Here is a 51,410-nt window from a genome sequence, read left to right on the forward strand (position 1 = left end):
AAATAACCAGACTGACATACGCCAGTCTGGCTGAACTTGCCCGGCAGAATCAGCTTAGAAGTTCCATTTCACACCGACCATCGCAGCGCTGTCGTTATAGCCTTTGTCGCCAGCCTGGACCCCGATGTTGCCCCACAGATTAAGACGCGGACTCACCTGTCCTTCCACACCCACTTTTACTTCGGCGATATTTTTCGCCCCGTCCTGACGAACATTCACGCCGTCCATGGTCGTACTGAAATCTCGTGAATTGTGCAGCCAGTTCAGTTCGGCAAACGGCTGGAATTCACGCTCTTTACCGTTATCCATCTGATGATGGCTCTTAATCCAGGTTTTCAGGCCCAGCCGGGTCTGTACATTGCCGTTACCGTTGCTGGTGATACGGGTGCCGTTGCTTTCCTGATGATCGTCCGCCTTCACGCCCATCCAGACCGCCTGCGCCTGAGGCTGGATGTACCATTCATTCAGCGTGCCATGACTGCCGGCAAATTCGCCCATTTTCTGGGCATATCCCATTTCCAGCGAGGCGGTCACCCCTTTCGATTTATATGACTCGCCCTGCAGATCATCGCCTTTAACATTGTTATCAAACCAGCTGTACTGAGCCCAGCTGTCCAGCCAGGCGCCGTTATGCGACGCATCATTGGCATACCATGTGGCATACACGCCGGTACTGTAGCCATTGACTGAACCCCGGGAACGATAACCCGTGCGTGATGACCGGGTGTTACTGTGGTCGTTCCCGTAACCCGCCATCACGCCCAGGTGCCAGCGGTCAAGTCCGTTCTGGCTCCATTGCGCAATGTCGCCTCCCAGCTGCAATACATAACGGTTGCTCTGGGTTTTCAGCTGGCCGCTGCCGTCACGCCAGTTGTTGTGCCCGCCAACGTGGCGCATCCACATACTGGTGACTTTCTGCTCGCCGGTCAGGGCATCGATATACTGCGTTTCGCCCAGGCGATCGTACAAACGGGTGACGAACATGTTGTTGGCTGCCGCCAGGTTAGCCGTGTAGCTGCCGCCTTCCGGACGCAGATCTTTATCGGGATCCGGATCCGGATTTGGTTCGGGATCCGGATTGGTTTTGCCGCTGGTCAGATACCAGTTGCCACTGTTTTCATCCTGACCGCGCCCAAGGCTGTAGTCATATGCCCCTGCCACAATACGGCCAGCCTGGGTGAACTCACCGTCCGATGCGCCATCAACATGAATAACTTCGATCCCATCAATCGTGGCGGCCCCTTTCCCACCGGCGTTGGTGACGCTGACGGAGGTGGTGCCACTGGTATCGCCTTTCACCACCAGCTTATCCGTAACGGAATTGTCATCCCCCAGCGCGGTGTTCAGGGAAAGATGGCCATCATTACCCGTGTAATTGCCATTGACCACCAGCTGGTTACCGGCCTGCTGACCATTCACACCGGTTGCGAGGGTACCGCTGTTAACCAGGTCGCCCCCCACCGTGAACAGGAGGTTGTCGCCGGTCCCGGTTCCCACCAGCAGCACACCGGCGTTATTCACATGACCTGCAACGCCCCCCGTGCCCGAGAGCATCCCCGCAGCCGCAATGTTGACTTCGCTACTGGCCAGCGTGACCGGAGATGTGCCGTCCCCCAGTACCAGGCCGCCCTGCTCAATCTCCGTTTTGCCCGTCCAGGCGGCGTTATTGCCGACGGTAATGGAGCCGGCTCCCAGCTTGGTCACATCGCCGCTACCATAAACATCGTTATCAAGCTGCCAGTCGGTATTACTGTTCAGCACCAGTGAACCACTGTTGCTCACCTCTGCGCTGCCCAGATTTTCTGCTGTGAACGCGGTGAGCCGGGAATCCGCATCCACAGCAAATTGCCCCGTAAAGGCGCTGTTGTTGCCCACCAGCGCGACATCGCTTTCGCTGAGTTCAACCCGTCCGGCATCGCTGATGCTGTTGTAAAGCGCGCCTACGGCCTTGCTCATCGTCAGCGTCCCCGCCGCCACAATATCGCCGGTGCCGAGACCCAGCGTCGTGTTCATCAGCACGCGCGCGCCTTCTGCAATGGTCGTTTTTGCCGTCAGCGTGCTGTTTTCACCGGTGATGGTCAGCGTGTCGCCATTGATGTTTAACGCGCCACTTCCGGTCAATATTCCATCGGCTGTGCCGCCCTGCGCCAGGGTCAGGCTACCGCCATTGATGTCCAGCAGTGAGTCAGCCGCCGCCGTCAGCTTACCGACAGTCTGGCTATAACCGTTCATGTCAAAACCGGTATCAGCGGCCAGACGCAGTTCGCTGGTCTGTCCCAGAACATTATCGTTTTTCATCAGCAGGTTGCCGCTGCGTACATCGGTGATACCAGTGTAATCGTTATCCATATTCGACAGCGATACCGTCTGGCCTCTGGCGCTGTCAAACGCCAGATCGCCAGTGCCTGTCACGCGGGCGCTGAGATCTGCGGCATTACCGGTATTCCCTTCGGCATTGAGGGTTAGGGCATTATTCCCTTGCGCAAGTAATTCGAGTTGGGTCAGACCATAATTGATGTAAAGTCCATCGCCATTTTCACCACTTGTCAGACGATAATCGTAAACACCATTTGCCACGGTCTCACCATTCTGAGTAATGTGAGATGTCTGGGCATTAGAAACCACATTACCATTCTGATCGACCAGGCTAAGATTCCCAGCACTACCTGTAACCGTGCCGTAGCTATCAGCCAATTTAACCAGGACGTCACCTTCATCCTGCTGGAGCAAAGGTAAAGTTGTGTCAGGATGCTGCGGCGTGTTCTCAAAATCGCCACCAGTACTAATTTGAATTTGCCCGCTACCGGTTAAATTCAGATCGTTTTCCGTCTGAATGAAACGATCGCTAAGCGTATCGCCAGGAGAAACAGCACCAAAAATTAATGTCCCGCCATTAAAGGCCAGACCACCAATGTTTTGTGTTCCAGTTCCAACCGATGTAGCGTTGCCAGTACCCACGGTAAGCGTGGCATTCGTTAACGCAGACGTATTGTCTGCTTCTAATGCGAACAGATTATTATTGAGAATCACATTCCCTGCGAATTCAGAACCCGTGGTATTGCTAAAGTTAAACGCATTACCATTATTATCAGCAACAAGATATCCGGCTCCGGTTAACTTATTATCAAAGCTGAACCCATTGTTTGTTGTCGCGAGCAAGCGTCCGCCACTGCTGATATTTACATCACCGGTACCGAAATTATTCTGCGTAGAGGACACCGCGGTATCCGTTGAAGCAGTGCCCGTTACGTTCCAGTTACCCGCATAGTTTTGGTTAGTACCGGTTATCTGGGCATTACCAGATACGGTTGAATTACCGCTACCTGATAATATGTTATTGAATGCACTGCCATCAGCATAAGCAATATCCAGTCCAGTATTAGTGTTTGGAGCCGTATTAACAGATACCACACCACTTCCCAGTGCTTTACTATCCGCAATGGAAAGTAAACCACCGCTAATTACCGTCCCACCAGTGTAATTTGACACAGCAGCCAGAGTAGTATGTCCTGATTGTTGCTCCACCGCGCCATCGCCATTAATCGCGATATTGAATAAATAGCCTTCAGTACCAGGTTGAGTCTGACTGATGTTATTGAAAATAACCGTATTCTGCCCATCGCCACTCATTGCTATGCTCTTGGCAGCAATAGAGGTAGGGGCACCATACTTAGCATCACCAATATAAAGCTGGGTAGCGCCGCCGGATACACTGTTTAATGTGATATCATTCTCAGCAGTCACTTTTGAAGCGTGCCCCAGGATCACTTTTGTCACGTTGTCAGCGACTGCTGACGATATATTGAAATCACCATTCGTCGTTATGCCCGTTCCTGTTGCATTCAATATCTGAAGACCCGTACCCCCTACGTTTTTACCAACAACATTTATATCTCCACCAACATTTACCACCGTTGAATAAATGCCTGCAGCAGTACTAACAGCATCAATGTTATTGATTTCAACGTTATTACTGAAAGTAAGATCGCCACCAACGTTGATACCATTCGAAGTTGAATTGTTAGTCGCTAAAAAACTACCGTTCGTAGTATCAAGAGACAGATCGCCGCCCACGTTAAGCTGGGAATTGCCCACCATCATGAACGTGCCGCCACTGGTGTTTTTTACGGTCATGTCACCCGTAACATTAATTTCGGCACCCTGCTCTGAAGAACTGGGATTTGCCAGCCATATGCTATTATGATCTGCAGTAAGACTAATGCTTTCTGCAGTTAACCTAGCCATTGCATTCGCTGAACCAAACATCCAGATAGTCGCATCTGTCGCGCCAGTATTCGTTTTAATATCACCTGCAGAGATAACACCGGCAGTCCCCCCGGATTGCTCCGATGTCAACCCTCCTAATTGGGAACCACCAATTTGCAGCATACTATTATTTCCCATTAATAGTGCACCGCTATTTTCCGCTGTTAAACTGCCGCCATTGATCCATATAGATGTATTTTCATTGGCAGGTGGCGCCATATTTATTGTTGGATTGCCACCTGTAATAATAACATCCGCACCGTTATTTACCTGCACAGTAGAGGTTGTGTTCCATTGCAAACCATCATTTATACTTTCTGATGAATTGAATTCAGTATATCCATTGATTTCTAGCGCATTAACGTTCCCTGATAGTATTAATGTAACAACCGTGCTAACAGCTTTAAGATTAAACAGCAAACTGGTGGATTTCGGGGAGAACTGGGTAGTGCTTTTACTTTTCGTTTTACCTTTACCAAACTCCGAAACCACAACCCATAAATTTTGAGCCGAATTCCATATAACACGATAAATCTTGTTCATAATCACCTTCCGAATAAGACCACGAAGCCTTTATGTTTTGGCTAATTATCATGGCGGTACAGCAATGAATATAACGACACTCAACAGATAGCCTCTCTTTTCTGGTCTTTTCCGCAGAAACATTGAGCAACCTGTACGGGGCGGATACTATTCCCGGCTCACAAAAACATCCATTTATATCGATAATTTGATGTATTATAGATACTTTATCTTACTTATATGACAGAAACAGTCATTAACACCAATTCAGTTTAATGCAAAGACAACGCAGTGTTAATGATTTGTATAGATAAATTCCACATAGCTGTTACCACGCTAACTCCACAGCATAAATTTACGAACAAAAAAGTGCAGTTCGTTAGAATTACGTAAATTATATTTTCGCGCAATAGCGATTGTTATCGCCTGGAAAAACTTAACGTCAATCCTTGCTAATTTAGCAGCTTCGCTGACGCTATTTGCAGCCAGTAATAAATGAATAACATATATCTCTCGTCGGGTTAATGTCTTAAGTTGTCTGATGCTTAGTATTTTATCGATTACCTTACGGGAGTGATTTTTTTGTCCCCTGAAGATACATAAACGCCACTTGTAGAAATCATCTGTCATTTCCAAATCAACTAGTGTTCCAAGTAACCGGGAGAGCCATAATCCCCGTGAGATAGTGATTATTCTAGTATCTGCACAGACTGATTCAATTGCACGATAAAGCGCATCCAGTGTAGGAAATGAATCTACATCGCAGAAACACAATATTTTCTCTGTAAAACTCGCTTGCATCAAAGCGTCTATAGAACAACGAAGGTAAGTATCCTGAGTAAAAACAATATATTTTTCTTGCAGCAAACCAATAACTCCTGTCGTTTTCTAATTCCTGAATTTCCGTTCAGGAATCGATACTGTAGATGAGAAATCTTGTAATGTATTTACTTTTAAAATGACACCTTCATTATAATCGGCATGCACAATGTCAGTTATTTATACTAATAAAAAATTAATTTATAGATGTTTTGGCCATAAAGATATCTGGCAGCACAGTCTGTAAAATATAAAATACAAAAAATCCACCATCGTTTCAGTAGATCATACTGTGTTGTTAAGATCAGATCCTGACCGAACTATTGGGAAAATAGTAAATATTGCTTCAAAGGAAGAGATATTTGCTATATCGAAGACAGGAATGAAAAATAGATAACGGGAGGGTTGATAAGAAAGTTCACTGGGTCTACGAGGATACTGATATCGGGTTAAGCCGAGAATGAAACTGCCGGCAATCTATACTTAAGCTGCAAACATGAGCACATAAGCCGGGCAATTCAGAATATGTTTCAAGAAGTTGATATACAACGAACGTCTGAGTAAAAACCTCTATTAATCAGCTCGTTGTATTGGATATCCAGCAACAAAAAATTATGATTAGACTATTTCTAACCAGTGTGGTTAAGCTTGTTGAAGGCCATTCAAATCGTTAAGCATCCGCTTGAGACATTTGATTTTATTCTTATCGCGAACTGACTGTGAAAGCTTACTGAGTTGAAAAAACGTTTTGTCACCAAACCCGTCAATGACTTTGAAGCGATACTCCTGACGCTCGCTGTCCCAGGCGTAAACAATGTTTTTACAATGCAGAGAGTTAATAATGACTCTGGTGCTGACAAACCATGCTAAAAAAGCATTCAGCTTCTGTAATTTACTGTCATCGAGTTCTTTTTTCACGGCGAGCTGATAAAGAGTTTGCGCAATATTGCCATGTTCATCGCACTCCTTCACAGTGATCTGCCCTACTCCTTTGTTTGTTTCAACAAGACCTTCGATCTTTTGCATATAAAGCGAGTCAGTTTGATGGTTAGGCTTGCACTCTTTGAGATCGCGGAAGACTTCACGTAATTTGCTTTTATAGTTAGCTATATCTGAAATAACGATTTTGATCAGCAGCTTGCTATCCTGAGGATGCTGAAAGACGTATCGGTCGTTACCTCTTGCCAGCAAGTCTTCATCTGTCAATACAAGCTCTTGTTTCATAATAGTTTTTGACTCTTACCCTAAGGAAAATGAATTCGCCTCAACTAACCTGCGTCAGTGAGTTCTGCCAGTTAAAACTATTATGTATCCATGTATTTCAATGGTAGTTAAACGAGATGCGTATTCACCCAGTTCATTTTTCTAATTGCCGCTATCACATCTTCATTACGCCGAATCCATTTGCTATCTGATGGTACTGCACACGAACTGAAGTAAATGAATCTTCTGGTAACCAGGGAGACGGGTAAATCTGTTTTGAACTCCCCGGCAAATAATATAGATAAAAAAAAGCGCGTCTGTCGACGCGCTCTTTACTTTTAGCCTGCTGCCAGTTATTTCAGGTATTCACCGCTGCGCAGCGCTTCAATACGTTTATCCAACGGAGGGTGAGTCATAAACAGCTCACTCAGCGATTTGGATTTACCGTTGATGCAGAACGCCATCATGCTGGTCGCTTCCTGCGGCTCATAGCTGGTTTTCAGACGCTGCAGCGCGGCGATCATTTTCTCACGCCCCACCAGTTTTGCTGAACCGGCATCCGCATGGAATTCACGGTGACGTGAGAACCACATGGTAATAATGCTCGCCAGAATACCAAATACCAGCTCCAGCACCGTCGCCACTGCAAAGTAAATCAACGGGTTGCCGTTACTGCTCTCACCTTCATCGCGGTTTCCACCCATAAAACCAGCGGCAATTTGCGCCAGAATACGTGAGATAAAGATAACGAAGGTGTTCACCACCCCTTGAATGAGCGTCATGGTAACCATATCGCCATTGGCAATGTGGCTGATCTCGTGCGCGATGACGGCTTCGGCTTCATCCGGGCTCATGTTTTGCAACAGGCCTGTACTCACAGCCACCAGCGAAGCATCCCGGCGCGCACCGGTAGCAAACGCGTTAATATCTGGCGCATGGTAGATTGCGACCTGTGGCATGGCGATCCCGGCCTGACGAGCCTGATTCGCTACCGTATTCATCAGCCAGCGTTCCCTTTCATTGCGGGGCTGTTCGATTACTTCCCCACCAACGGACTTTAACGCCATCCACTTGGACATCAGCAGCGAAATGAAGGAACCACCAAAACCAAACAGCAGTGCCATGATCAACAAGCCTTGAACGCTGCTTGACTGAATCCCTGTCAGGCTCAATACCAGCCCGAAAACGACCATCACAGCCAGGTTCGTCAGCAGGAAGAGCGCGATTCGCATCATAATTTTCTTTTAACCTCAATTTAACAAAACGCACTATGCGATTACCCATATCGTATGGGTCTTATGGCTATTTTCAAGCATCCATAGGTGCTAAGTCACCAGAAAGACACAACTTTACATTTTATCGTATCAGACTGACGTCTTCATGCGTTTGTTAAAAAAACAGGCACAATTTCTTGTGCCTGTTTAAGGTTATTTACCGGTTGCGGGCTGTTCCGCTGGCTTTTCTTTTTCAAGATGCGCCAGGTCGAGCGCAATTTTTACCGTTTCATCCAGGTACGGATCGGGTTCCTGGTAATCCTTCGGCAGATCGTCCAGTTTCTTCAGCAGCGGTTTGCCTTCGCGCTTAAACCGATCGTTGATACGCGCCAGACGCATTGCGTCATCTTCGTTATTCTCTTTCTCACGCTGAGCGTAATTGAGAGATGCGATGTTGCGTTTATCCTTCAGCGCATTGAAACGCGCAATGTCCTTCATGATGTACTGGAACTCAGGATCGTTGGCAATACGCGCATTGTGCTCTTTCAGCAATTCAGGCCCAAACGGCGTCAGGTTATCTGATTTGGTGTAGGTCGCGGCATCAATGCTATCCCACGGCAGCGCGTTGTCTTCAAACTTCTCACCGGTTTCAGTTTCTTCATTGCCTGTCGGCATGATGATGTCCGGCGTAACGCCTTTACGCTGCGTACTGCCACCGTTTACACGGTAGAATTTCTGGATCGTATACTGAACAGAACCGAGCGCCGGCCATTCCGGACGCAGCATCTGATCGTAAATACGGTTCAGGGAGCGATACTGCTGTACGGTGCCTTTCCCGAAGGTTGGTTCACCAACGATTAGCGCACGACCATAATCCTGCATTGCCGCGGCAAAAATCTCTGATGCCGAAGCACTGAAGCGATCGACTAACACCACCAGCGGGCCTTTGTAGTACACAACGCCGTCGGTATCGCTGTCTTCACGCACTTTACCGTTATTGTCACGAACCTGAACCACCGGGCCAGAAGGAATGAACAGACCGGAAAGTGAAACGGCTTCGGTTAGCGCGCCACCGCCGTTGGTGCGCAGATCGATAATGATGCTGCTGACGTTCTGTTTTTCCAGCTTCTGCAACTGAACTTTGACATCATCCGTCAGGCCAACATAGAAGCCAGGGATATCCAGTACGCCAACTTTTTCTTTGCCAACGGTTTTCACGGACATTTTCACGGCGCGGTCTTCGAGGCGAATACGTTCACGCGTTAACGTTACGGTGCGCGTCTTGGTACCTTTACCAGCGGGCAGGATTTCAAGGCGAACTTTGCTGCCCTTAGGTCCTTTGATCAGCGCCACGACGTCATCAAGACGCCAGCCAATCACGTCAACCATACCTTTTCCGGTCTGGCCCACGCCGACAATACGGTCGCCAACGCTTATCGCTTTGCTCTTGGCTGCCGGGCCACCCGCTACCATGGAGTTAATGACGGTATAGTCATCATCCATTTGCAAAACCGCGCCAATACCTTCCAGAGACAGGCTCATTTCAGTATTGAACTGTTCGGTATTGCGTGGAGACAGATAGTTAGTATGCGGGTCGATTTCACGGGCGAAAGCCGTCATCGCCAGAGAGAACACATCTTCGCTATTGGTCTGCGCCAGACGTCGAATCGCAAACTTGTAGCGACGCGTCAGCGTTTCACGAATTTCCGCATCGGTTTTACCGGTCAGCTTCAGGCTGAGTTCGTCAAATTTAACCTTGCCGTCCCACAGCGCGTTAAGCTCTGCTTCGCTTTTCGGCCATGGGGCTTTGCTCCGGTCGAGGTTAAAGGTGTCAGTACCGGTGAAATCCATTGGACGAGCCAGTACGCTTAATGCGTACTGATAACGCTCAAATCGACGTTTTTGCGCCAGATTATAGAGATCGTAAAAGACATCCAGTTTACCGGTACGCAGTTCATCGCCGAGGACCGTTTTCTTTTTTGCATACTGTTCGATATCGCTCGCCAGCAGCACGTTGTGGCTGTAGTCGAGCAGATTCAAATAGCGGTCAAAAATTTTTGCCGAAAACGCCTGATCCAGGTCGAACTGGCGATAGTGTGAACGCGTAAAACGCGATGTCACACGTTCGCTTACCGTCGCATGCTGGGTTTCTTCCTTTAATACGGGGATTTGATCGGCACGCGTGATATCTTCTACAGCAAGTGCCTGGCCTGCTAATGCAAGCAGACCAGCTAACGCAGTAAGCCTAAAAAAAGTGTTCATGCCAGGCCTGGCCTCCGTTTCAGAACACCAGGTGTTCTGCGCGTACAATCAAAGACATACCCGAATTCAGCTGTACACGGACGCCATCTTTGGTGATTTCTAATACGGTGGCATCCATCGCATTATTACCTGCTTTCACCTTCAGAGATTGCCCTACCGTCAGTACTGAAATATCAGATACCGGGGTATGCTGTTCTTCACGAGGAGCACGCGGTGCTTTTGCTGCTGGTTTTTCAGCGCGAGGTTTACGCTCAGCGCCTTCTTTACGACGCGGAGCAGGACGCGGCTTACGCTCACGACGCGGTGCGTCTTCTTTTTCACCGGCAGCAGCGGCCGCTTCGCGTTTTTTCGCCTGTTGCTCTGCACGTTGCGCCTGAACGCGGGCTTTAGCTTCTTCGAGCTGTTTGCGGGCATGTTCAACGTGCTGCTCATCCAGCTCACCACAAGGGTTGCCGTCAAGATCGACACGCGTTGCGCCCAATTTTACGCCATACAGATAGCGCCAGCTTGAAGTATAGAGACGTAAGGCAGAGCGGAGCTGCGTCTTGCTGAGGTTCATTTCGCCCTCAACACGCTCTACCAGATCCTGAAAAATGCCAATTTTCAGTGGGCGCGCTTCGCCTTCCGCACTAAAACACTGCGGGAAGCGTTCGGCCAGAAACGCAATGACTTCTTTACTACTATTCAACTTAGGTTGATTTTCCATGAAATTTCCTGATTACAACGGACGTAGCCAACAAGCGCAGGCATGAACAGGCGACATTATAATGACGTCATCAGTAATTGCTACGTTATCCGTTGATTATCCTGCGACGCGCGCAAAGAATTTTTTGTAATCCGTCGTTGCAAGCACGGTTTCAAGCGCTGCCACCAGCGTTCGCAGCCCCTGTTCATCCTCTTCACTGAAGCGGCCAAACGCCGTGCTATCGATATCAAGCACGCCGATCATCTGATTTTCGACGGTGATTGGCAGAACGATTTCTGCATTGCTGGCGGCATCGCATGCGATGTGCCCGTCAAAAGCATGAACGTCCTCAATGCGCTGCACCTGGTTCTGCGCTACTGCGGTACCACACACCCCGCGCCCTACCGGGATCCGCACACAGGCGATTTTTCCCTGGAAGGGTCCAAGCACCAGCGTATCGTTTTCGAGTAGATAAAAACCGGCCCAGTTTACTTCTGCAAGACGCTCGTACAACAACGCGCTGGTATTCGCCAGCGTTGCCAGAAAACTGGTTTCACCTGCCATTAATGCCTGAAAATCACGGTTCAGATCCGTGTATAGCTCTATTTTGTTCATTATTTAATCACTTGGTTGTCTTACCTAAAACTGCAGCCTACTAAAATAAACATTAAATGCGTTAATGCTCAAGATCATTCCCGTCATGAGTTAAGATAACATTACTTCAACAATTTGATTCGCGATACATGGCCTTAACGACACCACGCATCACGCCGACTAAAAAAATAGCCATCAGGTCCATTGGTGATGCAATTCCTCGTGCACATTACCATCGTTGCCCTGAATGTGACCTGATCTTTAGCTTGCCTAAAATGCGTTCGCACCAAAGTGCATTTTGCCCACGCTGTCAGGCAAAAATTCGTGACGGACGCGACTGGTCATTAACACGGCTGGCGGCAATGGCTTTCACCATGCTGCTGCTGATGCCCTTTGCCTGGGGAGAACCACTCCTGCACATCTATTTATTAGGTGTGCGCATTGACGCCAATGTGCTGCAAGGTATCTGGCAAATGACCCGACAAGGTGACCCACTCACCGCATCTTTCGTACTGTTTTGCGTTGCCGGGGCACCAATCATTCTGGTTACCTCAATCGCTTATCTATGGTTCGGCAATATTCTTGGCATGAACCTGCGCCCGGTGCTGCTGATGCTGGAAAGACTCAAAGAATGGGTGATGCTTGATATCTATCTGGTTGGTATTGGCGTCGCATCAATCAAAGTTCAGGACTATGCTTTTTTGCAACCTGGTGTGGGGCTGTTTGCTTTTATTGCGCTGGTGATCCTGAGCATTTTGACGCTGTCGCATCTTAACGTTGAGCAGCTTTGGGACCGTTTCTACCCGCAAAGACCGGCTCGTCGGCCCGATGAAAAGCTCCGCGTCTGCCTCGGCTGCCATTTTACAGGTTATCCGGACGCCCGCGGTCGCTGCCCTCGCTGCCATATCCCATTGCGCTGGCGCAGAAATCAAAGTATCCAAAAGTGTTGGGCTGCTCTGCTGGCCTCAGTAGTCCTGCTTTTGCCTGCTAATCTGCTGCCCATCTCGGTAATTTATGTCAACGGCGGCCGACAGGAAGATACGATCCTGTCAGGCATAATGTCACTGGCGAACAGCAACATCGGCGTGGCGGCGATCGTTTTTATCGCCAGTATTCTGGTGCCATTCACCAAAGTGATTGTGATGTTTACGTTGCTCATCAGCATCCATTTTAAATGTGAGCAAGGATTGCGTACCCGCATCAAACTGCTGCGTATAGTGACCTGGATTGGTCGCTGGTCGATGCTGGATCTGTTTGTTATCGCTTTAACCATGTCGCTGATTAATCGCGATCAGATACTTGCTTTTACTATGGGACCGGCTGCGTTTTATTTCGGCGCAGCGGTAATATTGACTATTCTTGCTGTGGAATGGCTGGACAGCCGCTTACTTTGGGATGCACATGAGTCAGGAAACGCCCGCTTCGCAGACTGAAGCGCAGATTAAAACTAAACGCCGTATTTCTCCGTTCTGGCTGCTGCCGTTCATCGCGCTGATGATTGCAGGATGGCTTATCTGGGGAAGCTATGAAGATCGCGGTAATACCGTAACCATTGACTTTATGTCTGCGGACGGCATTGTTCCGGGCCGTACTCCCGTTCGTTATCAGGGCGTTGAAGTGGGCACGGTGCAGGATATCAACCTCAGCAAAGATCTGCGCAAAATTGAAGTCCGCGTCAGCATCAAATCGACCATGAAAGATGCTCTGCGCAAAGATACCCAGTTCTGGCTGGTCACGCCAAAAGCGTCACTGGCCGGGGTTTCTGGTCTGGATGCGTTGGTTGGCGGCAACTATATCGGCATGATGCCCGGAACCGGCGAGCCGGAAGATCATTTCGTCGCCCTCGATACGCAACCTAAATATCGCCTGGATAATGGCGATTTGATGCTGCATCTGCGGGCCCCTGACCTCGGATCGCTCAATAGCGGTTCGCTGGTTTATTTCCGTAAGATTCCGGTGGGTCGGGTGTATGACTACACCATCAACCCAAATCATCAGGGCGTAACCATCGACGTGCTGATCGAACGTCGCTTTACTAATCTGGTGAAAAAAGGCAGCCGTTTCTGGAACGTGTCCGGCGTAAATGCCGATGTCAGCCTCAGCGGAGCGAAGATCAAGCTCGAGAGTCTGGCGGCGCTGGTCAATGGAGCCATTGCTTTTGATTCGCCTGAAGACTCAAAACCCGCGGTGGCCGATGACACGTTTGGTTTATATCAGGATCTCGCGCATAGCCAGCGCGGGGTGATCGTCAAACTTGATTTACCCAGCGGCGACGGACTCAAGGCTGGTTCAACGTCGCTGATGTATCAAGGATTAGAAGTCGGTCAACTGACCAAACTGGATTTAAATCCAGGCGGTAAAGTCACCGGCGAAATGACGGTTGATCCCAGTGTCGTAACGCTGCTGCGTGACAACACGCGGATTGAATTACACAGCCCTAAATTGTCGTTAAGCGATGCAAATATCAGTTCGCTACTGACGGGGAAAACTTTCGAGCTGGTACCCGGCGAGGGAGAGCCGCGTAGCCAGTTTGCCGTGATCCCCGCTGAGAAGTCTTTATTGCACGATCCGGGCGTCATGACGTTTACGCTGACCGCGCCGGAGAGTTACGGTATTGATGCTGGCCAGCCGCTGATTCTCCACGGCGTACAGGTCGGTCAGGTGATTGAGCGCACGCTTTCCAGCAAAGGCGTCTCATTTACCGTTGCCGTTGAACCGCAGCATCGTGCCCTGGTGCAAGGTGACAGTAAGTTCGTGGTCAACAGCCGTGTGGATGTCAAAGTAGGACTTGATGGCGTTGAATTCCTTGGCGCCAGCGCCAGTGAGTGGCTCAGCGGCGGCATTCGCATTTTACCCGGTACCAAAGGTGAAATGAAAAAAAGCTACCCACTGTATGCCAACCTGGAAAAAGCGATTGAAAACAGCCTGAGCGATCTGCCGACCACCACGGTCAGCCTGAGCGCCGAAACGTTACCTGATGTGCAGGCTGGTTCGGTGGTGCTCTATCGCAAATTCGAAGTCGGTGAAGTGATCAGCGTTCGTCCACGCGCCGATGCATTTGATATCGATCTGCATATCAAACCGGAATATCGCAATCTGTTGACCAGCAACAGCGTATTCTGGGCCGAAGGCGGGGCAAAGGTTCAGCTTAACGGCAGCGGTTTGACCGTACAGGCATCTCCCCTTTCGCGGGCGCTTAAGGGCGCGATTAGCTTCGATAACCTGAGCGGCGCCAGCGCCAGCCAACGCAAAGGCGACAAGCGTATTCTGTATGCTTCCGAAACCGCCGCGCGCGCAGTGGGCGGCCAGATTACCCTGCACGCGTTCGACGCTGGTAAACTCGCTGCCGGCATGCCAATTCGCTACCTGGGAATCGATATCGGCCAGATCCAGACGCTTGAGCTGATCACCGCCCGTAACGAAGTTCAGGCAAAAGCGGTTCTGTATCCGGAATACGTGCAAAACTTTGCCCGAAGCGGTACCCGTTTCTCCGTGATCACACCGCAAATTTCGGCGGCAGGCGTAGAGCATCTCGATACGATCTTACAGCCGTATATTAACGTTGAACCAGGACGCGGTAACCCGCGCCGTGATTTTGAGCTGCAGGAAGCCACTATCACCGACTCTCGTTACCTTGATGGTTTAAGCATTGTGGTGGAAGCGCCGGAAGCAGGTTCGCTGAATATCGGTACGCCGGTCCTGTTCAGAGGCATTGAAGTGGGTACCGTCACCGGGCTGACGCTGGGCTCGCTTTCTGACCGCGTGATGGTTGCCATGCGCATTAGCCAGCGCTATCAGCATCTGGTGCGCAACAACTCCGTGTTCTGGCTGGCATCCGGATACAATCTCGACTTTGGTTTGACTGGCGGCGTTGTGAAGACCGGTACCTTCAATCAGTTCATCCGCGGTGGTATCGCCTTCGCTACGCCGCCGGGTACGCCACTGGCCCCGAAAGCGCAGGCCGGTAAACACTTCCTGCTACTCGAAAGCGAACCAAAAGAGTGGCGTGAATGGGGCACCGCCCTGCCACGTTAATGTATCCGCTGCTCCGGCGCGAGTACGTACGCCGGAGCAGTTATGCTACACTGCGCACCTGTTTTTTTGCTGGTGGTACCAAGTGGCTTATTTTCCCGACGCCTTTCTGACGCAAATGCGTGAAGCAATGCCTTCCACGCTCTCATTCGATGATTTTCTCGCTGCCTGCCAGCGCCCGCTGCGCCGCAGTATCCGCGTCAATACGCTGAAAATCTCCGTTGTCGACTTCCTCACTCTGACTGCGCCTTACAACTGGTCACTCACTCCAATTCCCTGGTGTGCAGAAGGCTTCTGGATCGAACGCGATGATGAGGAGTCAGTGCCTCTTGGCAGCACCGCGGAACATTTGAGCGGTCTGTTTTATATTCAGGAAGCCAGCTCGATGCTGCCGGTCGCCGCGCTGTTTGCCGAAGGCAATACCCCGGAACGCGTAATGGATGTTGCGGCTGCCCCCGGCTCCAAAACCACACAAATTGCTGCGAAAATGAATAATCAGGGCGCGATTCTGGCGAATGAATTTTCCGCCAGTCGTGTCAAAGTCTTACACGCCAATATCAGCCGTTGCGGGATAGCCAATGTCGCGCTCACCCATTTTGACGGGCGGGTATTTGGCGCAGCGTTACCAGAAGCCTTCGATGCCATTTTGCTGGACGCCCCGTGTTCCGGTGAAGGCGTGGTGCGTAAAGACCCCGATGCGCTAAAAAACTGGTCGCCAGAAAGTAATCTGCAAATCGCCGAGACCCAGCGCGAACTGCTCGACAGCGCCTTTCATGCCCTGCGTCCCGGTGGCACGTTGGTTTACTCGACCTGCACGCTGAATCGTGACGAAAATGAAAACATCATGCAATGGTTGATTGAGTCCTACCCGGATGCCGTCGAGTTTTTACCGTTGGGCGATTTATTCCCGGAGGCCGAACGCGCCCTGACGCAGGAAGGGTTCCTGCATGTGTTCCCGCAGATCTACGATTGTGAAGGTTTCTTCGTTGCGCGTTTGCGCAAAACGGCCTCCATTCCTGCGTTACCCGCGCCGAAATACAAAGTCGGTAACTTCCCGTTCACCCCGCTAAAAGGACGTGAATCCGCCCTTATCACTGAGGCTGCTAACGCCTGTGGATTGCAGTGGGGAGATAGTCTGCGCCTGTGGCAGCGTGATAAAGAAATTTGGCTGTTTCCAACCGAGATTGAACCCCTGATTGGCAAAGTTCGTTTTTCCCGACTCGGCGTCAAACTGGCTGAAACGCACAATAAAGGATACCGCTGGCAGCATGAGGCCGTAGTCGCTCTTGCCAACCCAAATCACAGCCATGCGTTTGAACTGACCCTTGCCGAAGCCGAAGAGTGGTACCGTGGCCGGGATATCTACCCACAAACCGCGCCGACTACCGATGATGTACTGGTTACGTTCCAGCATCAGCCGCTCGGCCTGGCAAAGCGTATTGGTTCGCGATTAAAGAATAGCTATCCACGCGAACTTGTCCGTGATGGCAAACTCTTTACAGGATAACGCACGTTTTTACTGGCGCTTTTGCTAACGTTGACTACGCTGAAAAATGGACGCCCTAACTGGTCGTACCACAACCAGCAAATAAACGGAGAGCACGATGATGAAAACCAGTGTGCGCATTGGCGCTTTTGAAATCGACGACGCCGAATTACATGGCGAATCGCCAGGGGATCGAACGTTAACCATTCCGTGTAAATCCGATCCGGATTTATGTATGCAACTGGACGCCTGGGATGCCGACACCAGCGTCCCGGCCCTTCTTAACGGAGAACATTCGGTTCTATTTCGCGAGCACTACGATCGTAAGTCAGATGCCTGGATCATGCGCCTTGCCTGATTCAAAAAGAACCCGTCGCCAGACGGGTTATTTCCTGGTTAATTTCCCTCATCTATCAACATCTTCTACACTACAGGTATGGCTTTACCCTTTGAGGATGGAATGTTCACGCTGGTTCTTTTTGTGTGCTACCTGGGCGGCGGTTGTGAAGATATCGTTGTTGATGTCTACAAAACCGAGCAGCAGTGCCTGATATCGATGGACGATCAGCGTATTCGTAACGGCGGATGTTTACCCGCGGATGACTATATCGACAGCTTCTGGCGTCCAGCCCAGGAGTACAGCGATTTTTGATTACTGCAGTTGCACCAGCGTTAACTCGCCTCCAAACACCGCTCCGGTATCAATATAGTGCAGATTCTCGTGATCCAACCGTTGGCGCAATGGCGTGTGGCCAAACCAAAAGTGATCCGCGCCGCGAATGCCGTTGCCTTTATTCATTAGCCTTGAGCGATCCCACAGCACCCGCTGTAAATCGATATCTTTTTGCCACTGATAATCATCATCAGGGTAATCTGCGTGGGCAATGACATGAATGCCATTGCTGCAACGCAGCTCCAGAATCCAGGGTAATTGCTGACATTCTTCAAGAGCGAATTTTGCCGCTGGCTGCTCCGCCTGTGCAAACCACGAACCGCCATTCATATACCACAGCGATTGCTCCCCTGTTGCCAGCGCATCCAACCCCATTTGTTCATGATTCCCTCTGACCGCGACAATCCAGCTTTTACGCAGTAATTTCAGGCAGCGCAAACTGTCAGGCCCGCGATCGATAACATCTCCCACTGAAACCAGCAGGTCCTGCCACGGATCAAAATGACAGTGGCGCAATTTAGCCATCAATAATGAGAAGCAACCGTGGATGTCCCCAACTACCCAGACGTGACGCCAGCGCATCGCTTCCACTCTCTGATAGGCATTGTCAGGCAGTCCCATTTGACCTCCTGTACACAAATATTGCCCTGTTCTTAATTAAACCTTAGCAGTCCGAACCAGACGTCGTGGCCCTACGCTATCCGCGCGTCAACGAGGTACAATCGCAACAGCTTCCAGTTCTTCTTCCAGTTCAGCGACTAAAAATTGCAGGTCATAATCAGGTGCATTACGTGCACAGGCTCTTTCTTCTCTTTTCTGTTTACGACACAACTCCTGATAAAAATCATTAACCGCAGGGATATTCCCGGTAATTTTTATTACATCATGTTCATGATAAAATAGTAACGGTGGCCCGCCTTGCGTGTTAAATGCAACAGCCTTAAGCGGCGTGAGCTCCATCGCCTCAACAAAGCCTTTGTCACAACTCAATATTCCAGGAAAAAAATACCGCTCATCCTTTCCTGTATTGAATGTGAGTGCCTGTTCTAAATACCTACAGTGAGTCAAGTCCCAGGCCATACCCCGTAATGCCGGCCACAGATTTTTCGATTTTTTATGTACTTTGTTAAAAAACCTAAAGTCAGTCCCTCGCTTAAAAAACTCACTCGCCAGGATCAATTCTCTTGTCGCCAAAAAGCAAGCTTTGGTGTGAGCAAAACTTAAGAGATCGATTAGTTTATTCTTAAGCGATCTGGCAGGCGATTTTATTTGTATGATACTCATCATAAGAACATAAGCGTATACGCTATCGTGCCTGTCTGTTAACGCACGCCTGAACTCAGAGTTTCTGTTTTTGGTGAGCATTGAGCTAAAATGTCTGTCTGTATTGAGAAAAAGCTCACCTTGAGATATCTTTGAGGTCAATATTCCACTGCTTCCAGACTTAACGAGATCAACATCTTTTATAAATTCGTATCCCATCAACTTGTCAAATATTTTATGGTGATTATCTTTTTCATCCAGATTTTTAAGATTCTCCAGTTCATATAATACTGAGTCTACTTGCGTATTCTTATGTGAAATAAATTTAAATATTTCTTCAATATCATCATCCAGACCAGAAACTTTGCCATTAATATATGGTCTGAGATAGCTTAATGCCTGACTATCAAGGGATATGGAGTAGTCTATTTTAAATGTAGAGTGCCCTTTCTCACTGAACATTTCCTCTATGGTTTGGGGATCCATCACGAAAACATTTTCATCATTGAATAAAGAGCGGATAGACGCCCCATGCTCGAATTTCTTGTTAGTTTGAAAACCCGGATATGGCCCTTTAGGCGATGAAAAGACAAATTTATACTCAGGAATTAATGGATAGAAACTGGTATATAGTTTTAATGATGCAGAGAGATCATCAGCATTACCAATCTCCATCACAAGCCTTTCTTTTAATTTTTCCATTTCTTATGTCTCTTTATCGAGAAACTAAGTCCATGTATCAGGGACCAGAACTTCATCAATTGATGGATAATCATACCGCTATTGAGAGAGGCGTGTCCAAGCCTCTGAGGAACAAGCATCAACTGAAATGCCGGCACATCAGCCGGATCTCAGGAAAAACGGGCATCACGATCTGATTTTTTTCTGTGCAAATGAAGTGTGAATGTTAAAAACAGTATGGTATAACGAAGAAATCCCGAAAGTGATATGCGGAAAAATTTCGGAAACTTTCAGACGTTATGTCCTAAGTTATTGAAATAAAATCCACATAAAAAGAGACCGAATACGATTCCTGTTTTTTCCAAAATTATTTTTTATCCTTCATTTTCAATGCAATAACAAACCATTAGAACAAAAAATGCACAAATAAAGGTGTGTTTTCAGGCACTAAAAATCATATAGTTAGCCAACATTTCGGACATATTCGGACCGGTTTCGGACAGTTTTTCCTTCCAAAATTGAATGCGTTGACGCCAGCAAGCATAAAATAGAACAGATAAGCCGAAGTGTTCAGGAAATGTTTGAAGAGGCTGATATGTGGATGAATGATTTCTTAAATCTCTAACCAGATAGCCCAACAACAGAGGGAATAACCAGATTAATTCCATGTTTTCTATGAGTTAATATCTGTATTAATATAGCTGTGCATATTAGTTCTAAAGGCCACATTAATGTAACTCTGTAGCTCAACACATAATTCGTTTCTGCCGAAACGTGTAACGGCTGTTATTAAATTCATGGATTTATCATTGATATTCAGTAAATTGTCTCCTTGATTCATCATCCTCAAGGTACTCAAAAGAAAGAAGGCGAATCTTGGTAAGTTTATAAAACCACTCGCAATCTTTTCGTTGAATAATTTCGCCAGGTTTGAAACATATCCCGGATGTCACCCGGATAATCGCATATTTACCATTACTAAACCTGACCCGGTGAATGCAGAAAGGTTGACCGGCCTGCCCGTGACAGCTATTCGACAGAATATGTCCTTCAATAAAAACAGATTTTTTAGATTTCATTATCATACCCTCGACAACTGCAAAACAGGATAAACATTGTCATTTCCCGACATCACTTACGTTAAAAGGCAGAAGCTGATCAGCCGCCGATACACCAGCATTCTGAAGGTCTGAACAACAGTCCGCAGGCAGGGCACTCAAGAACTGCATCTTTTCTTAGTTTACCTGCTTTCTGATCAGCTTTGTGTGCGCATACCGGGCAGGCAACATGAACCGGTCTTTCTTTAAAATACCTGAGCCCTTTTGTATAAGACATAAATAATTCTCTGAGGGATACAGTAATTATTATACGCTTTAATATAAAAATAACTGGCATAAGTTATGTTAAGTTGTGTCTGAATCAGGATATCAAATATTGAAAATTGAACGTCTGATTTATGATACACTACCCTTCCGTGAGAGATTTATAATGAAATCAGAAGACACCCTTGACTGGTATCCGGCACAACTACCGCCAGTGAAAATTATTCTTGGCGAAGCCGTGCTGGCTGTGGGTAAACAGGGCCGACCGATTAATACCCGCACCTTGCTGGAATACCTTCAGTTCATGCAGGACAAACAAAAAAGGCGGGATGACAAAATCGCCATGCAAACTGCGATTGATGTTCTCAGGGATAATCAGCGCATTAACGGCAGACGTTAATGCGCCTCCGGACTCAGTGTCAGTTCTGAATGATCTCAACCATATGGTTTTGTCCATCATCCTTCAGCGGTATTCTGTCATCAGGGAGGAGAACACCATCCAGTGTCACGCGATATTCTGCATCGCCGCGTGAGACACTAATTTGATAATGGCTTTCGCCATATTGATAGCTCATAGAAAAAGATGTCCACCCATCCGGCAACCTGGCATGAACCGTAAAGTCAGCACCGGAACGTTTTATCCCCAGTAATTCCTCGGTAAGTAAACGCCAGGCCCAGCCTGCAGAACCAGTATACCAGCTCCATCCTGCACGTCCGGTATGGGGAGCGACACTGTAGACATCAGCACTCATGACATAAGGTTCAGCTTTATAAATCCCGGCCGAATCTGTATTCAGAGTATGATTTATCGGGTTGAGCATTGACCAGAGTTGCCAAGCGCGTTCGGCATTCCCCATTCGGGCAAATGCCATCACAGCCCAGATAGCGCCATGTGTATACTGCCCTCCGTTTTCCCTCACACCAGGCAGGTAACCCTGTATGTAACCAGGATTTGGACCGTGCCCATCGAAAGGAGGTGTTAATAGTTTTATCAGTCCCCCCTCGTTATCCACAAGGTGCTTATCCAGCGCCTGCATGGCCATTGCGCACCGTCCCGGGCTTGCGGCCCCGGACAATACAGACCAGCTCTGCGCAATCGCATCAATCCGGCAGTCCTGTGAAGCCTTCGCCCCCAGGGGAGTACCATCGTCAAAATATCCACGCCGGTACCATTCACCATCCCAGGCGTGGGCTTCGAGATTGCTTTGCAGGCGCATAGCCTGTGAACGGCACATTGAGGCGACGCTTTCATCCAACCTGCGATCAGCCAGCGCCGCAAACTGCTGCAAAATGTCGAACAGGAAGAAGCCCAGCCAGACGCTTTCACCTTTGCCTTCAATCCCCACCCGGTTCATGCCGTCATTCCAGTCACCAGCCCCCATCAGCGGCAGACCATGCTCCCCGAACTGTTGTCCATACTTAATGGCTTTGACGCAGTGTAACCAGAGTGTCTCTTCGGTACCGCTGATCACCGGCGTATCATAGGCAGACTCTTCACCAGGCTGAAGCGGACGTCCCTCCAGATAAGGAATACGTGTTTCCAGTACATCCATATCCCCCGTCGTTTCGACATAGTGGCAAACGGCAAGCGGAAGCCACAGATAATCATCGGAACAGCGAGTGCGCACTCCGTTGCCGTGTGGCGGGTGCCACCAGTGCTGTACATCACCCTCAATAAATTGCCGTGATGCACACAGGATTATCTGTTCTCGCATCCGGTTCGGATCAGCATGGCTCAGCGCCAGCGTATCCTGCAGTTGATCGCGAAAACCAAATGCGCCGCCGGACTGGTAGTAACCGCTGCGAGCCATCAGGCGACAGGCTACCGTCTGGTACAATAGCCAGCCATTCACCAGTAAATTTACCGATGTGTCGGGAGTGTTAGCCACAATTTTATCGAGCACATTGTGCCAGTGGTTGTGAACCCGGTTCAGCTCCTCGCGGACCGTCTCCTCATTCATATAACGGGCAAGCGTCTCCTGAGCTCGAATATGATTCTCCTCTGCGCCTAGGATAAAAATAAACGTCCTCTGATCCCCATCAATTAATGTTACCGCCGATTGTACTGCCCCGCAGGGATCCAGACCGGCGCCCGTTTTACCTGAAAGCCTGCGTAGCTTCATGACCGACGGGGCGTGCAGAGAACCATTACGACCGATAAACTCCCGGCGGTCCCCGGTCAACGAACAGTCATTACCGCTGACGGCAAAAAAGGCAGTACGACCGCTACCGTTATCGCCATAAAAGTTGTTCGCCAGCACTCCGCAGCCGCCAGGTGGTCTGGCCGCATGTGTCACAATGTGATGGGCTGAGCGAGTTCGTGTTCCTCCGAGCGTCCACTCCACATAGCCGGTGACGGAAAGTTTGCGTGTCCGACCCGAAGAGTTACTGAGCGTCAGGAGCGCCAGTTTAACCGGCGCCTCTTCGGCAACCAGGACCGTCAGCTCGCTGTCTATACCATTCTCTCGATGGGCAAACACGCTGTAACCAAAACCATGGCGGGTCAGGTAATCACCATGTCCGCGAACAGGTAAAGCCGTCGGTGACCAACACTCACCACTCTCTTCATCGCGCAGATAAAACGCCTCGCCGCTGCGATCGCTCACAGGATCGTTCTCCCACGGTGTCAACCGATATTCATGTGCATTCTCATACCAGGAGTAGGCCTGTCCCGCCTCTGAAATCACAGTGCCAAAACGGGCATTTGCCAGTACGTTTGACCAGGGCGCCGGTGTCTGCGCATCTTCCCGCAGAACAATCTGATATTCCCGACCATCCTGAGAAAATCCACCGTACCCATTGAAATGGCATAACTGACTGATATCGGGACTCCAGTCCGTATGTTGATTACGCTCGCGTACAGCCCGTGGAATGAGTGCTCTGGCCTGAGGTTTAAGGGTGTGAGTACGCTGATTAAGCTGCTCATTGATACTACCTGTGCGGTCATCAAGATAAAGACAGGCCACGCTCATCAAAAGCAACTTATCCTCAGCAGAGAGATGCTCGCCATTACGAACAAAAATACCGCCCGTTTTGTCCAGCAGACTGGCTTCAGACCCGGCATAAACTAAGTCCATAATCTGATTTTGTAAGCCCTGCTGGTAGCCGCCGGGACTGTTATTCAGGATAACCAAATCAACATCCAGTCCTTTCTGTCTCCAGTAACGGTGTGCCTGAATCAGTGTGGTCACTGAAGCAATACTTTCCTCGCTGGTAATACTGATCAGCACTATCGGCAGATCACCTGAAATTGCCCAGCCCCACAGACCGGACTGACCACGCCGGTTGCGGCTGATCGCCTGGCCTTCGGCGCGCAGCTCCTGGACAGGGTAAAGCACCGCGCTGGCAAGACGATTAAACAAAGTGGCATCATCTTCACTGGCGTTCATCTGGCGTAACACCACCAGACTGTGAGACCAGGCCAGTTCAAATACGCGATCAGCGATAGGGTAATCGCGGTATTTTTCCAGCAATGCCAGGCTCTGCTGGCGGGTCTCGCTGATGCCATAAATGATATCAATCGTGACCGGCTGCCCCGGCTGCAGAGTGATGGCGTGGCGTATTGCCAGGATCGGATCCAGCACTGACCCCGACGTGTTGCTGAGCGCTCCGCCTGCCTTTATTGCCTGGGCATCCGCAGGGTTTCTGCCACGACCAAGAAATTTTGCCCTGTCTGTTTCAAACGAAACGTTATGACGGTTATCGCCATGCACCACCATCATGTGAAACAGGCAGGGACTCTCTTCACCCGGAGAACGCGGGCGCCGGTGGCAAAGAATAGCGTCACGCTCAGGATCCAGTTCCGTCTGAATAAACAAATTGCTAAATGCCGGGTGTGCCAGATCGCTGGCTTCAGGCGCCAGTACCACTTCGGCATAGGTTGTCAGTTCCAGAGAGCGAGGCTGGCGACCACGATGAATCAGTGTGAGTCGTCGCAACTCAATATCATCCTCTGGGGAGATCACAACCTGAGTTTTGATGCTGAGCCCATCGAAAGAGCGTCTGAATTCAGCACTCGCATCGGTGAATATCACTTCCTCGTCATGCCCGCTGGTGTGGGCTGTCGGTTGCCAGGTATTGCTCGACACATTCCCCGTCTGTATATCGCGGATATAGCAGAATACTCCCCAGTTATCGCGGGTGGTATCACTGCGCCAGCGCGTGAGCGCAATATTATTCCAGCGACTATAGCCGCCGCCGCCCGTGGTCAACATCAGATGATAATGGTTGTTGGACAGCAGTTGAATATCCGGGGCCGGCGTGTCCACGCCATAGAAAATACGGGGTTCATAGCGAACGGGTTTGACCCTGCCCTCATGAGATTCAAAATGACGGCGCGGACTGTACAGATCGACTGCATCCGGCACGCGTTCCTGTAACAGCAGGCTCGCTGAGCGGAAGACCGTACTGGACATGAAGCGTTCAGTCATCGGGGCGTCAAGCAGCACATGAGCCAGCGCCTGAAACGCCATCCCCTGGTGATGCGCCATCCAGGACTGAACCACCGCATAGAGCTGACCGGTTGCGAGGCGTGAGGGAGTATAGTCCAGCGCTTCATAAAAACCGTATTCACCAAGTGCGCCATTTTTTTGCAGCCTTATCAGGTTCTCACAGGCTTTCTGTGGGGAAACCATCAACGCCAGCAGTGTGGCGTAAGGGGCGACAACCATGTCATCAGCAAGCCCCCTGCGCAGGCCGAGACCCGGCACACCAAATGCCTGATATTGATAATTATGCTGAACATCAAAAGCATGATAACCAGACTCTGAAACGCCCCACGGTACTCCGCGTTCTTTCCCCCAATGAATCTGGCGCATAACCGCCGACTGACTCATTTCATCGAGCAGGCTGCCAGGCCAGGTGGGCATTACCAGATTCGGCATCAGGTATTCAAACATTGACCCGCTCCATGACATCAGGGCTGTTTCATTGTCAATGGTGGTGAACAGTCGCCCCAGCGCGTACCAGCTTTTAAGAGGTAGCTGATTAGTGGCAATGGCAAGGAAGCTGGTCAGGCGGATTTCAGACGGCAGAAGATCGTAGTGGCTCTTGTCAGACATATTCGTGTCACAGTTATAGCCAACACTGAGCAGACTGGTTGCTTCGCTGTACAGAAAGGCGAAATCCATCCGGGCATGCTCATCCAACCGTTGTTCAAGTTCAGTGATAATATTGAGTCGCATCCGGGCCTGCTCCGTCGCTGACGCCGGGGGGGTTCCTGCACCAGTAAATGTTGCGCGGGCAAGCTCGCACAAAGTCGGCAGCGTCTGTTCGTTCCAGGATGCGGGTAACCAGCCAAGCAGCAGCGACCACTCATGGCAAACCTGAACCAGTTGATGCTCCAGATGTCCTGCCCAACGCATCTGAAGAGGAGATCCCTGATGGCATAGCGTGTTCAGGTGATTGCACTGGGTGCGCATATTTTTCAGCTCGCTGAAAAATGTCTGCGGAGAGAGCGACACCGCGCTCAGGCAGTGTTTTCGCAGCAACCGCAAGCTGTCAGGCGGGTTCTGACCCCACTGTTTTTCCAGAATATCCAGCGTATCGTTCAGTCCTGCCAGTATCTGTTGGCGGTTTAAAACTGGCTGATGACGCATGGCGGACAGCCCTGCACGCAGTGTCAACAAATGCCCTGCCATGTTGCCGCTGTCGACGCTTGAGATATAGCGTGGGCTGAGGGGGGCCAGCGTACGAGTGTCATACCAGTTGTAGAGATGGCCCCGGTAGTGCTCCATTTTATCCATTGTGTCGAGCGTGAGCGACACGCGCCGTAGCACTTCCCCGCCGGGCAGGTAGCCAAAGTCCCATGCCGTCAGGTTAGCCATGAGGGAAAGGCCAATATTGGTAGGAGAGGTTCGATGGGCCACCGTCGGCTGCGGTATTTCCTGGTAGTTATCAGGCGGAAGCCAGTTCTCTTTTTCTGTTGCAAAGGTTTCAAAAAACGCCCAGATTTCACGGCTTGTCTGGCGCAACAGCTGTTTTTGTTCCGGATTGGGCGAAAACACCTTACGCGTAGGCTGGCGACTCAGCCAGCTCATCAGCAGCGGTGCCACACACCATAACAAACCGATCGGCAACGCAATCCCCAGCAGTTGTGGAGCAAATTGTCCGGTCAGTATTATCAGCATCACACCACATGCAACATTCAGCCACATCGCCTGATAAAAACGCGCGACAGTGGGTCCGGCCTGATTGCTGTCCAGGCTGTGGCTGAACCACTGGCTGAGGTGACGCCTGCTGATCCCCAATCTCCATAACGTCACGGCGATCGCTTTTAGCGAATATCCGGCTTCGTGCGGCAGTATCGCAAAATTAAGGCCGATACCTGACAAACGCTTCAGCGCGCCCGCCCCTACCAGTAACAGATGCGGCTTCAGGCGGCGACGCAGAGGTTTATGCAGCAGGTCATAGGTGATGCAGAGGATGGTTGGCAACAGCCATATCAGCGACAGTACGCCCAGCCAGTAAACCGGATTAGGTACCCCTAGCAGGGTGAAGAACAGCAATACCAGTAATGAAGGGGCGACCAGACTGCGACGCAGATTATCGAGTAATTTCCAGTAAGAAAGCGCGGTCAGCGGATTCCTGGTCCGGGTTCCATCGGCTCTTCTGACACGTGGTTTCAGCCAGTTAAGCAGTTGCCAGTCACCCCGGATCCAGCGTGAACGGCGTGCAACATCCGACAGATAATTATTCGGGTACTGTTCATAGAGTAACACCTCACTCAGCAGACCCGAACGTGCATAGCATCCTTCGAGTAGATCATGGCTGAGAACCAGGTTTTCCGGGCAGGTGTTGGCAGTGGCTTGCATAAAAATGTCAACATCGTAAATCCCTTTGCCCACGAACGATCCTTCCCCAAAAAGATCCTGATAGATATCCGAAGACATCATCGAATAGGGATTATTGCCTGGTGTGCTGCTGCGCATGGCGGCGTAACGTCCCTGACCGTTGCGTGGTATCTCCTCCGCAAGGCCGGGTTGTAAAATGCCAAATCCTTTGACAACCCTCTGGCGTACCGGATCATACTCTGGCGTATTCAGCGGATGCGCCATCGTCGCGACCAGTTTGTGCGCCGTATCGCGCGGCAGCACCGTATCACTGTCCAGGGTAATGACGTATTTAATGTGGCCCGGTAAAAGGTTAGCAGGCATGTCTGCAACGCTGACGAATTGTGTCCCCGGATGGCGCAACCAACTATTCAGTAACGCCAGTTTTCCCCGCTTGCGTTCATAGCCCATCCACGTTCCTTCCGCGGGGTTCCATTCAGGCTGGCGGTGTAGCAGATAAAAACGTGGGCGGCTGGAGGGATAGCGGCGATTCAGCGCCTGCGTATCGGCGATCGCCTGTCTGAGCAGCATCTGGCTTTCCGGCGAGGGTTCATTTGCAGAATCAGCGAAATCAGTGAGCAGCGCAAACCTGAGATTTTCGTTTTCATTCCCCAGCCAGCAGACTTCAAGACTGGTGAGGAGCTGGCTGAAACTTTCGTGGCTGGTCAGCATGCAGGGGATGACTAACAGAGTGGCGCTGTCAGGGGGAATGCCGGTTGAGAAATCCATCCGCGGCAAGGGGCGAGGAACGCGAAAACGGGTGGTTGCGTCACTGAGTAAATCGCTCATTAACTGAGTTACAGCGATAATCAGAGGGAATATCACCGCGATCAACAGCCAGTCTGCGCCCTGCATGGCTGTTTCGTGCAAAATCGTTGCGGTCGTTGCGATTGTCAACAACGCCAGGCTTCCAAGCCATGACAGCAGGGTTATTCTGTTGAAACTGTGCCGCAAGCGCATGAGCCTTGAGGTGTCTGCTAACAGATGAATTTCCAGCGCCTGCCGACCTTCGCCTGCGAGATAATAACCAACATGATGTTCCAGTGTATCGGGAGCACTGTTCCCTGAAAGCGTCAGCACCCTGTCAGCAACTTCAGGCTCGCTGAGACCACTGTCCCTGGCCAGGACCTCAACAACGTGCCGGTAATGATCCCGGGTATTGAAGTGCATCCGGGGATAGATACCGGCAGGATCATTGCGTAATGCCTGTTCGACGACACTTATCGTTTCGGCGAAATCAGCCCAATCCGTTTCACTCAGTAATCGCAGACCCGCGATGCTGTTACTGACAGATAGCTGGCTGGCGGCAAGCTGTTGATTGAAATTATGTATGAGAACGTCGGTGGTGATCCCCTGTTCCCGAAGGCACTGATCAACCCAGGTCAGAGGTAACGACAACGCATTGCCATGCCCCTGCAGGCGCCGCACCAGCTCTGCGACAAACGCACTGGTTAACGTAGGTCGGGAGCGTGCCATATCGGCAACCACCATGATTAAATCGTCAGGGGCATTCTCTGCACATTCGAAAATCCTGGTTATCCACGTATCGGCAAGGTTTCTGTCCTGCTGCGCATTTATCACTTCCATGCTGATACGACGAAGATTTTCAATCAGCGCCAGGCGCAGCATTCCCGGTAGCGCCCAGACTTCACCTAGCGTCAGCGGTGTCACCTGTTGATAGGCAGTGAGATAGCTGGTCAGGCTCGCGGCATCCCAGCGGCCATCACCGTGAGCAACTGCCTCAGATGCGATATGATAAATTCGTGGGCAATTCAGCGGCAACATCAGCGACGGAAGACCTTTACCAAAGCTTTTCGGCAAGTGCTGGCGGACCGTGCGGATTTGTTCCTCAATAAGATAATAATTGTCCAGCAACCACTCCCCGGCAGGCATGATGCTGGTCTTTTTACCCGCGTTAAACTCATAACAGCTTTGGGTGATGATGGCCTCATTCTCGCCGAGTCTTTTTAGAAGATAATAAGGATGTTTATCCGGCGATAATTTATGGGTCCGGGCGAGCTTCTGACCATAGCGTTCCATCTGGGCGGTCGAAAAGAGTTCTGACTGCAGAGTGCTTTCACCGGCAGGATCGTTCGCCGAAAACGTTACGCTTTCGGTAGCATTCATCGGAATATGGGAGCGGTTAAACCACGCCCTGGGGTTCATTTTCATAGCATTGCTCTGATGCAGAGTTAGCATGCAGGAGCAGTTGCAAAATCAGTTCAGAAACGTTCTCTGAGGATGGGCGTAAGGCATCAGGGATTTAACAGCTGCCGGGATTTGACTTAAGTATAGAATATGAGTTTTGTCTGCGTTTTTTGGCCGCGCTAGCGTCGGGAGATAAACAGAGCCTTACATCCAGGGCAAAGCATGGCCTGATTGCGCCGGATTTTTGACAGAAGTTGAGCCGATTTTAAGCCACAAACAGGGCAGACGGCAGTGGCGGTAGACGCACTGGTGAAGAGTTTCATTGCGTAATTGATAATAGACATAACCATTAACCTTTCAATGAACGAGCTTCACCGTATCACATATGGTTAAGTTTTAATCTATTTATTTTGAGGCACTGAAATTCAGGAGAGGTAGATATTCGCAACCACAGGCACCCTGAAGGGAGGTTGAGGCCTTTGCCAGTTTAATTTCTCTTGCAGATTCTCTGGATGGCTAAAATATAATTTGCTTATTATTAATTACCGTGCCTTAATGAATCCCATCAGTTCAATGTACAGACGAACGTTAAACATTTTCCGTGTAGTCCTCATTACCAGGTGTTATCGCTGATATCCCCCCCTTTTGAGTCCATACGTTTAATACTATACGTTTACTATCAATACAATCATGTGTAGCAGGAGTTGGTATGACCATAAGAATTAAAGGTTTGGTAAAATGGTTTAACGAAGACAAAGGGTTTGGCTTCATCTCTCCTCTTGATGGTAGTAAAGACATCTCTGTTCATTTTTCTGCGCTTAACGGCGACAACTTTAAGACCTTATTTGAAGGACAGAAAGTTGAATTCGCCATTCACAGTGGTGACAAAGGCCCTGCTGCTGCAAACGTAATACTTTGCGATAAATAAATCTTTGTGGATCTGCGATAACGATGAATAATTATTCCTGAGTAGACAGTTCCATAACTTAAATCAGATAAAAGTCGTTTATTCTTAATATCAGGTCAGCATATTTTTTCGCAATTATGAGTGTGCTGACCGATGTGATGAAGTGCAGGACTGCTGCATAAAAGTCTGAAAGCAGAAGCTAACTGCTTGTTAAATAATAAAGTGCGTAAGAGGCGAGGCTGCCTCCGAAAGCATCACGTCTTTGCTTTTACCTTATGGCATCTGACTGTTTACATCCACGAGAGAACAGGGTAGTGGAATATGATAAAAGTCCTTGTTTTCTTTAATGCTGAATCCTGTAAAGTCATGACTGTTCTGGAAGGTATATCCTCTATCAGGCAGGAATATCCGAACGGTGAAGAAACGCATCTTCGGATTATGTCTGCAGGCTTTCCTTCCTTAACTGGCGTTCATGGTATTGTTTACGTAGCTTCTGACAGGGAGTTAACGTCACAGGAGATACTTGATGCTGCAAGGAAATATTTATAGCTTTTTTTTATGCTCTCTGCTTCACGTTTGATTGCATTCTTACCATATTTATCAGAAGCGAACAAAAAATGAGTTAAAAATATTTACGGCCTGCTAACAGCAGGCTTTTTTTCATATTCAACATTTTAATACCTACACTGACATGAGAGAAATATTCTTTGTTATCTGATTAAATGCCGATATCTCTCCCACCCTCTTCATGCTATCTTGCCTTTTATGATGAATCCTTCTGAGCGGCAGGGCTAATTAACCTGATGACTTCTATGCTGGAATGTTCATCATGCACGACTGAAGCAGCGAGTCATGGGAGGTTACCCAAAGACTTACCGGGAGGCACCCGGCATCATATATAAGCCCCTGCATATTGCTGCAGGGGATTTCATGCTTCTGATCACTAAAAGTGATTATCGAACAATTGTTATTTATTTCCGCTTTTAGCACATAGCAATCCTAAAAACAGTAGCCACCGTCATGGGGTCTCGGGGGGCGGAGGTTCAAACCCTCTCGTGCCGACCAAAACTCCTTTAAGAACCAGACTTTACGGCTGGTTTTTTTATGCCTGTTTTCTGTACGGGGAAACTCAGGGGATTATTGGGGTGAAACTATCGACAGATTACCAGCCAACTACGTTCTATCGGGTTGTAATATCCTCTTGAATAGCAAGCACGATAATTGCCAGGAACCTTTTCCCTATACAGTTGTCTGACAATTGAATCCATCTGACATTAAGAAGCTCTATGATTACTAGTCTCTTATTGGTATTTGCCGCGATTACCACTCTGTGCATCATGTTGTTCGCTGCGGTAAAAGTAGGGATTGGTTTGTCTAACAATCCAGACAGAAATGATAATTAGCCTCAACCACGTAACCCCACTTCATACTTCACTTAGCAATAATGTGCTCACATGGCCGGGCAATCATCAAACTCTGCATTCCTAGCATCATTGATGATGTAAGTAATCACCCAGAATATAGCGGGTGCAGAACCGTATCCGTCATCATCTACTGGCAGCGCCTCCTTTCGCCCGCTCTCCAGATTAATCAGGTTGGGTTGAGGGTGAGTCCGATATCGCTTCCCCGTCGATTGCACATATCAGCAGTGAGTCATCGCAGGCAGTAAGTGATGTCTCTACCACAAGCAGCGCCCCTGGAGTATCCCTTCCCTGAAATGTGAACGTGATACCCGCATGAAGTAAGTCGTTGCTGGTTGATAAGCTGCTGATCGAGTGAGATCCTCGTTTCAACGTAATCACTGGCAGTTGAAGGGAACCCCATAGCTAAAATCCTCCGTTTGGGGTGAACAGTAGTAATCTGGTAATCATTCAATACCCGCACTATCGAACTTTCGCCAGTTCGCCGTCGCCCGTTCTTGCATACGACGAGGCGGTGGTGTCTTCTCAACACCGCGCAGGAAATTTTTTGTATAGCGTCGCCCTCCCTACATCGTAAATTATAGCCACACGTTTTCTTGACTCACCTGCAGCTATCAACCTTCCAGCCTGAGCCCACTCTTCTGCGGTTAACTTTAGTCGTCTTGCACAAAAGACGGCGATATATCAGCCAGCGAGGAAACAGAACTGGCAGCGTTGCGAAGCTATCGTACTGAGTTACGCCGCCTCGATTTGTCTTCCGCCCCTGATATTAACTGGCCTGAATATTCGGGGAAGTAGGCCATTCAGGATTTGAGGTATCTACCCGGTTAAGCAAGACACGGTATTTCTTCCACTCCAGTAAAAGTGCGGTTTCAACCTTCGTTGCCATGTCGAGATCAACAGCATCCTGTAAGGGAGCTATAGCGGATGTTGCAACCGCCAGAAGATTTATTTTTTCCTGTTCCGCCAACATCAGAAGATGTTCATTTTCCGCATCGGTATCGTGGACCCACTGTGCTCCGTTCCACTTAACAAAATGGCCTTCCGGCGCAACGTAAACAACATCGTCAGGTAACTTACCTAACTGGTCAATTGTGGTAGCTTTCCCGGTTTGAATGTCGTAGACAATTTTCCCTCGATGGTCCTCAACCAGTGACCATTTTTCTGACTTAAGATTAAATACAGCGACAAAACCGGCCTTCGCTGGCGGCGGAGAAATATTGGTACTGTAAGCAGGTAATCCGGTATTAGCAGGGATAAACCCTTCACATTTCCCAATATATTCATTTGTATCTGCACGAAGGTGGTAGAGAGTAATAGTTCGGTTTTCTCCTGTCATTTCAAAAGTCATCAGGCAAGCCTCACAATATAGTTAAACGCAATATTTTTGACAGTGTTTTCCGCGTTACCAGTAGCGTTAACAGTGACGGAGTGTCCGTGTGAACCAATAGCAATGGAGTGTGCATGAGCGCCAATTGCAACAGAGTGCGCATGGTTACCCGTAGTGTTTGTGACGCCAGACCAGGTTCTGGAAGCGTTAAAGTTTACAGGAACACCATAAGTAAAATTAGAACCTGTAAAACTTTTAGCCGCTGCAGAGCCACCAAGTGTAAATGCTCCACTTGCTGTATAGAAGCTACTATTATCACTTCTGAAGTAACCGAGAGTACCAGTAATTTCCATAGTACCTCTGTTGTGGTTATGGTCACCGGTAGTGTTTGAAGTCTTAGTGCCGTAATCAAACGATGATGTGGTTTTAGTTCCCAAATCCGTACTGGATGCGCTGGCTCCGTGGGTATGCGATATAACACCATCCTGTTCATACGAAAGTGCCGCACGACCGTTCGGTTTACCCTTAATCGTCTGGCCTCGCATATCCGGGATAACACCCGATGGATACGCAATCGCAAGCAATGGATAGGCTGCTTTATCGAAAGGTTGCCCCTGCATTAAAGCATACCCTTGCGGAGTTGTATCAGACGGCCAGGGAATAGGTGCGCCGACCGGAAAAGAATCATCAGGTACCCAGGGAGTCCATGCCTGCGTTGAATACTTGCTACGTGTATAACTGCGGGATGAGTTGTACACGCGGTAAATCTGTGTCACTCCGGCGCTTCTCAGTACCATCAGAGAACCTGCATTATTCTCCGGGTAATTCAGTGCCACACTGGTATTAACATTCATATCCTGAACATACAGCCCCGGCGTCTGGAAATTGTCCAGATTTTGGTCTGCACCAATCATCAAGACTTGCCCGTTAAAAATATCCTGTGAGGTGATGTAAATATCACCTGTAAGCGCTTTTTCGTTTACTCTGCGCGTTGAAGGCACCGCGCCAGCTGCTAAATTTATCGTTTCTACCAAACCAAGGTATGTGAGAATTTCATTTATTGAGTTTTTAGCAATCAACCCACGCCCGGTCGTCGTCAGATCCGTCAACATCAACGTATTTTTACTGCTAAAAAATGGCAATTTACTTCCGGAGGTAGACAGCCCGGACAGCGACGTCAGTATTTCATTTAGCGGCTGTTTACCCGCTAACGCATTGAGCATCGTGGTTGCAAAGTTAGGATCATTTCCTAATGCCTGCGCTAACTCAGCCAGCGTATCCAGAGCTTCAGGGGATGAGCCAACTAATGCAGCAACCGCAGCCTGAACGTACTCGGTATTCGCAATCTGTTTGTTACTGACACTTAATGGCGGCGTGGGGGCAGTTGGAGTCCCTGTCAGATCCGGACTGTCCAGTGGGGCCTTCTGGTTTGCCAGGCCTTTGACTTTTTTAACGGCTTTCGGTGTCGCTGCATAGGCTTCACTGTCGCTGTCGTCATCGCTGCTTAACTGAACAAGCCCTTTCTGCGTGGTGCTGGCGTCTCCTGGCTTCAGACTTTCAGCAATATCCCTCGCTTCATCACGGTATCCCTGTGAGGCTACTGCCGCGCTTTCAGCGCCAGCCATTGCGGCTTCGGCGCGCTGAGTATCATCAGCTACAGCGGCTTTCAGTTGCTCCGAAACCTTGCCTGCGGCTTTCTCCGCAGCGTCTGTCGCCGCTGTTTCAGCGGCCTCCACTGCCTCGTTCCGGGAAGTCAGCGCCTCATCTCTGGCCTGTTCTGCGCGGGTGACACTCTCAGCGGCTGCATTTTTCTGTTTCTCAGCCTTTTCGGCTGACTGCAGGGCTGATGCATCACTGGAAGATGCCGATTCTGCACTGGCTGATGCCGCAGCCTCTGATTTAGCAGCCTTTTCGCTGTACTCCCTGGCATGCTGTTCACTTAGCACTGCAGCTGCCGCGCTGTTATCACCCTGTTCTGCCGCCTGCGTGGCCGTGAGGGCGCTTTCACGCGCAGAGGTTTCCGATGCGGCTGCATTACCGGCATGTTCACCCGCTGTTTGTGCTGCTGCAGCAGCACTTCCGGCACTTCCTGCGGCTGACTGTGCCGAAACTCCCGCTTCCTCCTGCGCTTTCTGTGCCGTATCGGCGGCGATTTTTGCCTGTCCGGCCTGCTCCGTCGCTGTCTGTGCAGACTTTGCCGCACTGTCCGCATCCGCTGCACAGGCCAGAACGTCCTGCGCGGTCTGTCGGGCATTATCATCAGCAGAGCGGGCAGACACATCAGCAGCATCTGCAGAGCGTGCTGCCTGCTTCTGTGACTCTGCTGCAGCCGTTGCAGAAAGGGCTGCCGAATCCTTACTTTGTTCCGCTGACTGTGCAGCCTGTTCGGCGCGTTCCCGATCCTTTTCTGTTGCACCGCTCAAATCCACTACACGGTTTACCATTTCTTCAAAGCGTTTCATCACCTCCGGGCGCAGATCTGCATCTTTTGGTGCATCGAGAAACGCATTCAGGGTATCCGGCGCATCGGTCGGGGCCACGTAAATGTCGCCAGCCACAGAGGGCGGAAACCCTTCCCGCATCAGTGACACACTGTAATAACCCGGTTCAGTCTCAATGCTGTAGTGGCCGTTCGCGTCCGTAACAGTGGATGAAATCACCTCCACAACAACGGTCGGGCTGGTTTTCTTCGCATTCAGCTGAATAGTGCAACCCTGTACCGGCTTCCCCGCCCCGTCTTTTAATACGCCAGAAATTTGTACTGACATATGTCATTACCTTTTGTTTTCAGCAATAAAAAAGCGCCCATTCAGGCGCTCGTTTCTGGATTCAGGTATCAGTAAATGCTGATCCCCGTGCTGTTCTTCTTCACCACCATGACCAGCAGGTTGCTGATATCAGCCCAGGCCCCGCCGCCATACCCCCTGGATGAAACCGTGAAGCTCAGCGTCACATTTCCACCTCCGGCTGGCATATCAAGAACCCTGCTGAATGATCTCGCTGTAATCGCGGGTTCTGCGTTGTATATCTCTCTGCCGTTGTGCTTCACCACAAGCCCACAGTCTGTCCATATCTCGTTGCTTGTCTCTGATTTTGCCTTTCCTCCTGCAAAGGTGATGGGGGGAATGATTATCTGCCTGTCAAAATGGTGGTCATCCTGTATCTGAACCGTGAGGGTCCCATTCGGGTAATTAGCGCTTCCGGGGAAAGCCCGCCCCACGGCTTTAACGATATCGCCGACAATATTCTCTGCCCGCATTGTCCCGTTAATGGTGCAGTTTTCCGCTATCGTCACATTATTGAGGGTGCCGGAATTCGCGCTGATATTACCGCTGATATCCGCATTACGGGCAGTCAGCCTGCCGTCAGGCGTCAGCATAAAGGTCGGCGGGTTCCCGCCACTGGTGATGCTCGGGGCCGTCAGATATTTGAGGAACACCTCGTTCATAAATATCTGGTTGCCCTGCGCCACAAACATCGGAGTTTCATTGCCGTTCGCCGGGTTGATAAACGCGATACGGTCAGCCGCCACCAGGAACTGGCTCAGTTTACCTTCTTCCGTATCCTCCATGCTCAGGCCCAGACCAGCCACATAGTGCTTCCCGTCTTCGGTCTGTTCTATCTTCACGCCCCACATGGCATTCCACTTGCCGTTCGCGTCCTGCCACTCTTCCGAAAACTGATCCAGCCGGCTGGCGTTGTCTTCTGTCAGTTCCACCTTCTCCAGCAGTTCTTTGCCGAGGTGGCTTTCGGTGATTTCCCCTTTGAAGAAGTCCAGATAGCCCGCCGCATCGTTGCTGGCCTGGCCTTTAGCCTCCACGAACACCGATTTCCCGACCTGGTTCACGGCCCGGATATAGAAGTAATAGTCTTTACCTGGTTTGATACTCGCGTTTGCCGCAATCCAGTACAGCGCCGTGCCAAGATAACGCGCATCGCTTTCCACCTGGCGGATATCGGGTATCTGCGTATCCGTAAACCAGAATTCATACTGCACCGTGGGGTCATATACCGCCTGACGCGGAGTGGCGGTTATCTGGAAATAGCCGGGAGTCAGCTCAACATAAGACGGTACAGCCGGCGCGGCGATACTGAAATCTGTGCTGGCAGGCTCACCCTGCTGGCCCTGGGTGTTCACCGCCCGCACCGTCAGGGTGTAGCGCCCCGGCGTCAGGTTGCGGAAGGAGTGCTCCGTTTCGGTCAGGGTCAGGCTGCTGGCCAGGCGGTCGCTGTTATCTTCCGCTTTCACCGTCAGGCGCAGGAAGAAGTTAACGCCTTTCACCACGCGCGGCGTGTCCCAGCGCGCCCGCGCCTGATACTGCCCGTCCTCTGCCAGAATCTCCGTGGTGAGATGCTGCACAGCGGGTGGTGTGTTCGTGATACCTGTGCCGGGCAACGGGTCAAACTTCGCACCGTTGTCCACGATGCTCTCTTTCTCCGGAACATGCTGCACGGCGGTGATGGCATACGTGCCGTCATCATTCTCCCGTATGGCCACGCAGCGAAACAGGCGCTGGCGCAGGTCCGGCAGTTTCAGCCCCCACACGCTGTACGCCGCCACGCCATAGGGTAACTGGCTGACGGTCACGCGGTCCGGGGCCGGATGTGCGGTGACCGCGACGGTAACAGGCTGGCCATCGCTGCCCACCAGGTTCAGCACCACATTGCCGCCTGGCGGTATTTCCACCTCGCGGTCCAGGGTGAGCGTACGGGACAGGCTGTCGACCGACAGAACGCGTCCGCCCACGGTCACGCCGACATAATCACTGTCGCAGACCTCAATGATATCGCCGGGAACATGTCGCAGTCCTTCGGCCCCCACGAAAAAATCCACCGTCTGCGTTTCCAGCAATTCGGTGGTGATGGCCCACAACCCGGCGCGGTGCGCCTGCCCACGGCTGGTACAGGCAAATGCATCCATCTTCAGAACATTGCGACCGTAGCGCCGGATGGCAGCGTCGTTTTCCACCAGTTCGGTGGACGTTTCCCAGCCGTTGTTCGGGTCGGTGTAGCGCACCTCGGCGGCATTGTGGCGCTCTTTCAGGGCACTAAAACTGTAGATGAACGGCGCACCGTCAGCGGGCATCACCACATTACTCGGTGTGTAGGTCCAGACTTTATCGGCGGGCCGGTCCTGCACAAAGGTCAGGGTACTGCCGTTCCAGACCGGCATGCAGCGCATCAGGGAACAGAAATCCCCCAGCACGTCCCACGCCTTACGCTGGTCCGTCAGATACGCATTGCAAGTGATGCGCGGCTCTGTCCCGCCAAAACCGTCAGGAACAAGCTGATCGCAGTACTGTGCAATGGCATACAGCGCCCACTTGTCCACATAAGCAACACCAATGCGGTTTCCCATGCCATAGCGCGGATGAGTCAGCATATCCAACACACACCAGGCCGGATTATCTGTCCAGGCGGGTTTAAACGTCCCGTCCCATATTCCCGTATATGTCCGTTTTACCGGATCGTAGTTCGACGGCACCTGTACGATACGCCCGCGCAGAAGATAGTTTCGCGTGACCTGTTGGCTGCCAAACTGCTCCGCGTCCACTTTTACCCCGATAACGGCGGTATTCGGATAGCGTTGTTTTACATCAATGATTTCGGTATAGCCCGACCACACCGTTTTGTTCTGCAGCAGGTCTGTCGTACTGTCATCAGTGATACGTTGCATGCGGACTTCAAACGGCCGGGGCGGCAAATCATCGATCACCACAGATGCCAGAAACTGCGTGGTTGTTTTACCTGTAATGGTGATATCCCGTTCCGTTCGCCACAGCCCGTCCCGGCGAAACTGGATCAGCATCTGTACGCTGGTCGGGTTGCGGTCGCCTTTGGTACTGGTACTAACCAGAGACTGCACACCAAAGGTAAAACGCAGACGGTCCACCGTTTTAGCGGTAATGGTGCGGGTCACCGGCTCTGACTTCTTCACCTCCACACCCAGCAGGGTTTCAGTACCGGAGTCTTCGAACCCCTCCATCGCGGTCTGCTCATCCTCCCCCACGCGGTAAACTACGGTGACACCGTGAACCATCGCATTACCGTCGCTGTCGAGGACCGGCGTTTTGTTAATTCTGACACTTTTCAGTCCGTCCACCGGACCTTCAATCGGCCCCTCGCAGATGGCATCAACAACGGTCAGCATCTGGCTGGATTTCAGGTCGTCAGGAGCCTCATGCGGCGTTTTACTGCTGCCACCACCCTTACCCATAATCTGTTCCCTCTGAAACGACAGAACCGCCCGGAGGCGGTTCTGTGTAAATACAAATATGCTGCAGTAAGTCAGCGACCGATGATCACCACCTGCCCCCCGCCACCTTCATCCCGTGTGCTGATTTCCTGGGAGATCGTGCGGGATCCGACCAGCATTTCACCGTATAACACCGGCAGGGCATTACCCTGTGCCATCATGTTGTCCAGCGACGAAAACCAGGTGTTCTGTTTGCCGTTATCGGTCTGCCGGGACGAGGGGATTTTTGCCTGCGGCGTCAGCATCTGCGCCACACCACCCAGCATCATGGCCGCCCCCATAGAAAACAGAACCGAGGATGCCGAAATAGCACCGGCAGATAACGCTGCTCCCCAGGCTGCCAGTGAAGCCCCTGCTGTAAAAAAGGACGCGGCTATTGCCACTGCTCCCAGCACCACCTGGAACAGACCACCGGATTTAGCCCCAGCCATGCGTGGGACAATATGAATAATGGCACCGTCCGGCAGCGGCTCGTGCAGACGGGCTGACAGGCTGGTTTCATTCACATCTAGGCCTGCAATGCGTATCTGATACCAGCCATCATTCATTTTCTGCCGGAAGCCCGGAACCTGCATGGCCAGCGCGTAAATGGCCTCAGCCCCCGTTTTTATACTGAGGCTGAAGCGGCGGCCAAATCGTTGTAAATCCCCGTGAAGGCAGAGTCGTGCCATGCCCGGTGTCGCCATATCGAGTGTGTGCGGCGTTGCCATTTTTCAGAATACCTCTCGCGTTTACTGAGCTGGTCAGGAATATGGTGCAGCAGTTCGCCGTCGCCGCAGTAAATCACGGCATGGTTGGCAACTGATGAACCAAAACAACAAATCAGAATGTCTCCGGGCTGTGCCTCTTCAGCATTCACCCGATAAAAACCTGTCGCCTCCAGATTATCCAGATACAGATTCTCTCCCTGCTTCCACCAGTCCTCCCCCCGCGCAAAATCCGGCATCTCAATACCCGCCAGATGGTACGCATCTCGGAACAGGGTGTAACAGTCCGTCACCCCGTGCTCAAATGCCCGCCCGGTGAGGAATGGCATGCAGCGAAATTTGTATATCCGGTCATCGCAGACCAGCCACCACGGCAGGCCACTTTGCACCTGCAGGCGGCGATCAACATCGCTGAGAAACGGCTGGCCATCGGGATGGCTGTGTACCAGGGCCACCACATCGCCTGCCGCCTGCGCCTGAAGGTAATCTGCCGGATCCATGCGGAAATACAGAGTCGGTTCAGCGGAAAGATTCCGGCAGGGAAAATACCGCTCCCCGGCAGACGTGTTCACCACATAGCCGCACGATTCAGCCGGCGCGCATGCTGCAGCATGCGCCAGGAGTGTTTTTTTCATGGGTGTATCCATCAGGAAAGACGGTTAATGGAGAGGAAACAGCCGATGCGCGGCAGGTTATTACGCAGCTCGCAGCCGGTACGGCATTTGCTGCAGGCATCTTTTGCCGGGTCTGCCGCGGGCTTGTCAAACTCATCCGCCACAGGCGGACCGGCATAGCCACACTCCTCAGAACGGTAGGTCCAATTGCAGACATCAGCCAGCATGATCCGCGCCGGAAACACGCTGCCGTCCGTTTCGGTCGGTGTGGCCAGCACAAAGGTCGCCGTGGTGGATTTCAGCTCCGACAACTGTTCAATCACCCAGCGGCTGACCACTTCCTGTTCCGGATCGGCTTCCGGGTTGCCGCCTGTAAAGTTCACTGCATCGAGAAAACGGGCATACACAACATGCCTTACCACCGTGGCCCCGACGAGGCTCTGCATATCTGCCGCAAGTCCCGTAACCATGCCAAACAGGTTCGACACTGCCAGCGTCGGGCGGGCAGATGTTCCTTTCCCTACCAGGTCGAACCCGGTTCCCTGTATCGGGTAAACGTCATACTTCCGGCCCTGCCAGGTGACCGGCTCGCCCTTCTCGTTCAGTTCATTTGAAAAATAGTAGCGCTGGCCACCAAAGGCCGTCAGGTCGATTTCCCACAAATCAATGCGGGCCGACTGTTCGGTTTTCGTGGTTTCGTTGAGGGTATTCTGAGGAATATCTTGCATAAGGATCCTTAAGCAATGACCTGCTCAAATTTACAGCTGAAATCGGAATACGTGACGTTGTCCGTAACAGACCACTCCCGGCAGACAACTTTTATCGTGCAGTTGTATTTTGGCGGTCGCCACAGAAAGGCTTTATATCCTCCGTGCTCGGCCAGAAATGCTTCAAGTGCGGTGCGGGAATTGTCCGACGTTGTCCGGAAAACAGGCTGGAAGTTAATTAACTGATGGTTGAGTCCTGTCGGGCGACGTTGCTCATAGCCATCCCCAAATTTTATGGTTGTCACTGAAGGGGAAACAGAAGACGGCATCCCCTCCCTGGGTGCCCAATGAAAGGTTTTCACTTATCCTCCCGCCAGCATGCCGCCATCGCGTCCCTGAGTTCTCAGGATGCTCATGACGCGCGTATCGATCATTTTTACCAGCATCTGCGATGCCTGCGGCCCTATCTCCCCGTTTTGTCCGTCATTCTGGATGGCAATGTGATACACAGGTGAATAAGCAATCCCCCCATTCATACCACCACCAGAGGAACCCGGGTCACCCAGCACCCTGACGCCCAGCGAACCGTCAGGCGTTTTAGCAAGGGGCATAATAGCTTCCGGGCCAGCTTCACCAAACACGCCTGCCCCCTTTGCAAAAGCAAACAGGGTCGGGCTGTCATAGATGCCGTTACTGTAGGCACTTAATGAAGGTGAGTCATAAACACCGCCCTTCTCATTAAAACTAAAACTACTGCCAAAACTGCTGATGGCCGTGCCGGTACTCGCGGTTGCTGCACCGCCAAAAAGACTGCCGCCGATGCCCATAATGGATTTCAGGATGGTGTTGGTAATCAGCGCCTGCGTTGCCATATCGACAAGTTTTTTAATCACCGACTGAGTCAGGGAGGCAAACAATCCAATCATACCGTCCCGAAGTGATTGGGTGTTTACCAGCATGCCTGTCAGCATGTTGGTGGAACGCTCCTGGGTGGTCTCTAACATGCCAACAGCGAGGCTGTTCAGGTTTCCCTGCGATTTATACAGCTCAACCGCTGTCTGGTACTGCGCATCCGCAGAATCCTTGTCAGCCTTTTGCTTCAGCAGCTCGTACTGCTCTTTATTGATCGCATCGTTCTGGTAAAAAGCCTGCAGCAGTGACTGACGCTCGGTCAGTTGATTGCGCAGTTCTGCCATCGGATCAACCGTCCCGGCGATATCAATCAGAGGGGCAGACATTGCCGCTGCCTGTGCCTGTAACAGTTCGCGGGCCGTACTTTGTGCCAGCGTGATTCTGGCCGTCTGGTATTCCTTTTCATCCAGAAGACGGGCATCCAGGAGCGACTTCAGCTCCTGGCTCGCTTCGCGCTCTTTCGTAAGAGTTGCTCTGGCTGGCGCATACTGTTCTGCCAGTTCGAGGCGCTGTTTCTGATAGTTTTCAGCATTCAGCAGAAGCGTCTTCTGAATATCGGCCTCGCTGGCTCCGTCAGCGCGGGCGGCTTCAAGGAGTTTTCTGGCGCTTTCCTGCTCCTGCAGGTTGATTCGTCCGAGACTGGAGGCATGCGCCGCTTCGATTTCACGCCGCAGTTGCTCATACTGGTTAACCTTCGCCTTTTGCCCCTTCCCTGTATCCCCGCCTTCTCCGGTCCAGGAGGTATCAGGTTTATCGCTCCCTGTTTCATTCCCTGGTTTATCCGGCTTCGGCGTGGGATCGGTTTTCCCTGATTTAGCCTGTTCTATCGCCTCTCTGACAATTTTTTGCCGTTCTTTGAGGAGTTTTAACCCCTGCTCAACGGCATCCAGATCCCCTTTGTAGCGGGTTTTATCATTCTGTACGCCTTTAAGTTGTCCGAACGGATCGAAGCCACTCAAGCCATCAATACGGCTTTCCGCATCCTGAATTTCTTTAATCAGTTTATTTCGCTGAATAACCTGATTCTCAAACTGTTCATCAATGTCCAGCTGCTTCACGTTGAGCTGGTTAAGCGACAGTTTTTTTAGCTCTTCATTCGTTTCAACAACAGCATTTTTCAGGTCAATCGCTGACTGGCGGGCATTCTTCGCCTGATTATGGAAATAGAGCAACGCCGAACCGGCAAGCATCGCCGCCCCCACCGGACCGCCCACCAGTGCCAGCGCCCCTCTGGCCATACCTACTGCTGCAGAGACTGCGCGGGCTGAAACGGAAAGCTGTTTATTGGCAGCATTCAGCTGGCTCTTTGCCTGGGTGGAGAGCAGTGTCTGCTCGGTTTCCTGCCGGATTAAGCGGTTAAACTCGCTCTGGTAACTCACGTTAAGGCCAAATTGTCTGGCGCTTTTCTCCATTTCCCGATAACGCCCGAATTCTGCGTTATTCTGCGCCAGCGTGGCAGCGGTACTTTCCAGCGTTTTCCGCGCCATATCGGCCTGCGCCATCGCGCTGGCCCTGACTGCCTGCTGCTGCTCAACCCATGCACCGATGTTCCCCCTGATACCTGCCGTCAGTTTTGTCGCCAGAACAGGAATCAGCGTATACAGCGCAACGTTGGCGACCGTATTAAAATTATCCGTCAGGCCATTAATGGCATCGGTAACGGTCTGAACACCACTGCGCAGCGGACCGTTTCCGCTCTGTCCTACCTTAATAATCAGACCTTCAAAAGCCGAAGTCAGGCTGAGAAGATCGCCGTTCAGGTTATTTACCCTGATTTCGGCCTGCTCATGCGCGGTCTGCGTACCGGTCAGGGCGGCAGTCAGCGACTCCACCTTCTCGCGGTTCTGCACCAGGATGGATGCTGCGCTGAGGTTTTCCACACCGAACAGCTTCACGGCCTGTTTTGTTGACAGATTTTTTCCCGCCAGGTTCTCCAGCGCCTGGCTCAGCCCGACAACAGAAGGCTTCAGGGTCTTATCGGTTCCCTTCTCCAGATTCAGGATCACGTTGCGCAGCGCGGTCCCGGCTTCGCCACCTTTCACTTCGCGCTCTGCCAGTACCTGTATGGCGGCATTGAGGGTTTCAAAACCCACGCCAGCCTGTGCCACTGCCACCCCGCCATTTTTAATCGCGGCAGCAGTATCGGCTATCTCCGACGAGCCAAATTTCGCGCCAGCAGCCAGCACGTTGATATACCGGTCGGCTTCACTGGCTCCCGCCCCAAACTGGTTTAATGACAGGGCCAGCGTTCGGGTGGCATCCGGAAGCGTCGTCCCTGCCGCCTGGGCCAGCGTTAACGCGCTTTTGGTCGCCGCAGTCAGCCCCGCAGAGGTACTCAGCAGTTCAGGCTTTGCCGAAGCCATCAGTTTAATGGCCTCGGCGGCCTGTGATGCGCTGTATTCCGTTGTGCGGCCCATTTCCTGCGCCGCCTGATCGTACAGTTTCATCTGCGCACCGGTGGCACCGGTGATAGCCTGCAAATCCGACAACGACTGGCTGTACTGCCGCGTGGTGCTGATAATGGTACCCAGTGATAAACCCGCCCCGGCAAAACCTGCCAGCCTGCCAGCCAGCCCCGATACCGAAGCGGAAACACGCTTATAGGCATCCTCCGTCTTTTTCGCATCAGCCTGGGCATTGCGGTTAAACTGGCGTGACTGACTCTCAGCGCTGCCGTAGGCGCTCATCAGCTGCGATTTAAAGTTCGCTGCATTCAGATGCAGCCCAACGGCAAGAGAGGCAACGTCACCCATTACATTAATACCTTCATGACTGCCGCACACTGCGCATCCAGACTCAGGTTCGCAGTCGCGGGGGATTTAACAGGGAGCGGGTTATTGTCAGAACCTTCTGGAGAAGGCTTTTTGAAAATGCCCTGTTTGAGGAAGAAAGCACGCCAGTGGAACAGCGTGTCAGCCGGAAGCGCCGCAATTTTTGACGGGTCAGGCTCGCCCCAGCGGTCGGCCAGCCAGAAAATCAGCTCCAGCCAGGGCGAGTCACTCAGTTTTTTTCGGCGGTTTCCAGCTTACCGATGCCGTGCTTTTTCACTTTGTCGATGGCATCCAGAAGCGCAACGTTATCGTGTGCCGCCAGCAGCTCCTTCGCCGTGGGTTTGTCTTTGGCTTTAATCGGGGAGCCGTCAGGCTGAACCAGACTGTCGATAACAATCTGTACACTCAGCTCAGACGCCATGCGGGCATTGCCAGAGGTCTGCGCCTCGATGAGCGCATCTTCATGATCAATAAGCTCAGCCGCCGTCAATCGGCGAAGGTAAACCTTTGTACCGAAGATTTCGGTTTTAATTGGAGAGGGTTTTGCGCTGAGCAGGGCTTTTTTCAGTTCGGATAGGCTAAATTCAGACATGGTGTATCCTGTTTTTCAGACGAAAAAAAACCGCCCGGAGGCGGTGTATAGCGGGAAACGGATTACGCTCCGGCATCTGGCGCTGGGGCGGCAATTCCCCATTTAATGTTGTTTTGCTTACCCTGCACCGTAATCTGGATAACTTCACTGGCAGGCGCTGTGATTTCGTTCATCTGCCAGCCTGAAAGCGCAAGGATCATTGAAGCCGTTCGTTTGTTCGGCAACTCAACATAAAACTGAACGGTCTTACGCTGTTCTGCAGCATTGAGGAATGCGGTGAAATCTTCGTTTTCCGGGTCGTCAATGAATCCCAGCGATTTCTCCGGCCCTTCAGGCAGGTCTGACACAGACTGCTTACTCTTGTCCATCAGGGTGGTACAGTCGACAAATCCTCCCGTCTGACCTGTCGCGCCCAACGCCTTACAGTTAATCAGAGGTTTCAGCGTCGCCACTGCGGCCCCTACTTCGCCAAACTTCACCACCGTCCCGGCAGGAAGCATTGCATACTCAGGGGATGATTTTGGCGTGTTATTTTCATCAGCCATAATGATTCTCTCTTAAATAGTGGGCAGCGGTTGCTACCTGTTCTGAATGCCATTGCGGATTTCTACGGTCAGAATGCGCAGAACCTGCCGGACGTTGTAATCCAGTGCCGGACGGATGAACGGATCGGCAACCTGTTTAACCGTCCCGAACTCCTGGGCCAGCGCTTTCATGTAATGCTTTTTGCTGGGGCCAACCCGAAGGGTGACCACCGTATTTCCGCGACCTTTCCGGATGGAAGAGCGAATTTTGATGGAATCACGCATATGCTCTGCAGAGGACGCATCGTCGAAACCGGCATGTTGTTTCATGTCTTCTTCCACCACTTTCAGCGCCTCACGCTCTGCATCACGTAACACCTTCGTGCCGACCTTTTCACCGAGCGCAGTAAGCTGCCGCTCCAGCTCGTCCAGCCCTTTTACGTCCATAGTGATCATGGTGAGACGTCCCGGTAGTGAAAGGTAAAATCCCGCACGAGCCGGTACTGAATATTGCCGCTGGTCAGTACCGTTTTACTCTGCTGTATTCCACCACGGACCACATTCTGCACGGGAAAACCCTCCAGCTGGCCATGCACGATAGCGGTCCATTCCGCGCTGATTTTTTTATCCAGTTGTAACAGACGGGTGTAGTCATTAAGCAGATGAATCGCTATCTGGAAGCGCCCCGCAATCAGGCCTGTGCGCAGCAGTCCGGCGTACAGCTCCGGATCGGAAATACACTGGTAAGTAATCCCCTCCTGCAGTTCATCAGGCAGGAGCAAAGGGTAAACATCCAGCCCGGTCAGGCGTTCAAGTGCTGTCTTTAATGCCAGCTCGATCATGACGTGCGTCTGCCTCCCCTGTGATGATGATGCGGTCCGCAAGACGTTCGACGTTACGAACGGTATAAACCCGGTCAGACATTGTTATTTTCCAGTCGATATCAATATTCAGGTTCGGATGAGTGGTAAAAAGACACGTTTCAACAACCTGCTGTTGATCCAGTGTGCGGACCTTTCTGCCCGACACCAGTTCGCGCTTCGCCCAGGCTTTCCCGGTCGCGACCAGTTGTTCCGGCAGATGTTCACCCAGCGGCCCTCGGCCGGATTGCATATACCCAATCGAAAGACGGCAGCTCATCTCTTCCGGCTTCAGGCTCATACGGTGTTCTCCTGCAACGGGAAAAGAAGATGCCGGACCGCAGCCGTCTCCAGCCACTGTCCAGTGAAACCATTCAGATACGCATCCCCGACCAAGTACTGCATGGCCAGTTGGATATCTTCATCCGCCACAAAACCGCGTACACCTTCCGGCAGCGCCTGCAGTTCGTCATCGCTTCCCACCAGTTTGCAGTAGTAGTCACGTTCAATACTCTTTTGCGCCGCCGCCACCATTTTAGTGAGCATGCCGTCATGCTCTGTGAAATCCGGCTCCAGACGGAGCTGGATTTTCACATCATCCAATGTCAGTATCATGGTCATCGGCTCCCTTGCGGGGACTCAGCGCCTTTTCCGCATCTTCTGGCCATACCGCAATATGGCGTTCAACCAGTTTCTCTGCGTACTCAGCATCAAAACAGGCCGTATCACCGCGTGAATAACGATGATAGGGTCCCAGGAAAAAAACCGCTTTCCGCGCCACTTCTGCTCCCGTCAGGCCCGTAGTCCCGTTTGTTTCACTTCCGGTCAGTTCAACACCGGCATTATCTGAACCCGCTGCAGTATTCTGACCGTCATCCCCGTCCACTGAATTTTCCGGCGTCAGTTCATCCGGCTTTTTCACATCACCGGCTGCAGCCGCCGCTGCCGCTGCTTTTGCTGATTTCGTTGTCATCGTTTTGCTCCTGAAAAGAAAAAACCCGCTACTGCGGGCCTGGGGGATTACGTGCTTTTATTCTGTGCGACCGTGGTCGCACAGAGTGCAGGACCGGTTAAAACAGCACTTTTGTCCCGAGTACAAGACCTTCCGGATGACGGAAGCCGATATCGTGCTCCGTCACCACGCGGATCAACGACTGGTTACGGGAGAACGCGGAAACCAGATTTCCGTCCCCGTCCTGATAGGAGGCTTCCTGCGAGAACGACACCTTCATGTTGCCGTCTTCACCGATAACCACATCATTAAAGTCAGCGAAGTAAATTTCCGACTCTTTGCCTGCGTCACCGAGGTTTGCCGGGATAGCGCTGGTACGCTGAATCTGAAATCCCTTCAACATCCCCTGGGCCATTTCCGGGTAGACCTTGTTACCGTTACCGTCGCGCAGACCGAACAGTTTCATGTAGGTACGGTTCGACATGCCCCAGCCGCAGCTGATCATGTTGCTGTTCCCGTCCATCGCCATCAGGATAATATTGTCGAGATAGGTATCAATCGTCTGCAGATTAACCTCTGCAGCAGCTTCCCACGGCAGCAGGCGGTTCCACTCAGTTGCCCGCGCTTTCATACCGACAGGCGTATCACCGGTACCGTCATCGCGCATAAAGGCTTTATCTTCGCGAACAGAAATCGCGGTCAGAATATCCTGCAGGACCAGTTGCTCCACGTTGTAGCCGGCACGACCAATCAGCTGGTTGGAGATTGGCACCATTGCAATCATGGTTTTCGCAGTGAGTTTCACATCATCGAAGCGCGCTTCTGATGTTTTCGCATCCTTGCCTTCCCCGGTGTAGCTCGCCGTCGCACCACCGGCCAGACGCGGCAGCGCCATATTGCCATTCGGCAGCGGAATGGAGCGCGCGCCCAGCTTACGAACGATGGTGCGATCGCGCAGCAGTTCGATCACCTCGCTGTGCAGGTTTTGCGGAATAAGAACGCCACCTGACGCGGCGGCAGTATTGATGGCCATCGAGACAGACGGGTCATTCAGTTCTTCAGTTGCAAATGTTGCAGCGTCCTGGACGTTACCCTGTGCTGCCGCAATCGACATTACCAGACGGGTCATGCCTGCGCCGGTATATTGCTTTGGCTCTGCTTTAACGCTGATACCAGGGGCCTGCTGTGTACCTTTAACCGGTTTGGCAACAAGTGCTGCAGCACGTTCAGCCGCTTCCAGACGCTCAATTCTGGCACTGATATCCGTGAACTGCTGCTGCAGGCTGGCAAATTCGGTTAACTGCTCCGCTGTCAGCGTTCCACCGGTAGTTTCAATCGTGGCCAGGGCCTGTACCTGCTCATTAATACCCGCACGCTGACGACGTAATTCTTCAATCTGTGGCATAGTTTTCTCTCTTTTTGGTATAAAAAAAGCAGCCAACAGGCTGCTTTCTGGTAATGACGCGTTAGCGCCGGGTCACATTCTGGTTTGCAGGTCCATCGCGGCGGCCTGCAACTTTATAGAAGTGGTTTGTTGAGGTTGTTTGTACTTTGCTGCAATGGCATTAATCGCAGACTGAGGATCCGAAACTTCATCAGCAAGACCAGCAGAAATGGCATCAGCGCCGAAATAGATTCCGGCCTGCGTGTTAATCACCGTCTGAGGGGCAAGATTCCGGTATTCCGCTACAGAGGTAATAAACGTCTCGTACATATCGTCAATCATCCTCTGGAACATTCCCCGAGCGTCTTCACTCAGCGGCTCATGTTGTGTACCGTTATTTTTGTTATCTCCCCGAAAAATCGTGGTGAATGTTAACCCCATTTGCTCTTCCATCCTGGAAGTATCCAGGTGTTCCATGATCACTCCAATCGAGCCGACTCCACTGGTCTGGCTGACTACAATTTTGCTGCAGGCCGAAGCGATAAAGTAAGCCGCAGAATAGGCGCTGTAGTTCACAATTGCAGTAATAGGCTTAGTTTGACGTGACTGGAAAATATAATCAGCCAGTTCCTTGCATCCAACCGCCGCACCACCACCAGAATTTATATCCAGCACAATTTCACTGATGGAAGGGTCATTTAATGCAGCATGCACCTGGCTACGTATGCGCTCATAGCTGGTAAGTTCAGAACACATTGCAGTAATTTGCCCACGACGCGGAACCAGAATGCCGTGAACAGGAATAACTGCCATTCCACCAGCTGGTTGAACCAAATCTGGCGCCTGATTGTTATCAGGATCCTGCGTCATGTGAATTCCAGCCTCTTCTGATAATCCCTGAATACGGGGAACCAGCACAGCTTTTACAGAATCCATTGTCTGTCGTGTCACGTAATGCGGAACACCAAAGACCATAGCCGCCAGGTGCGGCAGATTAATTAAATTTTTTGTCATGATGTTTACCAGGTCAGCCCGCGCTGCGGGTGATATTCAGTTTCTGGACAGAATAGAGTTGATTTCTGCCAGTTGTTTTGCTGTTGGCGTGTTATCGCCAGGTAAGATTTGTTTACTGTCGACCATATTCAGAGGCGTCAGGTATTTGTCCCCTCCGGCGATGGGTGGAAGGTTCTCCATGCGGCGAATGTCGTTAACCGATAACCAGCCCCACTGGCGGCCTAGTGCATAAGATTCATAGCGTGACTTCTGATCCCCGCGCAGCAGGCCAGAAACATTGAATTCAATGTACAGATCACCGCGCTCGCTGGGTAAAAGCAGATCGCGCATTAATGCGCCTTCATGACGCTTCAGCCAGGCCAACAGCGTGTACATCACAAACTGCAGCCCCTGGTGCTCAATGTTGTTATTCGTGGCTTTCGCCAGCATCTGCACCATATGAGGCGGGATTTTATAGAG

The 51,410-nt window shown here is 51.1% G+C and carries 41 protein-coding genes and 4 pseudogenes; 11 read left to right on the top strand and 34 right to left on the bottom strand.

The window, feature by feature from the left end; translation table 11 throughout:
* Positions 1-54 precede the first annotated feature (54 nt).
* The 8 genes and pseudogenes from OGV94_RS08830 to msrC all read right to left on the bottom strand — a co-directional run bounded on the left by OGV94_RS08830 (position 55) and on the right by msrC (position 11,586).
* Positions 55-4,134, bottom strand: a complete 4,080-nt coding sequence (locus OGV94_RS08830; RefSeq protein ID WP_502874124.1) for an autotransporter outer membrane beta-barrel domain-containing protein — start codon at positions 4,132-4,134, stop codon at positions 55-57.
* Between the two features lie 603 nt (positions 4,135-4,737).
* Positions 4,738-4,809, bottom strand: a pseudogene (locus OGV94_RS25105) (ESPR domain-containing protein); the annotation flags it as partial.
* Between the two features lie 315 nt (positions 4,810-5,124).
* The gene (locus OGV94_RS08840) at positions 5,125-5,655 is read right to left on the bottom strand and encodes a hypothetical protein (protein WP_080625054.1); all 531 of its coding nucleotides are present in this window, start codon (positions 5,653-5,655) and stop codon (positions 5,125-5,127) included.
* 594 nt (positions 5,656-6,249) lie between these two features.
* Complete coding sequence (locus OGV94_RS08845; RefSeq protein WP_043016676.1) at positions 6,250-6,831, bottom strand: YrbL family protein; 582 nt, start codon at positions 6,829-6,831, stop codon at positions 6,250-6,252.
* 332 nt (positions 6,832-7,163) lie between these two features.
* Positions 7,164-8,045, bottom strand: a complete 882-nt coding sequence (htpX, locus tag OGV94_RS08850; RefSeq protein ID WP_043016677.1) for a protease HtpX — start codon at positions 8,043-8,045, stop codon at positions 7,164-7,166.
* A 192-nt stretch (positions 8,046-8,237) separates the two neighbouring features.
* Entirely contained in the window at positions 8,238-10,286 is a 2,049-nt protein-coding gene (prc, locus tag OGV94_RS08855) for a carboxy terminal-processing peptidase (RefSeq protein ID WP_043016678.1), read from the bottom strand.
* A gap of 19 nt (positions 10,287-10,305) precedes the next feature.
* Positions 10,306-10,992 (bottom strand): RNA chaperone ProQ, encoded by a 687-nt coding sequence (gene proQ, locus OGV94_RS08860; RefSeq protein WP_003833781.1) that lies wholly within the window; start codon positions 10,990-10,992, stop codon positions 10,306-10,308.
* A gap of 96 nt (positions 10,993-11,088) precedes the next feature.
* Positions 11,089-11,586, bottom strand: a complete 498-nt coding sequence (gene msrC / locus OGV94_RS08865; RefSeq protein WP_043016679.1) for a free L-methionine (R)-S-oxide reductase MsrC — start codon at positions 11,584-11,586, stop codon at positions 11,089-11,091.
* 128 nt (positions 11,587-11,714) lie between these two features.
* Here msrC and yebS point away from each other — a divergent pair, with 128 nt between their 5' ends.
* From yebS to OGV94_RS08890, 5 genes are all read left to right on the top strand, one after another.
* Positions 11,715-12,998, top strand: coding sequence for a membrane integrity lipid transport subunit YebS (gene yebS / locus OGV94_RS08870; RefSeq protein WP_043016680.1), 1,284 nt, complete (start codon positions 11,715-11,717; stop codon positions 12,996-12,998).
* Positions 12,967-15,600, top strand: coding sequence for a PqiB family protein (locus tag OGV94_RS08875; RefSeq protein WP_043016681.1), 2,634 nt, complete (start codon positions 12,967-12,969; stop codon positions 15,598-15,600). Before yebS ends, OGV94_RS08875 begins: the two co-directional genes overlap by 32 nt.
* A gap of 82 nt (positions 15,601-15,682) precedes the next feature.
* The gene (rsmF, locus tag OGV94_RS08880) at positions 15,683-17,104 is read left to right on the top strand and encodes a 16S rRNA (cytosine(1407)-C(5))-methyltransferase RsmF (RefSeq protein WP_286523120.1); all 1,422 of its coding nucleotides are present in this window, start codon (positions 15,683-15,685) and stop codon (positions 17,102-17,104) included.
* Between the two features lie 100 nt (positions 17,105-17,204).
* Positions 17,205-17,441 carry a YebV family protein gene (locus tag OGV94_RS08885; protein WP_029139506.1) on the top strand — a complete coding sequence of 79 codons (237 nt, stop codon included), beginning with the start codon at positions 17,205-17,207 and terminating at the stop codon, positions 17,439-17,441.
* Positions 17,442-17,543: 102 nt separating this feature from the next.
* Complete coding sequence (locus tag OGV94_RS08890) at positions 17,544-17,735, top strand: YdfD/YebW family protein (RefSeq protein ID WP_016152779.1); 192 nt, start codon at positions 17,544-17,546, stop codon at positions 17,733-17,735.
* Here the strand turns inward: OGV94_RS08890 and pphA are convergent, their stop codons facing one another.
* Complete coding sequence (gene pphA, locus OGV94_RS08895) at positions 17,736-18,377, bottom strand: protein-serine/threonine phosphatase (RefSeq protein WP_286523122.1); 642 nt, start codon at positions 18,375-18,377, stop codon at positions 17,736-17,738.
* Between the two features lie 87 nt (positions 18,378-18,464).
* Positions 18,465-19,721 (bottom strand): hypothetical protein, encoded by a 1,257-nt coding sequence (locus tag OGV94_RS08900; protein ID WP_103771174.1) that lies wholly within the window; start codon positions 19,719-19,721, stop codon positions 18,465-18,467.
* 496 nt (positions 19,722-20,217) lie between these two features.
* On the opposite strand from OGV94_RS08900, the gene OGV94_RS08905 reads away from it, so the two are divergent.
* Positions 20,218-20,325 (top strand): DinI-like family protein, encoded by a 108-nt coding sequence (locus OGV94_RS08905; RefSeq protein WP_080626304.1) that lies wholly within the window; start codon positions 20,218-20,220, stop codon positions 20,323-20,325.
* A 181-nt stretch (positions 20,326-20,506) separates the two neighbouring features.
* Here OGV94_RS08905 and OGV94_RS08910 read toward each other — a convergent pair whose 3' ends face one another.
* A complete protein-coding gene (locus OGV94_RS08910; RefSeq protein ID WP_172313143.1) occupies positions 20,507-20,779 on the bottom strand; it encodes a hypothetical protein in 273 nt (90 codons plus the stop codon).
* A 79-nt stretch (positions 20,780-20,858) separates the two neighbouring features.
* Positions 20,859-21,095 (bottom strand): YnfU family zinc-binding protein, encoded by a 237-nt coding sequence (locus OGV94_RS25110; RefSeq protein ID WP_352477246.1) that lies wholly within the window; start codon positions 21,093-21,095, stop codon positions 20,859-20,861.
* A 93-nt stretch (positions 21,096-21,188) separates the two neighbouring features.
* Here OGV94_RS25110 and OGV94_RS08915 point away from each other — a divergent pair, with 93 nt between their 5' ends.
* Positions 21,189-21,422, top strand: coding sequence for a YnaE/YdfK family cold shock protein (locus OGV94_RS08915; RefSeq protein ID WP_080625052.1), 234 nt, complete (start codon positions 21,189-21,191; stop codon positions 21,420-21,422).
* Between the two features lie 19 nt (positions 21,423-21,441).
* Here the strand turns inward: OGV94_RS08915 and OGV94_RS08920 are convergent, their stop codons facing one another.
* Both OGV94_RS08920 and OGV94_RS08925 read right to left on the bottom strand, forming a co-directional pair.
* Positions 21,442-30,024 carry a glycoside hydrolase family 94 protein gene (locus tag OGV94_RS08920; RefSeq protein WP_286523125.1) on the bottom strand — a complete coding sequence of 2,861 codons (8,583 nt, stop codon included), beginning with the start codon at positions 30,022-30,024 and terminating at the stop codon, positions 21,442-21,444.
* A 155-nt stretch (positions 30,025-30,179) separates the two neighbouring features.
* The gene (locus tag OGV94_RS08925; RefSeq protein WP_309295033.1) at positions 30,180-30,350 is read right to left on the bottom strand and encodes a YnfU family zinc-binding protein; all 171 of its coding nucleotides are present in this window, start codon (positions 30,348-30,350) and stop codon (positions 30,180-30,182) included.
* Positions 30,351-30,709: 359 nt separating this feature from the next.
* Between OGV94_RS08925 and OGV94_RS08930 the strand changes: the two genes are divergently transcribed.
* From OGV94_RS08930 to OGV94_RS25115, 3 genes are all read left to right on the top strand, one after another.
* Positions 30,710-30,928 (top strand): cold shock domain-containing protein, encoded by a 219-nt coding sequence (locus tag OGV94_RS08930; RefSeq protein ID WP_080625051.1) that lies wholly within the window; start codon positions 30,710-30,712, stop codon positions 30,926-30,928.
* 300 nt (positions 30,929-31,228) lie between these two features.
* A complete protein-coding gene (locus OGV94_RS08935) occupies positions 31,229-31,456 on the top strand; it encodes a hypothetical protein (RefSeq protein ID WP_080625050.1) in 228 nt (75 codons plus the stop codon).
* A 737-nt stretch (positions 31,457-32,193) separates the two neighbouring features.
* Positions 32,194-32,310 (top strand): YnaM/YnfT family protein, encoded by a 117-nt coding sequence (locus OGV94_RS25115; protein WP_352477250.1) that lies wholly within the window; start codon positions 32,194-32,196, stop codon positions 32,308-32,310.
* Positions 32,311-32,357: 47 nt separating this feature from the next.
* Here the strand turns inward: OGV94_RS25115 and OGV94_RS08940 are convergent.
* Together OGV94_RS08940 and OGV94_RS08945 are read right to left on the bottom strand one after the other, a co-directional pair.
* Positions 32,358-32,731: pseudogene (locus OGV94_RS08940) on the bottom strand (HumD family translesion DNA polymerase).
* Positions 32,732-32,853: 122 nt separating this feature from the next.
* Positions 32,854-32,991 (bottom strand): annotated as a pseudogene (locus OGV94_RS08945) (helix-turn-helix domain-containing protein); the annotation flags it as partial.
* Positions 32,992-33,000: 9 nt separating this feature from the next.
* On the opposite strand from OGV94_RS08945, the pseudogene OGV94_RS08950 reads away from it, so the two are divergent.
* Positions 33,001-33,126, top strand: a pseudogene (locus tag OGV94_RS08950) (tail fiber assembly protein); the annotation flags it as partial.
* Here OGV94_RS08950 and OGV94_RS08955 read toward each other — a convergent pair.
* From OGV94_RS08955 to OGV94_RS09040, 18 genes are all read right to left on the bottom strand, one after another.
* Positions 33,098-33,679 carry a tail fiber assembly protein gene (locus OGV94_RS08955; protein ID WP_286523126.1) on the bottom strand — a complete coding sequence of 194 codons (582 nt, stop codon included), beginning with the start codon at positions 33,677-33,679 and terminating at the stop codon, positions 33,098-33,100. The pseudogene OGV94_RS08950 and the gene OGV94_RS08955 sit on opposite strands and share 29 nt — an antisense overlap.
* Positions 33,679-36,426, bottom strand: a complete 2,748-nt coding sequence (locus OGV94_RS08960; RefSeq protein ID WP_286523128.1) for a prophage tail fiber N-terminal domain-containing protein — start codon at positions 36,424-36,426, stop codon at positions 33,679-33,681. Before OGV94_RS08960 ends, OGV94_RS08955 begins: the two co-directional genes overlap by 1 nt.
* Before the next feature lie 68 nt (positions 36,427-36,494).
* Complete coding sequence (gpJ, locus tag OGV94_RS08965; protein ID WP_286523130.1) at positions 36,495-39,875, bottom strand: phage attachment tail tip protein J; 3,381 nt, start codon at positions 39,873-39,875, stop codon at positions 36,495-36,497.
* Positions 39,876-39,946: 71 nt separating this feature from the next.
* Entirely contained in the window at positions 39,947-40,624 is a 678-nt protein-coding gene (locus OGV94_RS08970; RefSeq protein ID WP_181230509.1) for a tail assembly protein, read from the bottom strand.
* Positions 40,522-41,256 carry a C40 family peptidase gene (locus OGV94_RS08975; RefSeq protein WP_286523134.1) on the bottom strand — a complete coding sequence of 245 codons (735 nt, stop codon included), beginning with the start codon at positions 41,254-41,256 and terminating at the stop codon, positions 40,522-40,524. The genes OGV94_RS08970 and OGV94_RS08975 overlap by 103 nt, the downstream gene beginning before the upstream one ends.
* An 11-nt stretch (positions 41,257-41,267) precedes the next feature.
* Positions 41,268-41,963, bottom strand: coding sequence for a phage minor tail protein L (locus OGV94_RS08980; RefSeq protein ID WP_080625260.1), 696 nt, complete (start codon positions 41,961-41,963; stop codon positions 41,268-41,270).
* Positions 41,964-41,971: 8 nt separating this feature from the next.
* Complete coding sequence (locus OGV94_RS08985; protein WP_286523135.1) at positions 41,972-42,304, bottom strand: phage tail protein; 333 nt, start codon at positions 42,302-42,304, stop codon at positions 41,972-41,974.
* Positions 42,305-45,607, bottom strand: coding sequence for a phage tail tape measure protein (locus OGV94_RS08990; RefSeq protein WP_286523137.1), 3,303 nt, complete (start codon positions 45,605-45,607; stop codon positions 42,305-42,307).
* A gap of 247 nt (positions 45,608-45,854) precedes the next feature.
* Positions 45,855-46,217 carry a phage tail protein gene (locus OGV94_RS08995; RefSeq protein ID WP_044700554.1) on the bottom strand — a complete coding sequence of 121 codons (363 nt, stop codon included), beginning with the start codon at positions 46,215-46,217 and terminating at the stop codon, positions 45,855-45,857.
* A 62-nt stretch (positions 46,218-46,279) separates the two neighbouring features.
* Entirely contained in the window at positions 46,280-46,762 is a 483-nt protein-coding gene (locus OGV94_RS09000) for a phage tail protein (RefSeq protein ID WP_286523139.1), read from the bottom strand.
* 33 nt (positions 46,763-46,795) lie between these two features.
* Complete coding sequence (locus OGV94_RS09005) at positions 46,796-47,197, bottom strand: HK97-gp10 family putative phage morphogenesis protein (RefSeq protein ID WP_286523141.1); 402 nt, start codon at positions 47,195-47,197, stop codon at positions 46,796-46,798.
* Positions 47,194-47,583, bottom strand: coding sequence for a hypothetical protein (locus OGV94_RS09010; RefSeq protein WP_100194322.1), 390 nt, complete (start codon positions 47,581-47,583; stop codon positions 47,194-47,196). The genes OGV94_RS09005 and OGV94_RS09010 overlap by 4 nt, the downstream gene beginning before the upstream one ends.
* Positions 47,552-47,902 carry a phage head closure protein gene (locus OGV94_RS09015; protein WP_286523144.1) on the bottom strand — a complete coding sequence of 117 codons (351 nt, stop codon included), beginning with the start codon at positions 47,900-47,902 and terminating at the stop codon, positions 47,552-47,554. The genes OGV94_RS09010 and OGV94_RS09015 overlap by 32 nt, the downstream gene beginning before the upstream one ends.
* A complete protein-coding gene (locus OGV94_RS09020) occupies positions 47,899-48,216 on the bottom strand; it encodes a head-tail connector protein (RefSeq protein WP_286523146.1) in 318 nt (105 codons plus the stop codon). The genes OGV94_RS09015 and OGV94_RS09020 overlap by 4 nt, the downstream gene beginning before the upstream one ends.
* Positions 48,197-48,574 carry a hypothetical protein gene (locus OGV94_RS09025; RefSeq protein WP_286523148.1) on the bottom strand — a complete coding sequence of 126 codons (378 nt, stop codon included), beginning with the start codon at positions 48,572-48,574 and terminating at the stop codon, positions 48,197-48,199. Before OGV94_RS09025 ends, OGV94_RS09020 begins: the two co-directional genes overlap by 20 nt.
* Positions 48,575-48,671: 97 nt before the next feature.
* Positions 48,672-49,958 (bottom strand): phage major capsid protein, encoded by a 1,287-nt coding sequence (locus OGV94_RS09030; protein WP_286523151.1) that lies wholly within the window; start codon positions 49,956-49,958, stop codon positions 48,672-48,674.
* A 72-nt stretch (positions 49,959-50,030) separates the two neighbouring features.
* A complete protein-coding gene (locus OGV94_RS09035) occupies positions 50,031-50,951 on the bottom strand; it encodes a S49 family peptidase (protein WP_286523153.1) in 921 nt (306 codons plus the stop codon).
* A gap of 36 nt (positions 50,952-50,987) precedes the next feature.
* On the bottom strand, positions 50,988-51,410 hold a 423-nt coding region (locus tag OGV94_RS09040), incomplete at its 5' end, for a phage portal protein (RefSeq protein WP_286523155.1).

This window comes from Citrobacter sp. Ce006 (assembly GCF_030336535.1).
Lineage (GTDB): Bacteria > Pseudomonadota > Gammaproteobacteria > Enterobacterales > Enterobacteriaceae > Citrobacter > Citrobacter europaeus.

Coding starts and splice junctions, on each gene's coding strand:
- OGV94_RS08830 (WP_502874124.1), bottom strand. CDS start 4,134: ATGACCGTAAAAAACACCAGTGGCGGCACGTTCATGATGGTGGGCAAT.
- OGV94_RS08845 (WP_043016676.1), bottom strand. CDS start 6,831: ATGAAACAAGAGCTTGTATTGACAGATGAAGACTTGCTGGCAAGAGGT.
- htpX (WP_043016677.1), bottom strand. CDS start 8,045: ATGATGCGAATCGCGCTCTTCCTGCTGACGAACCTGGCTGTGATGGTC.
- prc (WP_043016678.1), bottom strand. CDS start 10,286: ATGAACACTTTTTTTAGGCTTACTGCGTTAGCTGGTCTGCTTGCATTA.
- proQ (WP_003833781.1), bottom strand. CDS start 10,992: ATGGAAAATCAACCTAAGTTGAATAGTAGTAAAGAAGTCATTGCGTTT.
- msrC (WP_043016679.1), bottom strand. CDS start 11,586: ATGAACAAAATAGAGCTATACACGGATCTGAACCGTGATTTTCAGGCA.
- yebS (WP_043016680.1), top strand. CDS start 11,715: ATGGCCTTAACGACACCACGCATCACGCCGACTAAAAAAATAGCCATC.
- OGV94_RS08875 (WP_043016681.1), top strand. CDS start 12,967: ATGAGTCAGGAAACGCCCGCTTCGCAGACTGAAGCGCAGATTAAAACT.
- OGV94_RS08885 (WP_029139506.1), top strand. CDS start 17,205: ATGAAAACCAGTGTGCGCATTGGCGCTTTTGAAATCGACGACGCCGAA.
- OGV94_RS08890 (WP_016152779.1), top strand. CDS start 17,544: ATGTTCACGCTGGTTCTTTTTGTGTGCTACCTGGGCGGCGGTTGTGAA.
- pphA (WP_286523122.1), bottom strand. CDS start 18,377: ATGGGACTGCCTGACAATGCCTATCAGAGAGTGGAAGCGATGCGCTGG.
- OGV94_RS08900 (WP_103771174.1), bottom strand. CDS start 19,721: ATGGAAAAATTAAAAGAAAGGCTTGTGATGGAGATTGGTAATGCTGAT.
- OGV94_RS08910 (WP_172313143.1), bottom strand. CDS start 20,779: ATGAAATCTAAAAAATCTGTTTTTATTGAAGGACATATTCTGTCGAAT.
- OGV94_RS25110 (WP_352477246.1), bottom strand. CDS start 21,095: ATGCCAGTTATTTTTATATTAAAGCGTATAATAATTACTGTATCCCTC.
- OGV94_RS08915 (WP_080625052.1), top strand. CDS start 21,189: ATGAAATCAGAAGACACCCTTGACTGGTATCCGGCACAACTACCGCCA.
- OGV94_RS08920 (WP_286523125.1), bottom strand. CDS start 30,024: ATGAAAATGAACCCCAGGGCGTGGTTTAACCGCTCCCATATTCCGATG.
- OGV94_RS08925 (WP_309295033.1), bottom strand. CDS start 30,350: ATGGTTATGTCTATTATCAATTACGCAATGAAACTCTTCACCAGTGCG.
- OGV94_RS08930 (WP_080625051.1), top strand. CDS start 30,710: ATGACCATAAGAATTAAAGGTTTGGTAAAATGGTTTAACGAAGACAAA.
- OGV94_RS08935 (WP_080625050.1), top strand. CDS start 31,229: ATGATAAAAGTCCTTGTTTTCTTTAATGCTGAATCCTGTAAAGTCATG.
- OGV94_RS25115 (WP_352477250.1), top strand. CDS start 32,194: ATGATTACTAGTCTCTTATTGGTATTTGCCGCGATTACCACTCTGTGC.
- OGV94_RS08955 (WP_286523126.1), bottom strand. CDS start 33,679: ATGACTTTTGAAATGACAGGAGAAAACCGAACTATTACTCTCTACCAC.
- OGV94_RS08960 (WP_286523128.1), bottom strand. CDS start 36,426: ATGTCAGTACAAATTTCTGGCGTATTAAAAGACGGGGCGGGGAAGCCG.
- gpJ (WP_286523130.1), bottom strand. CDS start 39,875: ATGGGTAAGGGTGGTGGCAGCAGTAAAACGCCGCATGAGGCTCCTGAC.
- OGV94_RS08970 (WP_181230509.1), bottom strand. CDS start 40,624: ATGGCAACGCCGCACACACTCGATATGGCGACACCGGGCATGGCACGA.
- OGV94_RS08975 (WP_286523134.1), bottom strand. CDS start 41,256: ATGAAAAAAACACTCCTGGCGCATGCTGCAGCATGCGCGCCGGCTGAA.
- OGV94_RS08980 (WP_080625260.1), bottom strand. CDS start 41,963: ATGCAAGATATTCCTCAGAATACCCTCAACGAAACCACGAAAACCGAA.
- OGV94_RS08990 (WP_286523137.1), bottom strand. CDS start 45,607: ATGGGTGACGTTGCCTCTCTTGCCGTTGGGCTGCATCTGAATGCAGCG.
- OGV94_RS08995 (WP_044700554.1), bottom strand. CDS start 46,217: ATGTCTGAATTTAGCCTATCCGAACTGAAAAAAGCCCTGCTCAGCGCA.
- OGV94_RS09000 (WP_286523139.1), bottom strand. CDS start 46,762: ATGGCTGATGAAAATAACACGCCAAAATCATCCCCTGAGTATGCAATG.
- OGV94_RS09005 (WP_286523141.1), bottom strand. CDS start 47,197: ATGATCACTATGGACGTAAAAGGGCTGGACGAGCTGGAGCGGCAGCTT.
- OGV94_RS09010 (WP_100194322.1), bottom strand. CDS start 47,583: ATGATCGAGCTGGCATTAAAGACAGCACTTGAACGCCTGACCGGGCTG.
- OGV94_RS09015 (WP_286523144.1), bottom strand. CDS start 47,902: ATGAGCCTGAAGCCGGAAGAGATGAGCTGCCGTCTTTCGATTGGGTAT.
- OGV94_RS09020 (WP_286523146.1), bottom strand. CDS start 48,216: ATGATACTGACATTGGATGATGTGAAAATCCAGCTCCGTCTGGAGCCG.
- OGV94_RS09025 (WP_286523148.1), bottom strand. CDS start 48,574: ATGACAACGAAATCAGCAAAAGCAGCGGCAGCGGCGGCTGCAGCCGGT.
- OGV94_RS09030 (WP_286523151.1), bottom strand. CDS start 49,958: ATGCCACAGATTGAAGAATTACGTCGTCAGCGTGCGGGTATTAATGAG.
- OGV94_RS09035 (WP_286523153.1), bottom strand. CDS start 50,951: ATGACAAAAAATTTAATTAATCTGCCGCACCTGGCGGCTATGGTCTTT.